Consider the following 56455-nt stretch of genomic DNA (forward strand, 5'->3'; position numbering starts at 1 on the left):
GAGACGCCGAGCACCTCCATGGCGTCGATCTCCTCGCGGATCGTGCGCGAGCCGAGGTCGGCGCACATGGCCGAGCCGCCCGCGCCCGCGATGAGCAGGGCGGTGACGATCGGGCTGGCCTGCTGGATGATCGCGAGGACGCTCGCCGCACCGGTGAACGACTGCGCCCCGATCTGGGTCGTCAGCGACCCGACGTGCAGGGCGATGACACCACCGAACGGAATGGCCACGAGCGCGGTGGGCAGGATCGAGACGCTGGCGATGAACCAGAACTGCTGGACGAATTCCCGGAACTGGAAAGGCCTGCGCGGAATGCAGCGCAGAACATCGAGCGCCAACGCGTACATCCTGCCGGTCTGCCGCAGTGCCGCGGCTCCGGGAAACGAACGCTTGGCCGCGTCGTCGACGTCTGTGGCCACTCGCGACTCCTCCGGTTCCGGGAACCCTGGTTCCACGTTTTTTGAAACGTCCGTTTCATGTCCTGGCATGCACTCTCGCTGTGCGTGCGATGACAATAACGCCGCGCAGAGCGCCTGGTTACGCGGCAATCTTCGTGGGTTCGTGACAATTCTCGTCGTGTTTCTTGCGTGGTTGTGAGTGTGCGCGTAGCCGATGGCGTTCGAAGGTCGTTGTTGTGCCAGGTGAGACAAAGCGATGAAAGAAATCCTTGACGCCGGTGACAACCGTTGCGCCGATAGGGCGAGGAGTGAACATGAAATCCGGCTGTTTCTTGTTCGTAACGCAGTCAAGGGTTAACGTACTCGCTGGTAGGTCGGCTTTCGAACCTACTGGCAAGCACCGTCGGCCGATGTTTTCGCGCGGGTCGGGATCGGGGACTCCGCGCCGCTTGCTTTCGCTCGTTCGCCTGTTCACCTGGGAAAGGAATCGCTATGCGTAGGCGTGTCTTGAGCATTGTCGCCGGCAGCGCCGCGGCGGCCCTCGCGCTCGGTCTCACCGCCATGTCCGCCTCGGCTGCCCCGCAGGAGTGGATCGTGGACCCGGGCGGTGAGTACACCGGCGTGTCGGGAACGACGGTCCTGACCAACACCGCCAACGGCGTGACGCTGGACTGCAGCGGCTCCGAGGCGTCCGGCGAGCTCGCCGGCAGCGCGAGCGGCGCCCCCGCGCAGCTCGGCACCATCGACAACATCTCGTGGACGAGCTGTTCCGGTCCGCTGGGCCTGACCTTCGAGGTCGTGCCGCAGAACCTGCCGTGGAGCATCAACGGTGAGTCCTACGCGGACGGTGTCACCACCGGCTACATCGGTGGCATCGTGGCCAACCTGACCGGCCCCGGCTGCGACGCCACGGTCGAGGGCGAGGCCCCCGGCACCTACGACAACGACAGCGACACGTTGGCTCCGAAGCCGATCGACGGTTCGTCGCACACCCTCACCGTCACGGCGGTGAACTCGTCGGCGAACTGCTTCGGACTGATCAACGTGGGTGACAACGTGACCTTCGAGGGCGCCTACGTGGTGACCCCGGGTCAGGACGTCACGCTCCAGTGACGTTCGCCGGTACTCGGCACTGAGTGGTCGGTCCGTCCGGGCCTGCTCCCGGGCGGGCCGACCATGTCGCTCGTTCACGGCATCGCGCCGGGACGCGGGCGGCTTCGAACGGGAGTGAGGACATGGGACGCAGAGTGAGCAGAGGCGGCCGGTTCGCCGCCCTCGGTGTGGCGGTCCTCGTTGGTGGCTTCTGGGCCCCCAGCGCGCTGGGCGGGCAACCCGGCGACGAGACCGCGGACGAACGACGGTCGCAGGAACTGCTGTACCACTGCGACACCGAGTCGGGGACCCGGGACGCCCGGGTGCGGGTGAGCCTCGCGCTCCCCGAGACGGCTGCCCGACCGATCGGTGTGACCGTCTCGACCACGTTGGACGAACAGGTCGTCGGTGAGCTGCGCGCCGGCGGTGCCACCGAGGTCACCGGTGTCCTGTCCGCGACACTGCGGGCACACCGCACCGCCCAGGCGGACAAGACCGGTGAACCCGTCCTGCTGCCCGATCTCGCCGTTCCGACGACTCCGCTGCCCACCGAGGGACCGCTCACGCTCGTCGCGACGGGCGAGGCCGACGAGGTCACCCCCGGCGGTCCGGGGGAGTTCCGTGTGGCGGCCGACCGCTTCAACCTCCTGCTCGGCTGGCCTTCCGAGGGCGGTCCCGACGACGGCGAGGGTGGAGACCCCGAACCCGATCCCGAACAGCCGCCCGGCGACGGCGGTGGTGACGAGGGCGGGGACGGCGGCGACGGCGGTGAGGACGGCGGCGACTCGGTGCCCGACGCCACCACGTTGCCCGGCACGGACGGCGGTGGGGGCGCCGCCGCGCAGGCCAGCAGGCAGGCGCCGCCCGCCCGAGGCTTCGACTGCGTTCCCGCGGCCGACCAGAACACCGTCGTCACCACCATCACCGTGTCCGACGACGGAATCACCCGCCCCGGCGACGACTCCACCGAGTCCGACGGCGACGACACCGGCACGTCCGGCACCGGACGAAGCTCGGACGCGGAGCCGGTGGACATCCCCGACGACTGTGTCGACTTCGCCGACGAGAACAACGCATGGTGCGCCTACCTCGGCGGCTACACCAACCTCGACAGCATGAACGCCGCGGTGCTCGTCGAACCCGGCATCGTCAACCTCGCCCTTCCCATCATCGCCGCGTGCAACGACGGATCGGAGTGGTTCTGGTTCTGCCAGACCGCACAGGCGGAGCTTCGCCACAACGGCAAGAAGCAGCTACCCCCGACCCGCAACGCGTTCCACGCCTTCGACTTCATGCCCAACGAGGCCACCGTCGAACTGACCCAGATCGGGGACATGACGATCGACGTGCGATCGCAGGTCGTCGCGCCCTACGACGGCAGCGTCGTCGCGCACGCGACCCTGGCCGTGCGCGTCTACGACGTCACAGTGAACGGGGTCGATCTGGAGGTCGGCGACAACTGTCGCACCGAACGTCCCATCACGGTGGCCCTGACGGCCGACTACCCGGGCGACTACACGCCCGCTGCGGGCGGCTTCCTCGACGGCTACACCGACATCCCGCCCTTCACCGGCTGCGGGGACGGCGGAAACCTCGACCCGCTGCTCACCGGACTGATCTCCGGCAAGGACAACTACGTGAAGATGACGCAGGGCGCGATCTGCGACATCCGGACCGAGCAGTACTGCCCGCCCTCTCCTCCCGAACTCCAGCGCTGACCCCGAGTTTGTTCGTTGATCCCCCGTGAAGGAGGAACCCCGATGAGAACGACCCGATCCGGAGGCAGATCCGGCAGACGCCTCAGGGCACTCGCCGCGACCGTCGCGCTCGTGGCCGCGGGCGTGACTGCCACCGCCGCACCCGCGGTGGCCGACGACGAGGTCCACGGCACCGCACTGGCCGGACACTGGGCGCCGTTCGACCGGTGTCCCGTCGACGACCCGGCGATGCTCGCGGCCGACGGAGCCGACGTCGCGGCGTTGTGCCTGGCGTCGTCGTCGCAGTCCGGGACCATGAAGATCGGCGAGAAGGTCGTGCCCACCGCCGGAACGAACCTCCAGTTCGGACTTCTCGGCGACGGCACCGACTACACCTCGGTGTCGCCCGAGGGCGCCGGCATCCAGGCCGAGCCCGTCACGGTGCCGGGCGGGCTGCTGAACCTCATGTGCCCCAGCGAGATCCCGGTGCTCACGGACCTCTGTGAGAAGGCGGCCGACAGCAAGCTCAACCGCGTGGTCGCCACGGTGGAGCCCGCGGGGACCCCGACCGACTTCAGCCTCACCGCGGGACTCGGAGTCGGGCAGCCCATCGTGACCCTGCCCGTGAAGATCCGGCTCGACAATGTGCTGCTCGGCAGCAAGTGCTACATCGGTTCGAACTCCGACCCGATCCTGCTGCGACCCCGCAACCTCACCCAACCGGCTCTGACGATCGCCCGCTACGCGCCCGACGGCACCGACCAAGCCGGCGGACCGATGAGCAACGTGGTCCTGTCGGGGGCCGACCAGGGTGACGACTCCTTCACCGTGCCCAAGGCCAACGGGTGCGGACTGCTCGGTGCGCTCGACTGGGCCGTGAACCTCCAGCTCGGCCTGCCGTCGCCCGAAGGGGCCAACAGTCTGGTGCTCAATGCGGCCGACACCGCCACCGGCGGCTTCTACACGCCCGCCGCGTTCGCGCCCGACCAGGGGCGGCTGCTCGCCGAGTACTGGCACGCCGCCCAGCAGTAGGTCGGCGTCCGGGGACGACAGCGACAGCGACGACAGCGACGACAGGGCCGTCCCGCCGAGCTCAGGCGGGGCGGCCCGTCGCGAAGAGCATCGTCGGAATCTCGTTCTCCGCCAGCCCCAACAACGTGCCCGCGGCGGCGTCGTCGAACCCCGCCACGGCACACCCGGCCAGCCCCAACGCCGTTCCCACCAGGTAGAGGTTCTGCACGGCGACCCCGGAGTCGACGTGCAGCGTCCGGTAGTGGCGCAGCGGGTACTTGTCGAAGGCCACGTCGAGCCGTGCCGTGATAGCCACGGTGGCGGCGGGCGGCCAGGCGAACTCCTCCTGCAGGTACACCTCCGCCAGGTGGGCACCCGGGTCGGTGTCGGTGAGCTGCACCAGCTCGTGCGACACCGGTTCGTAGCGGTAGACGCCGTGGTCCAGTCCCGCGACCCGGCGGACGACCGCGTAGGCCCGCAGGATGTCCAGACCGCCCGCGCTCGGGGCCATGCTCAGCGGGTACTGCTCGACGCCGTAGGCCGGGACGAAGCGCTGCACGCCCATGGAGAACCGCAGCAGCGCGCTCAGTTCGAGCATTTCGAGGGGTTCCTCGGAGAAGTCGTACGACGAGTGTCGGCGGGCGAGCGTCGCCACCAACCCGGCCTTCGGCGGGTGCACGTCGGGTAGGGCGATGCGCTGTGCCAGCGGCAGCGGCTCGGCGGGCACAGGCAGTTGCGCGTTCAGCAGGCGGTGGACCGCCAGCGCGCGTTCGGTGGTATCCCGACCATTCACGACGGCTCCCGTCGTTCCACCTCGTCACCGACCACGGCGGCATCGTAACCCGTTCGAGTGGCCCTGTGCGCCGTTCCACTCATACCGGACGAGTGATCCCCGTCCCCTCCAGCCGTGTCCCGCCTTCCCGACGCCGTGTCCCGACTTCCCGACACCGTGTCCGCACCCTGCGACGCCGACATGCGTTCCTGCGACGCCGACATGGGTCCCTGCGACGCCGACACGCGTGCTTGCGTCGCCGACATGGGTCCCTGCGACGCCGACACGCGTGCACAGGGCGCGGACACGCCCGGGAACAGACGACCCCCTCGGGTCAGCCCTGCGGGGTTCGCCAGCGGTCGTCGGAGGCCAGCACCGTGAGCTGCTGCGTCGCCCGGGTCAGCGCCACGTACAGCACCCGTCGGCCCGTCAACGACTCGTCCACCAGCTCGGTCGGCTCCACCAGCACGACGCCGTCGTACTCCAGCCCCTTGCAGTCGAGGCTGCCCACGACCTTGAGCCGGTCGTCACCGTGGCCCTCGACCCAGCGCTGGACCTCGTCGACCCGGTCCATGGCGCAGATCACGCCGACGGTGCCCTCGACGGAGTCGAGCAGTTCCTTCGCCGCCAGTTGCGTGGCGCTCTCCAGGCCCGCGGGGTCGACACGGCGGATCTCCGGTGACACCCCCGTGGTCCGCACCGCGCGCGGCAGCTCGTCCGGTTCGGCGTGGCCCGCCACCACGTCGGCGGCGAGATCGAAGATCTCGGACGAGTTCCGGTAGTTGACGCGCAGTGTGTACCGGCGCCGCGCGGTGTTCGCCCCGAACGCCTGTTCGCGGGCTTTCGCGGCCTCGTCGGGGTCCGGCCACGAGCTCTGCACGGGGTCGCCCACGACGGTCCAGCTCGCGTACTTGCCGCGTCGGCCGACCATGCGCCACTGCATGGGGGAGAGGTCCTGCGACTCGTCCACCACCACGTGGGAGTACTCGTCGTAGTGGTTCGGCCTGCGGTGTTGGCCGTCGCGTGACGGCTCCGGGTCGGCGTCGGACCGGCGGCGACGCTTCGGCGGGGGCCCGAGGAGCACGCGAAGCTCGTCGAGCAGCGCGATGTCGGCGACCGTCCACTCGCGATCGGGTTCGCGGAACGACGCCGCGAGCATCGAGATCTCCTCCGCCGACAGCACAGTGCGGGCGGCGCGGGTGAGGCGTTTCTCGTCACCGAGCCAGCGCAGGATCTGCGCCGGGTACAGCACCGGCCACCACACGACGAGGAAGCGGTGGAAGTCGATCCGCTCGCCGAGGTCGGTGATCAACTGGGCGCGGTCGAACTCGCGACCGTCCTCGCGGGCGTGCGACTCGGCCTTGTCCGCCAGGGCTTCCAGCAACGTCTCCGCGGCGCGCACGCGCGAGCGGTTCGGAGGTGCGCCGTTGCTGTGCACCTTGCGGCGGACCTTGTCGAGTTCCTTGGCGCTCAGCTTGAGCACCTCGCCCCGGTAGACGATCTTCATCTCCGTGGGCGCGTCGGGCGGGGTGTCGCGCAACGCCTTGCCGAGCACCTTGCGCATCCGCAGCGACCCCTTGATCGCGGCCAGCGGTGCGGGGTCGTGCCGGGTGGCGTCGAGGCCGTCGAGCACCTGTCCGAGTGAGCGGAGCTCGACGTTGGTCTCACCCATCGACGGCAGCACACGCGAGATGTAGGTGGTGAACACGCCGGACGGGCCGATCACGAGCACGCCCGCGCCGCCCAGTTGCCGCCGGTAGCGGTACAGCAGGTACGCCGCGCGGTGCAGCGCCACGGCGGTCTTGCCGGTGCCCGGGCCGCCGGTGATCTCGGTCACTCCACGCCACGGCGCGCGGATGACCACGTCCTGTTCCTTCTGGATGGTGGCCACGATGTCGCGCATGGTGTCGCCGCGCGACCGGCCCAGCGCCGCCATGAGCGCGCCTTCGCCCACCACGTTCATGTCGTCGGGCACCGACTCGGGCATGAGCACGTCGTCGTCGATGTCGAGGACGGACTGTCCGGAACAGCGGATCACCCTGCGCCGCACCACGTTCATGGGTTCTTCGGCGGTCGCCTGGTAGAACGCGGCGGCGGCGGGCGCACGCCAGTCGGTGACGAGGTTGTTGAACTCCGCGTCGCGGATGCCGAGCCTGCCCACGTAGACGGTCTCGGAGTCGGCGTGGTCCAACCGTCCGAACACCAGACCCTCGTACTCCGCGTCGAGGGTCTGCAACGTCTGGTTGGCGTGGAAAACCATCATGTCGCGCTCGTAGAGCATCGACGCCTGCTCGAACACGGCTTCGCGCTGTGCGCCGAGGCCGAGCTCGTATCCACGGGCGCGCATGGCCTCGGCCTGCGCGCGCAGCTCCGCGAGCCGGACGTACACCCGGTTCACGTGAGTTTGTTCGATGGCGATCTCGGCCCGTCTGACCGGGGACTCCGACACTCGCGCTCCTCGCACCTGTCGCCTCGGAAGGGGGAAGAACGACTTTACGCGATCCGGGGTGTGGCCATGGACGCGTCCCGCCGCACGGGCGAGGTGCGAGCATGGTGCTGTGACAAGGATCGTGGCCGGACTGGCAGGCGGGCGCACGCTGCGGGTTCCTCCGAAGGGAACGCGACCGACGACCGAGTTGGTGCGGGAGGCACTCTTCAACGCGTTGGAGGCCGCCGGCGAACTGGACGGGGTGCGGGTTCTGGACCTCTACTCGGGGTCCGGTGCGCTGGGTCTGGAAGCCCTGTCGCGAGGTGCGAAGGAGGCCGTGTTCGTGGAGGCCGACCGGACGGCGGCCGACATCCTGCGCGGCAACATCGCGAACGTGGGGCTCGGCGGTGTGGTGCGCCAGGGGCGGGTGGAGTCCGTGGTGGCCGAACCGGCGGGCAGGCCCTTCGACCTGGTGCTCGCCGACCCGCCGTACGCCGTGGACGCCGAGACGTTGGGGATCGTGCTGACGCGGTTGGTCGACAACGGGTGGCTCGCCGAGAACGCGTTGCTGGTGGTCGAGCGCCGTTCGCAGGACGGGCCGCCGCGGTGGCCGGACGCGTTGCGCGTGCTGCGGACCCGCACGTACGGGGACAACACGTTGTTCCGCGCGGAGTATCCGGCGTCCTGACCGGGGCGGCGGAGCGTCGAGCGATTGGTCACATTCCGCGCGAGGCGCCGGTCTGCTTGATAGCGTCCGCGCCATGCGGCGAGCGGTCTGTCCCGGTTCCTACGACCCCGCGACCAACGGGCACCTCGACATCATCGAGCGTGCCGCCGCGTTGTTCGACGAGGTCGTCGTGGCCGTCCTCATCAACCCGAAGAAGCAGGGCCTGTTCACCGTCGAGGAGCGGTTGGAGATGCTTCGCGAGGTGACGGCCGGCCTGCCCAACGTGCGGGTGGACTCCTGGCGTGGCCTGCTGGTCGACTACTGCAGGCAGCACGACATCGCTGCGGTCGCGAAGGGGCTGCGCTCGGTCAGCGACTTCGACTACGAGCTGCAGATGGCGCAGATGAACCGCGAGCTGTCGGGTGTCGAGACGTTGTTGATGTCCAACAACCCGGCCTACAGCTTCCTGTCGAGCTCGCTGGTCAAGGAGGTCGCCACCTACGGGGGCGACGTCAGCGAGATGGTGCCCGCCGTGGTGCACGAGCGGCTGAAGGCGAAGCTCGCGCAGTGACGGTCGGTGTCGGTCACGGTTCGTGGCCGACACCGGACACGCCTGGTGCCGTGGTTGCCACAGTTCGGGCACCGAACGCGGCAGACTAGTGGCGTCGCGTGGAATCGATGCCGCGAGGGAGTGGCCGTGTACCGGGTTTTCGAGGCGCTCGACGAGCTCGTCACGATCGTGGAGGAGGCCCGTGGGGTCCCGATGACGTCGAGCTGTGTCGTCCCACGTGGTGACGTGCTCGAACTCCTCGACGACGTCCGCGACGCCCTGCCCGCCGAGGTGGACGACGCCCAGGACGTCCTCGACCGGCGTGACGAGATCATCCGCTCGGCCCGGGAACAGGCCGACGAGACGGTCGCCTCGGCGAACGAGGAGGCGGAACGGCTGCTGGCCGAGGCTCGTGCCGAGGCCGAGCGCATCGTCACCGAGGCGCGCGAGGAAGCCGACCGCACCATCGCCGCGGGGGAGGCGGAGTACGCCGACGTCACCGAGCGCGCCCAGGTGGAGGCCGACCGCATGGTGCAGGCGGGCCGCGACGCCTACGAGCGGGCCGTCGACGACGGCAAGCGGGAGCAAATGCGCCTGGTGTCCCAGACGGAGGTCGTGCAGGCCGCCCACAACGAGGCCGCTCGTATCGTCGACGAGGCACACGAGGAGGCCGACCGGCAGCGTGCGGACTGCGACGCCTACGTCGACACGAAGCTCGCCGAGTTCTCCGACTTGCTCGCCACCACGCTGCGGACGGTGGACTCGGGCCGCAACCACCTGCGCGGTCCGGTGGGGTCGGCCGCGCGTCCGGCCGTCTACGACTACCAGGCACAGTGACCGGGTGACTCGCGTAGGCTGGTGACCGTGGTCGTCGGCAGGGACCGGTGTGTCCCCGCCCCGCCCGATGTCATCAACGTGATCGTTCGAGAAAGCTCCGATGTCTGACGAGACTTCCAGCCCGCAGCGTGCCGACGCGCGCAACCCGTGGCTGTTCGACACCCATGAGCTGGGCCGCAGGCCGGGCACCAGCCTGCCGTTGCAGCGCACGCTGCCGGTGAGGACGGCGCTCGGAGTGCCCGACGTCGTCGAGGTGCCCGAGGGGTCGACGGTCACCGTGGACCTGCTGGCGGAGTCCGTCGTCGAGGGTGTCCTGGTGAGCGGCACGGCGTCCGCGGACACCGCGGGACAGTGCTCGCGCTGCCTCGACCCGGTGACGGGACATCTCGACGTGAGCGTCACCGAGCTGTTCGCCTACCCGGACTCCACCACCGACGAGACCACGGACGAGGACGAGATCAGTCGCATCGTCGACGACTGGATCGACCTGGAGCCGATGGTCAGGGACGCCGTCGTCCTTGCGCTCCCGCTGGCGCCGCTGTGCAGCGACGACTGCGCGGGACTGTGCTCCGGTTGTGGCATGAAGTGGGCCGATCTCGAGCCCGGGCACGGGCATGAGACGATAGACCCTCGGTGGGCCGCGCTGGTGCAGCGCCTGGAGGACACTCCGGGTGGCGACACGGCGAGCGGCTCCGACCGGTAAGCCTGTCGGGCAGTCGTCCGACGTAGTTCGCAAGACCGCTCGCACCCGCGAGCAGACCTGTGTGAGGAGACCCAGCCGTGGCCGTCCCCAAGCGGAAGATGTCGCGTTCCAACACTCGCTCGCGCCGCTCGCAGTGGAAGGCTAGCCCGGTGCAGCTGGTGGCCTGCCAGAACCGCGCCTGCCGCCAGCCGAAGCCGCAGCACGTCGCCTGCCCGCACTGTGGCCAGTACGCCGGCCGTCAGGTTGTCGAGCCGGCGTAAGGTCGGTCGGAATGGGGGGTAAGTCGCCCAGCGGACCGGCAGCCGATCCCGCATCCCTTCTCGACGCGCTCGGTGTCGAACTCGACAGCGAGCTGCTGTACCTCGCCCTGACCCACCGCTCGTACGCGTACGAGAACGGGGGCCTGCCGCCGAACGAGCGGCTGGAGTTCCTCGGTGACGCGGTGCTCGGTCTCGTGGTCACCGACCACCTGTACCGGCAGCACCCGGACCTGCCCGAGGGCCAGTTGGCGAAGCTGCGGGCCAGCGTGGTGAACATGCACGCGTTGGCGGGGGTGGCGAGGACTCTCGGTGAGGGCGGGCTCGGTGCCCACCTGCTGCTCGGTAAGGGGGAGGAACTCACCGGCGGCAGGGACAAGGCCAGCATCCTCGCGGACGGTCTGGAAGCCGTGATCGGCGCCGTGTACCTGGAGCACGGAATCGAGGTCGCGCGGTCGCTGGTGCACCGCATGTTCGGCAAGTTGCTCGACGAGGCGCCGCGTCGCGGCGCGGGCCTGGACTGGAAGACCAGTCTTCAGGAGCTCACCGCGTCGTCGGGTCTCGGCGTGCCCGAGTACAAGGTCGCCGACACCGGCCCCGACCACCGCAAGGAGTTCAGCGCGGTGGTTCTCGTGGGCGGTCGTGACCTGGGGCACGGTGACGGCACCACGAAGAAGGAAGCCGAGCAGAAGGCTGCCGAAGCGGCCTGGCGCGCGCTCAGCGAGGAGCTGGGCACGGACGAGCAGGCCGGAGAACAGACGGAGTAGACCTGTGCCCGAGCTGCCCGAGGTCGAGGTGGTGCGCTCCGGCCTCGAAGCACACATGATCGGGCGCACGGTGGCCTCGGTGGAGGTGTTGCACCCGAGAGCCATCCGTCGTCACGTGCCGGGTGAGGCGGACTTCGTCGGCCGTCTCACCGGCGCGAAGATCACGGATGTCCGGCGGCGTGGCAAGTACCTGTGGTTCGACCTTGCCGACGGCGCCGCCGTGTTGGCGCATCTCGGCATGAGCGGGCAGATGCTCGTGCAACCGCGTGACGCGGTCGACGAGAAGCATCTTCGGGTGCGGCTGCGCTTCGCCGACGACGGACCGGAGCTGCGTTTCGTGGACCAGCGCACGTTCGGTGGGCTGGCGGTCTCGGATCTCGTCGAGGTCGACGGCACGGTGGTGCCGTCGACGATCGCCCACATCGCGCGCGATCCCATGGACCCGTTGTTCGACGTCGACGCCGTGGCTCGTGCCTTGCGTGCGCGGCGCACCGAGGTCAAGCGCGCGTTGCTCGACCAGACTCTGGTGTCCGGAATCGGCAACATCTACGCCGACGAGGCGTTGTGGCGGGTGAAGCTGCACTGGGCGCGTCCCACGGATCGGCTCACGGCCGCGCAGGCGCGTGAGGTGCTCACCGCGGCGGCCGACGTCATGGCCGAGGCGTTGACGGTCGGGGGCACGTCCTTCGACGCGCTCTACGTCAACGTCAACGGCGAGTCGGGCTATTTCTCGCGCTCGCTCGACGCCTACGGCCGTGAAGGGGAGCCCTGCCGGCGCTGCGGCTCGCCGATCGTGCGGGAGACGTTCACCAACCGCTCGTCGTTCAGTTGTCCGCGGTGCCAGCCGAAACCGCGGTCGAGAACGCAGCCGCGCCGCCGCTGAGTCCCCGCCGCTCTGTCCTGCGGCGACTCTCGATCGGGCGCCCACCTGGCGCCTGCTCCCCGCGATTTCGCTGTTTCCGGTGATCCGCGGGTCGTCGTTCGGGGTCTTTGCATCCGGGTTGAGCGCGTCGTTTCGGCTCTTCCACGGACGCTCAGTACATTTTTGTCCACACTACTGCGCAATGCGTGGTACTGTCCTCCGCGCAGGGCAAGGAGGGAGGGCCGGTGGAGACGAGTCAGCTGTTGAAGGGCGTGCTCGACCTCGCGGTGTTGGCTGTGCTGCGCCATGACGACGGCTACGGCTACGACGTCGTGCGGCGGTTGCGCCAGGCCGGGCTGGAGGAGGTGGGGGATGCCTCCGTGTACGGCACGCTGCGGCGCTTGTACAAGGCCGGGTTGCTGACCACCTACGTCGTGGCGAGCGAGGAAGGCCCTCACCGCAAGTACTACGGACTCAATGAGCTGGGGCGAGAGCGACTGGCCGGCTCGACGACGACCTGGCGCACGTTCGCGGCGACCATGGAGCGCCTGTTGGGAGAAAATTCATGACTGCACATACCCATCCCGTCGTCCGTGCCTATCTGGGGCGCGTGCGGACGGCGTTGTCCGATCTGCCGACGTCGGAGATCGAGGAGATCGTCGAGGACGTCCGACCGCAGCTGACGGAGATCGTCCAACGGCTGGGGGACGGGGCGAGCCTGGAGGCCGTCGTCGCCGAGATCGGGGCTCCGGAAAGCTACGCCGCCGAGGTGCGGGCCACGGGGGAGTACCCGCCCGCGCCGCACGAGACCGTGGCGACCGAGAAGCCACGAACGATGATCGCGCGGGTCGCGTTGGCCGGGTTGCTGGCGGCCACGATCTGCGCCGCCGCGGCGGGCATGACGGTGGCCGTCAACCTGGACGACAACGGCGCGCTTCCGTTGTTGCTGCTCACGGTGGTGCTGATGGCGGGCGCGGCCGGGTACCTCGTCGTGCGAGGAGCGGACGATCTGTCGACGCTGCCGGAGGTGCGCAGGCTGCTGGAGCTGCGGGCGGGACGGGAGGCCGTGTCCCGCGGCGGGAGCCTGCTGCGGGCGCTCAATCCCGTGTGGTGGGTGATGTCGGCGGCGCTGTTGGGACTGCTCGCCGTCGCGACCGCCGTAGGCCCGGGCCGAGGCATCCTCAGCCTGGCCATCCTGCTGGTGCTGGCGGGAATCGCCATGTGGGCCGGGCCGAAGTCGGCGCGCGACTCGCGATGGGCTGCCGTGGCGATCCCGTTGTCGGCCCTGGTGCTGGGAGCCGGTGTGGGGGCGGCGGGCTTCGTCCTCCGCACTCTCGGTGAGGACCCTCCGCCCTACGAGGCGCTGTACACCGACGAACAGCGCAACCTCGACATGAACGGGGATCCGTTGCTCTACTACGGTCCGCGCCCGCTGCACAACCTGTACGTCTTCGACTCCGACGGCAACGCGCTCACCGACGTCTACCTCTACGACGAGGACGGCACTCCCGTGTTGGTGCCCAGGTACGCGTGTGACCCGTACCTGGGCGAGGAGATCCAGGTCGGTACGGACAACCGGTTCCCGCGGCCGCACATCGAGCTGGGCGGGTTCGACGAGCGTGGCGTCGTCAACGGCTACGAGATCTCGCAGCCGTTCTGCGAGGAGGTCGACGACGTGCCCTTCACGGTCGCCGTACCCGGAGGCAAGTGAGCGTGGCGCTCAGAACCCGCGCGCGTTCGACCACGCGAGTTGCGCGAGCAGGTCACGGCCGCTCTCGGCGTTGCGCGGTTGACACAGCACGTCGTAGCGGCGGGCGACGAGCTGGCTGTGCGAGATGAAGCCGCGACGTCCCCTGGTCGCGGCGTAGCTCGCGGCGGAGAACGCCATTCCGAACGCGACACCGGTGACCAGGCTGATCAGGATGGGGGCGAGTCCGGCGCCCGGGGTGAACAGGCTGAGGAGCAGCCCGACGAAGAGTCCGAACCACGCGCCGGACATCGCACCGCCGACCAGGACCTTGCCCCATGTCAGTCGTGCGGCGACGCGCTCGACCAACAGTGGATCGACGCCGACGATGGTGACGTCCTGCACCGGGAAGTCCTTGCCGGCGAGGTGGTCGACGGCGCGTTGCGCCTCCGCGTAGGTGTCGTAGGAGCCGATCGGCCAGCCCGTGGGCATCGTCGGCAGCTGCGGTGCCTGCTGCGGGAGCGAGTACGCCGTCCGGGAGAACGCCTGGGTCATGCTTTTCTCTCACCTCTGGGGAGACACTGTCGTGCTCTTCACCCTGTCCAACGTCGGAGGCCGTGCGAACAGTGCCCGAAGGGTCCCAATTCACAGTCGGTTCTCAGGTGGAGCACGTCGAACCGGCGGTGGCCGGCGGTGGTCCCGACCTCAGACCGCCGCTGTGTGGACGCCGTTGCCGGTGTGCAGGCCGGAGAGCCCGTTCGGGGACCCCGCGTGCAACCACTTGCCGAAGTACCGCACGGAGAACAGTTCGTCGAGCACCATGTAGGCGGCGCCGACGAGTCCGCCTTCCTCGCCGAGCCGGGCCTTCTCGATGCGGAGCTCGCGTGTGGACAGCGGGAGCGAACGCCGGTAGATCGTCTCGCGGATCGTCGCGAGGAACAGGTCACCGGCCCCGGCGATCTTGCCGCCCAGCAGGATGGTCGACGGATTGTAGAAGTTCACCATCGTGGCGAGCATCGCGCCGATACGTCGCCCCGCGCTGACCATGAGCTGCACGGCGTGGTGGTCGCCCGCGCTCGCGGCGGCGGTGACGTCGGCGGCCGTGATCGTGCCCTTCGCGGCGAGCGTCGCGGCCAGGGCCGGGCTCTCACCCGAGCGAGCCAGCTCCTCCCCGTCGCGAGCCAGAGCGGCACCGCCTGCGACGGCTTCGAGACAGCCGGTCTTGCCGCACCGGCACACCACGGCACTGTCGTCGGACACGGCGGCGTGGCCGATGTCGCCCGCGCACCCCTGCGCCCCACGGTGCAGGTGTCCACCGTGACTGATGCCCGCGCCGATGCCCGTGCCGATCTTGACGTAGAGCAGGTCGCCGAGTTCGCCGGGCAACCCGGGGGTGCGGAGCTCGCCGAGGCACAGGAGGTTCACCTCGTTGTCCACCCAGACCGGCGCGTCGTAGCGGGCGACCAGCCGTTCGCGCACCGGGTAGTTGTTCCAGCCCGGCATGATCGGCGGTTCGGACGGGCGGGCGGTCGCGAACTCGACGGGACCGGGGAGGCCCAGACCGACGCCCCAGACGTCCTTCGGCGAGCCGCCCAGTTCGGCGAGCAGCGTGTCGAGGGCGCTCTCGACCTCGGCCAACACCGGGTCGGGACCGCGGGCGATGTCGCAGTCCTGGTGGGTCATCGCGAGGACCGTGCCCATCAGGTCGGTCACGCCGGCGGTGAAGCCGGTGGCACCGAGCTCGGCCGTGAGCAGCCGACCGGCGTCCTTGCGGAACCGCAGAGTGCGGGCCTGGCGACCTCCCGTGGACGGGTTGAGGTCACCTTCCTCCAGCAGGCCCGCGTCGAGCAGGGTGGTGGTGCGTTGGGTGATGGCCGTGCGGCCGAGGCCGGTGCGCTGGCTGAGCGCGGGCCGGGTGTCGGCGGCACCGCTGCGCACGAGGTCGAGGAGGCGTGTGTAGCTCTCCAGCAGCTCCGGACTGGGCTCTTCCACCGCGGACCCCCTTTTGTCTGTGTCCCCCCATCATATCTCTGAGGCTGCACAACTTCTGTTTGCTTCAGACATTAGAGGGTAGATCGAAATCTTAAGGGTGGCATTCCGCGCGGAGGCGGCGGTGATGGGGGCCACTCGCGGCCGGTGTTGCTGGTCCGTCCGAGTGACGGGCCAGCACGCGTCGTGGTGAGGTCAGGCAGTCGGTTCGGACGACGGGAGCGTCGAGGTGGTGCTCGTCGCCGACGGGCTCGTGTCATCGCGGGACGTGGATGACGGGACCGGCTCGTCCGAGTGGCTCGACGTCGGGCTCGACGTCGGGTTCGGCGTTCCGGCCGGCGACGAGCTTCCCACCGGCGGTGAGGTGTCCTGGGATGACTCGGGCGTCGACGGCTCCGACGGCTCCGGAGAGTCCGACGGCTCCGACGGCTCGGTGGGGTCCGTGGGTTCGGGGTCCGTGGGCTCCGAGGGGCCGGGTGTGTCCGTCGGGTTCGGCCCCGGCTCGTTCGTCGGCTGGGTGGGCTGCGGTCGCGTGGTGTCGTCGCCGTTGCCGTCCGAGGTGCGCGGGGGCTGGCTCTGCGACGGCGTGTCCACCGAGGTTCGAGGGGCGTCGTCCTCGTCGGTGGTGGTCTCCGTGGTCGACGACTCCGAGGAGGCCGACATGGACCCGGTGACGGCCACGCCGTCGATCACGACCGTGGTCTCGGCGGGCTCGGCCTGCCCGGGCACGATCTGTGCGGGGTCGCCGCCTCCGGAGGACCGTCCCGTCTGCGTGACCCCGGTGTTCTCGGTGGTCTCGGGCTGAACGATCTGGGCCACCGCCGCGAACGCCGTGCACAGCGCGAGGCCGCTGGCGGCGAGCGCGAGGTAACCGCTGCGGTGCAGCCGTCCTGCGGACTCGCGGGGCGGCGCGACCTGGTCGCGTGGTTGCTGCCCTGGCGAGGTGGTCATGAGACTCCTTCGGAGATGCTTCGAGCCCCCGAGTGTTCGCGCGGCACAGTATCACCGGCGTGAAACGACCCGCGAACGCGTTCACCCACGCGAGCCCGCGCCGTCGTGTGCGGTCGGGGTGCGCGACGATGAGGGCGTGACGGGTGAAACGGAGACGGTGCGACTGACGGCATGGGTGCACGGCTCGGTGCAGGGCGTGGGTTTTCGCTGGTGGACCAGGAGTCGTGCGTTGGAACTGGGGCTCACGGGACGCGCGACGAACCTTCCGGACGGGAGGGTGGAGGTCGTGGCGGAGGGACCACGCGCGGCGTGTGAGCAGCTCCTGCGCGCGCTCCGCTCCGGAGAAACACCCGGACGAGTGGAGCACGTGGCCGAACTGTGGTCGGCGGCGCGGGGCGGTCTCACGGGGTTCGTCGAACGCTGAGCGTCGGCCCGACGACGTGCGGATTTCGTCGGCGGGGGCCGGGTGCCACGCCGATGCCCGCCTACCACGACCTTGGCGGGTGCGTCGGTAACATCAGCCGATCGGACAGCGAGTACCGACGGGAGTACGGACGGCAGAGGGTCACCCGTCGTCGGTCGGTACGGGAGTCGGGACGGGAAAGGTCTACACCGCGTGCACCTGAAGAGTCTGACGCTCAAGGGCTTCAAGTCCTTCGCGTCGGCGACCACCCTGCGGTTCGAGCCGGGCATCACGTGCGTCGTCGGCCCCAACGGTTCCGGCAAGTCGAACGTCCTCGACGCGTTGCGCTGGGTGATGGGGACGCAGGGGGCCAAGGACCTGCGCGGCGGCAAGATGGAGGACGTCATCTTCGCCGGCACCGCGGGCCGGGCTCCGCTCGGCCGTGCCGAGGTGACGCTGACCATCGACAACTCCGACGGCGCGTTGCCCATCGAGTACACCGAGGTGTCGATCACGCGCCGCATGTTCCGCGACGGCGCGAGCGAGTACGAGATCAACGGCAGCACGTGCCGGTTGCTCGACATCCAGGAGCTGCTGTCCGACTCCGGCATCGGCCGGGAGATGCACGTCATCGTGGGGCAGGGGCAGCTGTCGGAGATCCTGCAGGCCAAGCCCGAGGAGCGCCGCGCCTTCATCGAGGAGGCGGCCGGGGTGCTCAAGCACCGCAAGCGCAAGGAGAAGGCGCTGCGGAAACTGACGGCGATGCAGGCCAACCTCGACCGGCTGAACGACCTCACCGCCGAGCTGCGGCGGCAGTTGAAGCCGCTGGGCAAGCAGGCCGAGATCGCGCGGCGGGCGCAGGCCGTCCAGGCCGAGCTGCGTGACGCGAAATTGCGGCTCTACGCCGACGACCTCGTCACCCAGCGTCGGGAGATCGAGAAGGACGAGGCGGACGAGCGGGCCGCGCGCGAGCGTCGTGCCGAGGTGGAGCAGACGCTGGAGTTCGTCGTCTCCGAGCAGAGTGAGCTGGAAGCGGCGCTCGCCGAGGACGCCCCGAAGCTGACGGCCGCGCAGGACACCTGGTACAAGCTGTCCGCCCTCGCCGAACGGCTGCGGGGCACGGTGCGGCTGGCGGCGGAGCGGCGCCGCCACCTGTCGGCCGAGGTCGACACCGGCGGAACCGGGCGCGACCCCGAGGAGTTGCTCGCCGAGGCCGAACGAGTCGCCGAGCGGGAGGCGGAGCTGACCGAGGCGGTGTCGGAGGCTCGCGCCCTGCTCGCCGAGGTCGTCGAACGGCGGGAACACCTCGAACAGGTTGTGCAGGCGGCCGAACGCGCCCATCTCGCCGCCGTCCGGGCCATCGCCGACCGCCGCGAGGGCATCGCCAAGCTGTCCGGCCAGGTGGAGGCGCTGCGGAGCAAGAGCACGGCCACCGCCGAGGAGATCGAACGGCTGAGCACCGGTATCGCCGAGGCGGTCGAGCGGGCCGAGGCCGCCGCGGAGAGCGTCGAGGAAGCACGCGCCGAGGGCGGTGTCGAGGACTCCGACGACGAGAGCCTGCGCGAGCGGCACGACCAGGCCGTTCAGGCTCACAAGGCGGCGAAGGCGCGCGTCGAGGAGCTCGTCAAGGCCGAGCGTGCGGCGGAGCGGGAGATCGCCTCCGAGAAGGCTCGTGTCGACGCGCTGTCCATGGGCTTGAAGCGCAAGGACGGTGCCGGGGCGCTGCTGGGCGCGGCCGACGACGTCGCGGGCCTGCTGGGCTCGGTGGCCGCGCTGCTGACGGTCGACCCCGGGTACGAGGTCGCGCTGGCGGCGGCGCTGGGACCGGTGGCCGACGCCGTGGCGGTGGAGCACGGGGAGAACGCGGTCGCCGCGCTGCGGTTCCTCAAGCAGAACGACGCGGGCCGCGCGGGTCTGTTGGTGGGCGGCGCGACCACGTCGAGCGACCCGGCCTCCTGGCCGACGCTGCCCGACGGCGCGCGGTGGGCCCGTGAGGTGGTCACCGCGCCGGAGGCGTTGCGGCCCGCGGTGGAACACGCGCTCGACCGGGTCGCCGTCGTGGCCACGCTCGACGACGCCCGGCGCGTCGTGGGCGCGTACCCGGAGATCACGGCCGTCACCAACGACGGCGACGTGCTGGGCACCCACTGGGCGACAGGCGGTTCGGCGCGCGACGAGAGCGTCATCGAGGTGCAGGCCGCCGTCGACGAGGCGCAGGACCGTCTTGTCGCGGCCGAACGGGCCTTCGAACGTACGGCCGCCGAACTGGAGGGCGCCCGTGCCGAACAGCAGGCGCGCCGGGACGAGTTGGAGCAGGTCAAGGAGGCGGTGAACGAGGGCAAGGTGCGCCGCGCTCGCTCCGCCGAACGGCTGGCCAGTCTGGAGAAGGCCGCGCGCTCCGCGCAGGCGGAGGTCGAGCGGCTCACGGCGCAGCGCGCGAAGGTGGAGAGCACCCGCCAGACCGTTCTCACCCAGCTCGCGGAGCTGGAGGAACGGCTTGCCGCGATCTCCGAGCAGCCGGTGGACGAGGACCTCGACACGAGCGAACGCGACGAGGCCGTCGAGGCACTGGCCGAGGTGCGGCAGGAGGAGATGGACGCCCGCCTCGGGCTGCGCACCGCCGAGGAACGCGCGCGGAGCCTCGCGGGCAAGGCGGATTCCTTGCGCCGTGCCGCCGAGGCGGAACGCCAGGCGCGGGAGCGGGCCGAGAAGGCGCGTCGTGCGCGGGAGCGGGGCGCGGCCATTGCGGCAGCCGTCGTGGCGGGCGGTGAGGCTGCACTCGACCGGATCGAGGTGTCGCTGCAGCGGGCCGCCGCCGAACGGGACGCCATCAAGGCGCGTCGCGAACACACCGAGCAGGCGTTGAACCAGGTCCGCAACCGGGTGCGGGAGTTGACGGTGGAGCTGGAGAAGCTCACCGACGCCGTGCACCGCGACGAGGTGTTGCGTGCCGAGCAGCGGCTGCGGCTCGAACAGCTCGAAACCCGCATCACCGAGGAGTTCGGGATGGCGCTCGACGACCTCGTCGCCGAGTACGGCCCGGACGTGCCCGTGCCGCCCGGCCCCGGTGAGGTGGCCGAGTACGAGGCGGCCAAGGAACGTGGCGAGACGGTGATGGCACCCCAACCGATCCCGTACGACCGGGCCACGCAGGCCAGGCGGGCCAAGCGCGCCGAACGTGACCTCGCGCAACTGGGCAAGGTCAACCCGCTGGCACTGGAGGAGTTCGCCGCGCTGGAGGAGCGCTACAAGTTCCTGTCCACGCAGTTGGAGGACCTCAAGGACACCCGCAGAGACCTGCTCACGGTCGTCAAGGAGGTCGACGACAAGATCCTGCAGGTCTTCACCGAGGCCTACCACGACGTGGCGCGTGAGTTCGAGACCGTGTTCTCCGTGCTCTTCCCGGGCGGGGAGGGCCGCATGGTGTTGACCGAACCCGACGACATGCTCACCACCGGCGTCGACGTGGAGGCGAGGCCGCCGGGCAAGAAGGTCAAGCGGCTGTCCCTGCTCTCCGGTGGCGAGAAGTCGCTGGTGGCGGTGGCGATGCTCGTGGCGATCTTCCGTGCGAGGCCGTCGCCGTTCTACGTGATGGACGAGGTCGAGGCCGCGCTCGACGACACCAACATGCGCAGGCTGATCGGGCTGCTCGAACAACTGCGGGCCAGCTCGCAGCTCATCATCATCACCCACCAGAAGCCGACGATGGAGATCGCCGACGCGCTCTACGGCGTGAGCATGCAGGGCGACGGCATCACGAAGGTGATCTCGCAGCGCCTGCGGACGTCCGACACCGTGGAGCAGCCGGCGTAGGACGGGGACGGCGGCGGCCGACCTCACGGAATCCCGTTGAAGGCGTCCGCGGCGGCGGGGTGATCTGCGACGATGCCCCGCATGATCGAGCAGACAGAGCACGGCTGGCCCACGGGAGATCCGCGCCGGTTCTTCGACGTCCCGATCGATCCGGCGCAGCTTCGGGCGAGCAGCCCGAACGTCTACCGGCGGGCGTGGCGGTTGACGACCGGTGTCGTGGTCGGTGGCGGGTTGCTCGCGCTCGGGATCTGGGCGATCGCGTCGGGCATGCGCGGGGCCGAGGAGTCGTGGGTGCTGATGGGTGCGGGCGTGCTGGCGGTGCCGGCAGGCGTGGGCCTGTTCCTGCGTGGCCTGTTGGCGAGCAGCGCCGCCAAGCCGTATCGGGGTGGACAGCTCGTGCCCGGGCTCGTGGTGGAGCAGGCCGACGCCGACGTGCAGGTGCTCGTCCTCGCCGACGTCTCGCGCGACCCCGTGGCACCGCCGGTGTTCGCGTACCGGCTGATGAGCTTCACAGCCCGCGAGGGCACGCGGTTCGTTCCCGGACAGCCCGTGCCGTGCGTGGCACATGGGTTCGCCGCCGCGCCGTGGAGCAGGGTGTGGTGGAGCTTCGACGCCTCGCCCGTCGAGTGGGCGTCGGCGGACCCGGAGGTGGTCGACGCGGCGGGGCGGGCGATCCCGCGCGCGGAATGGGACCTGGTGCTGGCGGGCACGGACCGGGTCGCCGATCTCCGGCGGCGTCCGTCACGGGTCGTGCGCCTCGACGAGGCGAGCGTCCCCGAGGTGTTGCGTCGCCCGCCGACCCGCATGGGGGTGCCCGTGGAGTGGCAGCCGGACGGTCGAGCACGGTTCGTGGGTTCCGTCGGCCACGTCACCACGTCCGCCCCCGCGACGGCCGCGACGGTGGAGCTCGACGTGCCCGGCGCCGACGGGACGACGACGCGCTGAGTCGGTGAGACGACGAAGGGCCGGACACCTCGCGGGTGCCCGGCCCTTGTCGTCGATCGGTCAGCCGCTCACGCGGCTTCCTTCACGCGGTCCTCCTCGTCGTCCCCCGTGGGGGCCGGGTGGCGCAGCGAGAGCAGTCCACCGACCACGAGGGTCACGACGACACCGAGCGGCACGTACCACGGGAAGGCCAGTCCGGCCTCCGTGCCGTCGACGGTGAAGGTGACGCCGAGGATGAACACGGCCGCCACGACGATCGTGGCCACGAACGCGACGATCGCGTCGGTCTGGCGGGCCCGCTTGACGAGGATGCCGAGGGCGAACGCTCCGAGCAGCGCGCCGTAGGTGTAGCTGGCGATGCTCAGCCCGACCTCGACCACCGGCTGGTCCGTGCTCGTGAACAGCGACGCGAAGATCACGAACACGCCCGCCCAGATCAGCGTCCACAGCTTGGCCTGCTTCAGCACGACCGAGTCGGGCAGCTCCTTTTTCGTGATGCGCTGGTAGATGTCGCTGACGGTGGAGGTCGACAGCGAGTTCAGCGACGACGAGATGGTGCTCATCGCGGCGGCGAGGATACCCGCGATCAGCAGACCCGAGAGCCCGGACGGCAGTTGCTCGACGATGAACTTCGGGAACAGCTCGTCGTTGGACTGCAGGCCCATCGAGGCCGGGTCGGCGCCGTCGTAGAACGACCAGAGCATCGCGCCGACCAGCAGGAACAGCGCGAACTGGAAGAACACCACCACGCCGCTGGCGATCACGGCCTTCTGGCTGTCGCGTACGTTCTTGCAGGCCAGCAGGCGCTGCACCATGAGCTGGTCGGAGCCGTGCGAGGCCATCGCGAACAACGCGCCACCCACGACGGCGGTGACGAACGCGTACTGGTTGGTGATGACGTTCGACGAGAAGTCGAAGAACTGGAACTTGCCCTCGTCCGAGAGCGAGCCGAACCACCCGTCGGGCAGCTTGCCCGCGAGGAAGAACACGGCCGCCACCGCGCCGAGGCAGTAGATGCCCATCTGGACGACATCGACCCAGATGACCGCCTTGATGCCGCCGAGGTAGGTGTAGACGACGGCGACCACGGCGATGGCCGCGATGATCACCCAGTACGACACGTCGAGCCCGAGCGCCGCGAGCACCATCTTGACCGGGATGGCGGTCGCGAACAGCCGCACACCGTCGGCGAGCAGGCGCGTCACCAGGAACGTCACCGACGCGGTGCCCTGCATGCCCTTGCCGAACCGCTTGCCCAGGAAGCCGTAGGCGCTGACGAGGTCGCCCGCGTAGTAGCGCGGCAGCAGCACGAAGGCCACGAGGATGCGACCGATGAGGTAACCGATCGCGAGCTGCAGGTAGGTGACGTTGCCCAGGTAGGCCACGGTCGGCACGCTGATCACCGTCAGCGTGGACGTCTCCGTGGCGACGACGGAGAACGTCACCGCCCACCAGGGCACCTGTCGGCTACCGACGAAGTAGTCGGTCGAGGACTTCTGCTTGCCGCCGAGCAGAATGCCCAGCAGCGGCGACCCGACCAGAAATATCGCGATGATCGCGAGATCCAGTGCGCGCATGGCTGTCTCCTACGGTGTTTCGGGGGTCGGGACCCGCAGGCGGGTCAAGGGCTGCTGGTATGGGGCAGGCATGATCAGCGGACCGGCCCCCGGCGTGATCGTGCCGAGGATGCGAGGTCCTGCCGAGCCGGTCGCGCTCGGCACGTTGGCGGGAAGTCCGTTCCAGGTCAGCCAGCCGAGCAGCGCCGTCAGGTACGCCTCCTTGGCGTCGGACGGCAGACCGAGTTCGTCACTGGGCACCACGGTGACACGACGCCGTAGTGCGGCTGCGAGGGCGGGGTTGCGGAGGCCGCCTCCGGAGGTCACGACAGTGCTCACGCCGTGGCGCTCGCACTCGGCCACCACCGTCGCCGCGGTCAGCTCGGTGAGCGTGGCGAGCAGGTCGGGGCCGTCGATCGGGGGCAGCCCCTCGGTGGCCTGCCTGAGGTAGGCGGCGTGGAAGTACTCCTTGCCGGTCGATTTCGGGGGTCGCAAGGCATAGTACGGATCCGCGAGCAGGCGCGACAGCAGGTCCTGCCTCACAGTTCCGCGGAGGGCGAGCGCCCCGTCGAGGTCGCTGCGCTGGGCTCCGCCGGTGACCTCGGTGGCGGCGATGTCCAGCAGCGCGTTGCCGGGGCCGGTGTCGTAGGCGAGGACCGAGCCGTCGGGGTGCACGACCGTGAGGTTGGCGATGCCACCGATGTTGAGCACGCCCACGGGCCTGCCCTCACGCTCGGCGGTCGAGCGCAACCACATCGAGTCGATCGTGCTCGCCAGCGGCGCACCGTGTCCGCCCGCCGTCACGTCGCGCACCCGCAGGTCGGCGACGACGGGGAGGCCGGTGCGTTCGGCGATCCAGGCGGGTTGGCCGATCTGCAGGGTGCCCTCGACCCGATCCTGCTCGACCCAGTGGAACACGGTCTGGCCGAGGCAAGCGATCAGGTCCGCCTCCCCGCCGGCGAGGTCGGCGATTGCGGTCCGCGCCGCTTCGGCGAACGCCTGGCCCACGCGGGTGTCGAGCTTGGTGAGCTGCTCGGCGCTGCAATCCGCGGGAGGCAACGCCGCGAGGATGTCGCGCCTCAGCTCGTCGGGGTAGGGCAGTTCTCGGTGGCCGAGCGGGGTCAGGGTGAGCTCGTCGCCCTCCACCCGGAACGAGGCGACGGCGACGTCGATGCCGTCCACGGACGTGCCGGAGAGGAGACCGACGACCCGGAGCTCGGTCTTTCTTTCAACCACGGTGGTGGTCTAGTCCAGGAAGGGGCCCGGCGCAAGATGTTTCGTGAAGGATTGTCCAAAAAGATTTGTAGTGAGTTGAACGCTGACCGTATTGGTCGAGGGTGGACTGCCGGCGACGAGGGCGGATGGGAGGATGGCTGTCGTGTCGAACACCTGGTTGTGGATCATCATCGCCGCGGCGGTTGTGCTGTTGGTCGCACTCGTGGCCGGGCTGACGATCGCACGCAAACGCCGGATTCGCCTGGAGCGTGAGCCGGAGGAGAAGCGGCCGCAGGGCAACTCCTACCAAGCCGGAGGCGGTATCGCGCTCGCGCCGGGCGGGGAGAAGACGACCCCCGCGCAGCCGCAGGCTCCACCCGAGCCGCCTGCGCACCCGGTGGCCGAGCGCACCGAGACCGACGGGGAGCCAGGGGTCGGCGAGGACGCCGCGGTGCCTCGGGACGCTCCGCGTCGCGACATCGTGGACGTGCGGTTGCCCGACCAGGCCGAGGCGCCGGAGGCTCCGGCGGAGCGTCCGGCCGAGGAGGCCGTCCCCGAGCCGCGCCCGGAGGCGCCGGACACCACCGTCACGGACACCACCGTCGAGTCGGACACCGCGGTCGCGCCCGAGCAACCGACCCGGGAGGCGGAGTCCACCGAGGCTCCCCAGGCCCCCGACACCACGGAGGTTGCCGAGGCCGAGCCGACCACGGCCGCGCCGAAGTCCGAGCCCGTGATCGAGACGCCGGTCGCCGCGCCGACGGCGCCACCGGAGCCCGTCGAGGAGGTCGCTCCCGCCGCGGGCCGGATCGAACGCCTGCGGGGCAGGCTGTCGAAGTCGCGGTCCGCGTTGGGACAGAGCCTGCTCGGTCTGCTCGGCGCCGGCGACCTCGACGAGGAGTCGTGGGAGGACGTCGAGGACACGCTGCTCATCGCCGACCTCGGTGCGGCGACCACCACGGAGATCGTGGAGACGCTGCGCACGGAGCTGTCCGTCCGCGCGGTCCGCACGGCCGACCAGGCTCGCGCGCTTCTGCGCGAGGTGCTGATCAACGCGCTGGGCCCGGACTCCGACCGCGCAGTGCGTGCCCTGCCGCACACGGTCGACGGCACGAAGCAGCCCGCCGTCGTCCTGGTCGCGGGAGTCAACGGCACCGGCAAGACCACCACGACGGGCAAGCTCGCGCGGGTGCTGGTGGCTCAGGAGCACAAGGTCCTGCTGGGCGCGGCCGACACGTTCCGGGCCGCCGCGGCCGACCAGCTCCAGACCTGGTCCGAGCGCGTCGGAGCGGAGGTCGTCCGTGGCAAGGAGGGCGCCGACCCCGCCGCCGTGGCGTTCGATGCGGTCAAGCGCGGCATCACCACCGGTGTGGACGCCGTGCTGATCGACACCGCGGGCCGCTTGCACACCAAGACCGGCCTGATGGACGAGCTCGGCAAGGTCAAGCGTGTCGTGGAGAAGCAGGCAAAGGTCGACGAGGTGCTGCTGGTGCTCGACGCGACGACGGGCCAGAACGGCCTCGCCCAGGCGCGGGTGTTCTCCGAGGTCGTCGACGTCACCGGCATCGTGCTCACCAAACTCGACGGCACCGCCAAGGGCGGCATCGTGTTCCAGGTGCAGCGGGAACTCGGTGTGCCGGTCAAGCTCGTCGGGCTCGGCGAAGGCCCGGACGACCTCGCGCCGTTCGAGCCGGAAGCGTTCGTGGACGCGCTGCTGTCCTGACAGCCGACACGCGAAGGCCACCGCCTCCTCACCGGGGACGGTGGCCCTTCGTCGTGTTCGGATCAGTTCACACAGCGTGCCTCGCCGGTGCGATGCGGCTCGGGCGCGGTGCCCTCCGGCGCACGGCCGTCGAGGAACGGACCGACGAACGCCCGTACCTCCTTCGGATCGACCTCGATCGCCGCGACCCCGCCCGGCATGACGACGTCGCCCACGGGGACGGTGGCCGTCGAGAGCGTGGGGTGGGCGGCCAGCCGTTCGGCCAGCCCGAGCACGTCGAGGTCGTCGTCGGCGCGGACGTGGCCGTCGAGGGCGGCGACCACCTTGCCGACGGTGTCACCGTCGGCCTCGCCCACCGAGTCGACCAGCGACTCCGCGAAGGCCTGAAGACGCACCATCCGGTCGAGGTCCCCGGCGGGAAGGTTCCGGCGTTGCCGCAGGAAGGCCAACGCCTGCTCGCCGTCGAGGACCTGTTCACCCGCCTCCAGGTCGGCACCGGAGGCGGGGTCGTGGTGGGCCTCGGTCACGCACACCTCGACGCCGCCCACCGCATCGGTCACCGCCGCCACGGCCGACATATCCGCCAGCACGTAGTGGTCGGGGGTCTCGCCCGTGAGCGCGGCGACCGTCTCCAGCAGCGTCTCGGCGCCCCGACGGTCGGCGGCGGCCTCGTCGAGGCCCTCGTCGAGCGCGTCCTGCCGTCCGAGCTGGTAGGCCGCACCGAGCCGGTTCGGTCCGTGACCCGGCACGTCCACCCAGGCGTCGCGAGGCAACGACACCGTCGCGGTGCCGTCGGCACGCACCCGGGACAGCAGCACCGCGTCGGTGTGTCCAGCTCCGTCCATTCCCGCGACCACCAGCGTCGGCTCGGTCGCCGACCGTTCGGCCGCGGGCATCGTGTCGTCGACCGGGTCCGTGCTCCACAGGCTGGGCACCACGACGGCGGCGACGGCGACGGCCACCACCGCCGCTCCGGCCACCGTGGCCGCGACCAGCGAGGGACCGCGTCGGCGCGGCCGGTGGGCCCGCCGCGCCAAGGTGTTCTTCACGACGTTCGCGTCGACCGCGCGACTCGCCTCGTGGGTGAGGGCCTCGCGGATGAGGTTCTCGGTGCGGTCGTCGGTCATGCCAGAGCCCCCTTCACGGAGTCGGTGAGGCCGGACCGAGTGGCCTCGGCGCCGCGCAGCCGGGACAGCGCGCGGGAGATGTGGCTGCGAACCGTGCCCTCGCCGCACCCCAGGACGTCGGCGATCTCGGCATCGGTGAGGTTCTCGTAGTAGCGCAGCACGAGCGCCGACCGCTGCTTGCGCGGAAGCGTCGCGATGCGGGCCCGCATGGCGTCCCGCTCGGCGTACCGCACGGCGGGGTCGGGCTCCGGCGACGCCAGGGCCTCCAACGCCTCGTGGCTGGTGGCCACGTGCTTGGCTGCCCGGCGCCGCCGCCACGACAGGTATTCGTTGGTCACCATCCGCCGCACGTACGCGTCGGGCGCGTGGAGCGCCGCGATGCGTTCCCATCTCGATTGCGCCCGGAGCAGCACCTCCTGGACGACGTCCTGCGCCAGGTGCGGGTCGCACGTCAGCGCCGTGGCGTAACGCAACAGCCGGTCGAGCCGCTGCTCGACGAAGTCGTCGAAGCGACGGGGTATCGCTTCGGTGTGGAATGGGTCAGTCACGCGTCTGTAACGTCGCCACTGCCGCGCTTCGTTGAGTCCGGGCGCGAAGAATTCCCCGGTGCGCGCTCACTCGGCCGGATGGCGCGCCGCGAGCTGCTCGGACAGTCGCTTCGCGGTCCGCTGCACCGCCGGGGTGATGGCACGGACGACCTCGTCGGTGAGGCGGCCCTCGGGTCCGGACACCGACACGGCGGCGGGGACGGGCGCGTCCGGCACGGCCACCGCGATGCACCGGACACCGAGCTCCTGCTCGCTCTCGTCGAGCGCGTGGCCTTCCTCGGCGATCCGCTCCAGGTGCGTCAGGAAGGTCTCGACGTCGGTGTGCGTGTGTTCGGTGTAAGCGGGCATGCCGGTGCGGGCGAGCAGCGCGCGCACGTCGTCCGGCGGCAGCGTCGCGAGCATCGCCTTGCCGACGCCGGTTCCGTGGGGCAGCAGCCGTCGGCCGACCTCGGTGAACATGCGCATCGAGTGCCGCCGGGACGCCACCTGGGCGACGTAGACGACCTCGTCGCGCTCCAGCACGGCCAGGTTCGCGGTCTCACCGACCTCGTCGACGAGTTCGGCCAGCAGCGGCCTCGCCCAGGTGCCGAACTGGAGACTCGCGTGCTCGCCGAGCCGGATCAGCCGGGCGCCGAGTGCGTAGCGCCGGTTCGTGTTCTGCCGCACGTATCCGAGTGTCACGAGGGTACGGATCAGGCGGTGAATGGTGGGCATCGGCAGCCCCGACGAGGCCGCGAGCTCGGACAGACTCGCCTCGCCGCCGGTGTCCGCGAGCCGTTCCAGCAGTTCGAACGCGCGCTGGAGCGACTGCACACCTCCGTTGCCCGCTTTGGCAGTCGCCACCGGGTGACTCCTTTCTCGCGGTCCGCGCCGAGGCTCCTCGTCGAGACTCCGCGTTGAGGTTCCGCAATGTAGAAACTATAGTCCGGTATACAGAAGAGTTGCTGTCGATCGTGATGACTGTTCCGGCAGTTCGCGAGTCCTCGTGTTTGGGGTGTTCGATGTCTGATGTGCGTGTGCTCGGCGCTGCTGTCGAGCGTGGCGATGAAATCCTCACCGATGAGGCGCTGGAGTTCCTCGCCGGGCTCCACTCGTCCTTCGCCGCCACGCGGGACGAGTTGCTCGAGGCGAGGAAGCGTCGCCGTGAGGAGGCCAAGCGGACGGGGCGGCTCGACTTCCTGCCCGAGACGAAGGAGATCCGCGAGTCCGAGTGGACGGTCGCCGAGGCCCCGCCCGCACTCCGCGACCGTCGGGTGGAGATCACCGGTCCCACCGACCGGAAGATGACCATCAACGCCCTGAACTCGGGCGCCAAGGTGTGGCTGGCCGACCTGGAGGACGCCAACACGCCGCATTGGGCCAACGTCGTGTCGGGTCAGGTCAACCTGTACGACGCGGTGCGCAAGACCATCGAGCTCGACACCGGCAAGAAGCACTACAAGCTGCGTGACGACGTCGAGCACGCCACGATCGTCGTGCGTCCGCGAGGCTGGCATCTCGACGAGCGCAACCTGGAGTTCGACGGTCGCAAGGGCGTCGGCGCGCTCGTGGACTTCGGCCTGTACTTCTTCCACAACGCCAAGGAACTGCTGAACCGCGGCGCGGGCCCGTACTTCTATCTCCCGAAGATGGAGAGCCACCTCGAAGCGCGCCTGTGGAACGACGTGTTCACCTACGCCGAGAAGACGCTGGGCGTCGAACACGGCACCATCCGCGCCACGGTGCTCATCGAGACCATCCCGGCTGCGTTCGAAATGGAGGAGATCCTCTACGAACTGCGTGAGCACGCGTCGGGCCTCAACGCCGGCCGCTGGGACTACCTGTTCAGCGTCATCAAGTACTTCCGGGACGCGGGCGAGAAGTTCATCCTGCCCGACCGCAACAGCGTCACGATGACGGCGCCGTTCATGCGCGCGTACACCGAGCTGCTGGTGCGCACCTGCCACAAGCGCGGCGCGTTCGCGATCGGCGGGATGGCGGCGTTCATCCCGAGCAAGGACCCGGAGACCAACGAGAAGGCGTTCGCCAAGGTGCGCGACGACAAGTCGCGCGAGGCCGGTGACGGCTTCGACGGCTCCTGGGTGGCGCACCCGGGCATGGTCGAGCTGTGCAAGGAGGAGTTCGACAAGGTGCTCGGCGACAAGCCGAACCAGCTCGACCGCCTCCGCGAGGACGTCTCGGTGACCGCCGACCAACTGCTCGACGTCGCGAGCACCGAGGGTCGCGCCACCAAGGACGGCCTGCGCGGCGCCGTGGACGTCGGCGTCCGCTACATCGCCTCCTGGCTGGGCGGCAACGGCGCGGCGGCCATCCACAACCTCATGGAGGACGCCGCGACCGCCGAGATCTCGCGTTCGCAGGTGTGGCAGTGGGTGCGCAACGGCGTGGAACTCGACACCGGCGAGAAGGTCACCGAGGAGCTCGTGCGGTCGGTGCTCGACGAGGTGCGCACCGAGCTCGCCGACGTCATCCCGGCCGAGCTGCTCGCCGAGTCGGTGGAGCTGTTCGAGCAGGTGGCGCTGGCGGAGCAGTTCGCCGACTTCCTCACCCTCCCCGCGTACGAACGCATCAAGTGATCCCGTGCCGTGCCCCGGTCCGTCCGTCTCGGGTGGACCGGGGCACGGTCATGTGTAGCCCGTTCAGGTGATCGACGCCGCTTGTGTCCACAGTGCTCGCCTTGGCTGGGAATGATCAACTTTTGTGGCTCGACAGGGATATCCGCGGACGACGGCGTGGACGCGAGGCGTGACGGTGCTCGTCGCCGGGTGCGCGATGCTGGCAGGCTGTGGCACGACGACGGGCACGCCGGTCGCGGCGACGCCGACCGCCGAGCAATCCGCGGTTCCTTCGTCTGCCCGCATGAGTGACACGACCGACCCGAGACGCCGAGCCGTGCTCGAATTCGCCTTGACCACGCGGCGGGAACACTTCCAGGACCTGGCGGTCGACTTCCAGGAGTTCGTCTCCACGGTCCGTGTGGAGGGCGGCTAGTTCGGGCCGATACGTGCTGGATCATCCGATTGGGTGAAACAAGTCGATCTCCCGGACGCATAGTTCGAAGATCAACATCCTGTTTGGTGTGACTGGTGGGTTTGGCTTCGGAGCAATCCCTGAGGAGCTTCGGCAGACGGCGGGCAAGATCGATGACGCCATCGGAGGAGTCATCCAGCTCTTCCGGGAAGGGCCGACAGGTGACTATGGACATTCAGGTGTCCAGCGAGCGTGGGCGGACTTCGTCGAGAACGTCAAACGCGAGGTGGAGTCCCTTCGCGACAAAGCTGCCGAACACGGTGACTCCCTGCGGACGGCGGCGATCAAGTACCTCGAGCGCGAAGCGGAGACGGGTGCGACGCTGACCGGTCTGGGGGGCCTGGTCGACGGTGGGGGTCTCGATCCTAGTGTGGTCCCGGGCGGCGGGATCACGGGAGGCATGGGGATCGGCCAGGTCCACAGCGGCCAGCCGATTGGCGCAGGACTCGATCCGAGTGTCGTCCCGGGCGGTGGAATCACCGGCAGTATCGCCGACGCTCTCTCCGGTATCGAGAGCGAAACTTCCAATGAGACCGCGGGCCGGGGGATGCCGTCCTGATGGCCGAACTGGGGCAGACAACCAATCCACGAGAGTTGATCCCGGGCGACCCGGAGGCGATCATCAACGACCTCCGCGAGCTCGTGAAGAACATCGAGGCCATCGGAGCGACCGGCGACGGACTCGGCAACGTCGATCCCGGGGAGTGGACCGGTGATGCCGCCACGGCCTTCCGCGACGTGTTCAGTGCCGAACCACCGAAATGGTTCCAGGCGGTCGACACGGCCAACCAGGGTGGACAAACTCTCGCCGACTACGCCGACACCTTGGTCTGGGCCCAGGGCGAAGCGCAGCGGGCGATCGAGATGTACACGGAGGCGCAGGCGGCGTCACGGGCTGCCGCGGCCCAGTACAACGAACAGGCCCAAGCCGCCTCCCAGGCGGGCGAGACGCCGTCGCCGTTCGACGACCCCGGTGCCGCGGCGGCGGAGGAAGCCCAAGCCGTCCTGGACAACGCGCGCAACGAGGTGAACCAGGCCGGAGACCGGTCGGCCGGGCTACTCGGTTTCGAACCCGATGGCGAAGGCGGCTACAAGCGCGACCTCGGGGGCCGAGAGTGGGGAAGCTCCCGGCGAGACAAGACCGAATGGGACCCGGAGAAGAAAGAGTGGGTCGACCCTGGCGGGTACCAGCGACACGGTCGTGGTGGCAGTTGGACTGGTCAATGGGGAACGCAGTCCGACGGGCTGTTTCACGACTTCGTCAAGGACACCCTCGGCCAGCTCGGTATCGAGATCCCGGAAGAGGAATGGGAAGCGTCGGCGAACGTCGACGTCCTCGGTGGCCAACTCGAAGGCGACTTCTCATCGGGGGACTGGTCGGGCAGCGGACGTCTCGAAGGCTCCTTGCTCGGCGCGGGCGCGGGGGCGAACGCCACGGCCTCCGCGCTCGCAGTCTCGGCGAGCGCCTACGCGGAGGCGTACCTCGCGAAGGGAAGTGCCGAAGGTGAACTGAACTACGGCGAGCACGTGTCGGTGTCCGGTAGCGCCGAAGCCTCCATCGGAGCCGAGGCGACGGCCGAGGGTTCGCTCGGCGTCACCGGAGCTCAGGGAAGCGCTGGAGCTTTCGCCGGTGGAAAGCTCGGTGGAGATGTCGGTGGTGAGGTCGGGGGCATCGGTGTCGGTGCCCACGGCGAGGTACGGTACGGCATCGGTGCGGAGGCGAGTGGACAGTTCGGAATGGGCGATGACGGCAAGTTCCACATTGGCGCCTCGGTCGGTGTCACGTTGGGAGTCGGCGGGTCCCTCGGCTTCGATATCGCAATCGATCCGAGCGGTGTCGTGGACGCCGTATCGGACGCAGGGGAATTCGTCTCCGACATCGGCAGTGGTATCGCCGACGTGGCATCCGATATCGGCAGTGGTATCGCCGACATGGCGTCCGATGTCGGCAGCGGGTTCGCCAGCGTGCTCGGCTTCTAGGACGGATGGGAGACAGCATGGCAGCGACCATTCCCGTGCCGATCGAATTCTCGTTACCCGAGGGGTGGCGGTCGGTGAATCCCGACTCGGTCGACGCGAGCGGACTCGGTTTCGTGGCAGTGCACCCGGGGACGAGCGGCGCGTTCACGGCCAACATCACAATCTCGGGCGAACTGCGTGAGTCCCACGTGCCGCTGGCGGAGGTCGCGGACGAGGCGGTCGAGCGGCTTCGTGCGGAGAACCCGAGTGTCGAAGTGGGTCGGCGCGAGCAGACCGGTTCGGCGGAGAACCCTGCTCTCACCCAGGTCGTCCGGCTTCGGGTGGTGAGCTCGGGGAAACCGGTGCAGGTCTATCAGCTTCAGGTGTTGTTGGGGATGCAGGACCAGCGTGACAGGAGTCGGCGCGCGGTGCTGCACGTTGTGTTGAGTGCGTTGCCGGCGCAGTTCGCGCAGCTCATCGGCGACTTCGAGGAGTTCCTGTCGACCATCCGGCCGGAGGGTGCGAACTCGTGAGTACCGGTCTGATTGTCGCCATCGCAGTGGGCGGTGGGGTCCTGTTCCTCGGCGGGTTGGCGTGGCTGATCAGCAAGCTGACCCGCTCCTTCGCCGCTGAGAGCGGAGCCGCCACCGCTGAGGCCGGCGACGTGCGGCAGCGGTTGGCGGAGGAGCTCCAACGGCGGGGGTGGAGATTCGAGGAGAGGAACGACTCCTACGCCGAAATCCACAACGCGCAGCCCGAGTTCCAGTTGCGTAACGTGCTCGATCCGTTCACTTTGCCGCCCAAAGCGGTGGGCGCTCGGAACGTCATCACCGGAACCCACCGCTCCCGCCCCTTCATCGCGACGGAATTCGACGTCCGGCATCAGGGACAGCACGTGCCCGTGACGGCTGTGTGGCTGAGTCTGCCCGCGATGCGGCCCGGGCTCACCGTGAGGCGCGTACTGCGTGCCCAGAGCAAGATCCGTTCTCAGATCGGCCAGCGGGACATCCAGCTCGGTTTCCCTGAGTTCGACGAGAACTTCGAGATCACGACCGAGGACGAAGCTTTCGCCCGTGCCGTGCTCGTCCCCGACCTTGTGCGCTTCCTTGTCACGGACCCCCGTGCGTCGCGAGGATTCGCCATCTATGGCGACCAGCTCAACGCGCACGACATCGTGGGAGATCACCGTGATCCGCAGAAGCTTGTACCCGCACTCGATTTGCGGTGCGACATTCTCGACCGAATCCCCACCTTCGTCTGGTCTTGATTCTGAAACTGATGAGGAGAAGTTATCGTGAAATTGCGGTCACTGCGTGCGGTCGCTGTCCTGGCTGTTGGCGCTGCCTTTGCGCTGTCGGGATGTAGCTTCAAGTCGACCGTCTCCAAGGAAGAACTCGAAAAGCAGTCATTTGATGTGCTGACCAAGATGGCGGGCGAAGAGCCGGCCGAAGTCGAGTGTCCTGGACCGATCGACGGTGAAGTGGGCGCGAAGACCCGCTGTGTGCTCACAGCGAAGGACGGTGGTCGCATCGGTTACACGATCGAGATCACCTCCTATGAGGACAATCGCGGCAAGATGGTGGTTCAAGTCGACGAGACGCCGATGCCGCCCGCGCAGGGGAATGCCGGGACATGAGTACGACGGTGACGGCTTTGCCGGTGCCGATTCGGTGCACTCTGCCGGACGGCTGGCTCTCGGTGCCGCCGAAGGAGGTCAACGCCGACAACGCCGCCTTCGTGGCGGTGCATCCGGGGTTGAGCAAGGGGTTCACTCCGAGCATCACCATGACCGGGCACGTTCGCGCCCACGACGCGCCGTTGCAGCAGGTGGCGGAGGAGTCGCTGGCGGAGCTGCGGGCGGGCGCGACCGAGGTGCGGGTGGGGGAGCGCAGCGAGGTGGGTACCGTCGACAACCCCGGCTTCGCGCAGGCGGTTCGGCTCGTCGTGCCCTACGGCGGGAAGCCGCTGCACCTCGTGCAGCGCCAGGCGTTCTTCTCGATGAACTACCCACCTGACCCCGGCAGCACGGCGGTTCTGCAAGTCGTTCTCAGCGCGTTGCCGGACCAGTTCGTGCGACTGCTCGACGAGTTTCACGAATTCCTGACGACGATCCGACCGGAAGTGGAGCGATGAGTGGTTACGCGGCGCAACTGATGCGTCGTATCGAAGCGTTGGACACGGCGGCGGCCGACAACCGGCGACGCGCCGAGGCCTACCAGCGGACGGAGGAGGAGCTGAAGGACGTCAGCGCGAGCGTGACGTCGCCCGACGGGGTGGTGACCGTCGTGGCCGGGCCCGGGGGCGTGATCTCGTCCGTCACGTTCTCCGAGAGCGTGCACGACCTCAGCCCGGCGTCCTTGTCGACGACGGTGCAGCAGACCATCGCGGCCGCCGTCGCCGCGGTGGCGCGCCGGCAGGCGGACGTCGTCCGCCGGGGCCTCGGCAGCTCGGAACTGCTCGACCGGGTCACCGAGTCGGACGAGCGACTGTTCGGAGATCAGCGCCCGAAAGCACCTGCGGAGGATCTCGCGCCCGCGACAAGTGAGGCGCATGCTGCCGACGACGAGTTGTTCTTCGAGGAGTTCGACATCTTCGAGTCGTCCGAGCAGTGAGAAGTCGGGCCGCGGATGGGCGTTGACCGGCTCGTCGTGTGGCCGGGGCCACCGGGATGTCTGTCGTGTCGCGCCCGTACCCGACTCCGAACACCGCGGTTACCCTTGCCTCGTGGACGCGATGATCGACCTGAACAGCGACCTGGGCGAAGGCTTCGGCGCGTGGCCGCTCGGTGACGACGAGGCACTGCTCGACGTGGTGACCAGTGCGAACATCGCGTGTGGGTTCCATGCCGGTGATCCGAGTGTGCTGCGCCGGGTCACCGAGCGCGCGGCGGAGCGGGGCGTGAGCATCGGCGCGCAGGTCGGTTACCGCGACCTCGCCGGGTTCGGTCGGCGGTTCATCGACATGGACCCGCACGACCTGGCCAACGACGTCATCTACCAGATCGGGGCGCTCGACGGGTTCGCGCGGATTGCGGGGTCGGCCGTGCGGTACGTGAAGCCGCACGGGGCGCTCTACAACGCCGTGGTCTCCCACGCCGAGCAAGCCGCCGCCGTGGTGGAGGCGGTCCGCCGCTACGACCCGTCGCTACCGATCCTCGGCCTGCCGGGCTCGGAGCTGGTGAAGCAGGCCGAGGAGGCGGGCCTGTCCGTGGTGCTGGAGTCGTTCGCCGACCGCGCCTACACGCCGCAGGGCACGTTGGTGTCGCGCCGCGACCCGCTGGCCGTGGTGCGGGACCCCGACGCGGTGGTGGAACGCAGTGTGCGCATGGCGGTCGAGGGTGCGGTGCAGGCCGTGGACGGCACGGTGCTCAGCCTCAGTCCGCAGTCGCTGTGCGTGCACGGGGACACTCCGGGCGCAGTGGAACTCGCTCGGCGAGTGCGCAAGGCCCTGGCCGACGCCGGGGTGGAGGTCAAGCCCTTCGTGTGAGCGGAGTGTGCTCGCGGTCACAAAGGAACGAGCTTGACCCTCACGTTGCGTGAGGCCCGAGGCTCGTTCCCATGAGCGACTACTACAACGCCTTCGAGATCAGCCCGGTGCCCGCGCCCGGTCCCGACGCCGTCGCGCCGGAGCTGTACCGCGGGATCTACGGGATGCCGGCGTTCGTGCGGATCCCGACGAACGACCTGGCGGCCTCGGTGGACTTCTGGACTCGCGGGCTCGGGTTCTTCGAGTTGTTCGGCATTCCCGGGACGCTGGTGCACCTGCGTCGCTGGGCCTTCCAGGACGTGCTGCTCGTCGCGGGGGAGGACGTGCCCGAGCGGGCTCCGTCGCTGACCGTCAATTTCGCGTGCGTGTTGAACCAGGTCGACGAGATCGTCGACGCCGTGCGTGCGTTGGACGCGGACGCGGTCGACGGTCCTCGTGACACCCCGTGGAACACCCGCGACGTGGAGGTGCTGACCCCGGAGCGGACCAGGGTCGTCTTCACCGCGGCCAAGCAGTGGGACCCGGAGAGCCAGGAAGCACGCAACCTCGCGGCCGTGGGCATCACGGCACCCGAGTCCGACGGCGGCGAGGGATGAGCACCCGCACGGCACCGGCGACAATGGTGCCCATGTCCGGGGTCGGTGACGTGCGTGGCGGTGTCGACGACGCCGCGGTCGACGGGCTGACCGTCGGTGAGGTGTCGGCGCACCTCGGGGTCACGGTCCGGGCGTTGCATCACTGGGACGACATCGGCCTGGTCCGGCCGTCGGTGCGCACGACGGCCGGGTACCGGCTCTACACAGCCGGGGACCTGGAGCGGCTTCACCGCGTCGTCGTCTATCGGGAACTGGGGTTGGGTCTGGAGGCGATCCGGTCCGTGCTGGACGGCGGCGACACCGACGTTCCCACGGCGTTGCGCGCACAGCAGGCGCAGGTCACGGAGCGGATCGAGCGACTTCGGCAGTTGAGCGTGGGATTGGAGCGCATGATCGAGGCACACGAACGCGGTCTGTTGCTCACCGCCGAACAGCAGGCCGCCGTCTTCGGCTCGGACTGGAACCCGGACTGGCCCGCCGAGGCCCGGGAGAAGTACGGCGACACGGCGCAGTGGCGGCAGTACGCGGAGCGCGCGGCCACCCGCACCCCGGAACAGTGGCAGGACGTCGTGGACACGGTCACCGAACTGGACCGGGCGCTCGCCGACGCAATGGACGCGGGCGTGGAGCCCGGAAGCCCGGAGGCGAACGACCTCGTCGAGCGGCACCGCACCGTGTTCAGTTCCTCCTACTTCACGCTGACGCGGCAGATGCAGGTGTGTCTGGGCCGGATGTACGAGGCGGACCCGCGGTTCACGGCCCACTACGACACCGTTCGGCCCGGGCTCGCCGGGTGGTTGCGACGCAGCATCGACGCGAACGCCCGCGCTCACGGCATCGACCCCGACACCGCCTCCTGGGAGTAGTGCCGGGGTCGGTCGGCCGGTGTCAGGCGGGCGTGAACGACAGGCGTCGTCCCGTGAACTGTCCAGCCTGAATCCGCAGGTACCGGTCGCGCCGTCCCGGGGCCCACGGGCGGTGGCGGAAGTCGGTGACCCGCACGAGCGTGTCGACGTCAGTGATCACGGTGGCGGTGCCCAGGAGGACCACACTCCACCCGGTGTGGGTCTCGTTGTCGATCCGGTCGACCTCGAAGGCCACCACCGTGTCCGCCACATGGCGTGACCAGGAGTCGCCGGTGGTTCTGATGATCACGTCTCGTCCGTCGAGCACGTAGTTCACCGGGCGGATGGCGGGCATCGCCCTCTCGGTGAAGACGAGTCGACCGACCGGCTCGCTCCGCAGCAGGTCGAGGCACTCGGCCTCGTTCAGTTCCTGCATCTCGACGGGAGCGGACATCGTCCCCTCCGACCGTGGTTGTGTCACCAGCCTCGTCCCTTGTTCGTCGCCGGTTCTCGGTGCAGCGTCGCGCTGTCGAGATCTCGTGGTCGACTCTGCGTCACGTGCGGCGGCGTGGAGCAGGGCACAAAGACCCGTCTGTGACCTCCGATGGACACCGGTGATCGCACCGGCGTGGGTCAGAAGCCGAGGAGGAGACGTTGCCGGCGTCGCCGCTCCTCGGGGGTCTGCCGGGGACAGCTGACGCATTTGTCGTCGCGGGTGCGGGGCGCTTCGTAGAGCAGACAGCACGAGGAGCGTCGCAACACCAACTGCTCACCGAGCGTGGCGAAGCGGGGTCGGGGCGACCCTCGCCAGACGCACCCGGGGCGGTCGAGGGCGGCGCGTTCCATGTGATCGGCCAGCGTGTCGGCCAATCGTGGGGTCGAGTCGGTCGAGCCGGTGGTGGACGACGCCCACAGCAGGCGGTTGGCGATCGAGTCGACGGCCACGGCCCACAGCGCTCGCGGTGAGGCGCCGCTGGCCTCGGCGAACGCGGTGACGGCCGGGTCCACCGCGGCCACCAGCGCGGCACCCAGTTCCGCGACTCCCGCGCTGAGCGCCCGACTCGACCACGCGTCGAGGAACCGGCCGTCCGGGGCGACGTCGAAGGTGACCGATTCCAGACCGGGATCGCGTGCCGTGCCCGTGTGCACCCAGGGTTCGATCGCGGGCGCGACGAGCACCGAGGACGCCGAGTACCACCGGATGGTGCCGAGCACGGCAGGTGAGGCGGAACCGTGCAGGTGCCGGGCCCTGTCGAGGTCCTCGCGCACCCACGCGGGATCGGCCAACGCGGTCGCGGGCAGGTCGGCCACGGTCAGCCCAGCCTCTCGTAGACCGAGACCGTGAACGCGGTGGTGGTGGTGGTTCGCGGGTCCGTGACGGCGGCGAGCCGGTCGGCGAGGCCGTTGCGGTGCAGGTGGTGGGCGTTGGGGCCCATGAGCACCACATCGCGCACGTCGTCGGGGGTGAAGGTGACGCGGTCGGTCACGTCCGCGCGGTCGACGAGCCGGAAGCCGTCGGCGAGCGCGGCGTCGAGGCGTTCGGTCTTGTCGGTGCCGACGTCGAGCAGCCCGAGGTCATCGGCGAGGTCGGCGAGATGGCCCGGCCCGGGACCGGCCACGAGCAGGCGACCGCCCGGCGCGAGCACGCGGCGGAACTCGTCGGCGTTGCGGGGCGCGAAGACGTTGACCACCAGGTCGGCCACTCCGGAGGCCACCGGCCACGGCTGCCATAGGTTCCACACCACGGCGCCGAGCCGTGGATGCGCGCGAGCGGCCCGTTTGAGCGCCGGGGCGGACACGTCGAGCGCGAGCCCCGTCGCCTCCGGCAGCGCGTCCAGGACGTGCGTGAGGTAGTACCCCGTGCCCGCTCCCGCGTCGATCACGAGCCGGTCCTGTTCCGGCTCCACCCGGGCCGCCAGCGCGTGGGCGAGCGGGGCGTAGAAGCCGCGGCGCAGGAACGCCTCGCGCGCCGCCACCATGGCCGCCGTGTCGGCCGTCCCCTTCGGCACCGTCGCGTGCAGGAGGTTCACGTAGCCCTGCCGGGCGAGGTCGAAGCTGTGTCCCGCCGAGCACCGCAGCGTGCGTGCTTGCAACGCCACCTCGCCGCCGCACACCGAGCAGCGCAGAGCGGCCACGACGGGGGCGGGAGGAGCCGGTGCCACCGGTGCGGGACGCGTCATACCCCTATTCGACCATGCGTCCCGACCGCGGGAAACGCGGACGTTACGTGCTGCGTGGCCGGGTTCACGTCCTCGCAACGCAGTCGGCGATCAGCCGCAACACCCACCTCCCATGCTCGTCCAAACCCCGCCGTGTGCGCGGGTGCGACGACGGTTCGAAGGGCGAGGAGGGCACGTGGAAGGCAATACGGCCTGGTTGCTCACCAGCGCCGCGCTGGTGCTGCTGATGACGCCGGGATTGGCGTTCTTCTACGGCGGCATGGTGCGTGCGAAGAGCGTGCTGAACATGCTCATGATGTGTTTCGGGGCCATGGGGCTCATCGGGGTCCTGTGGGTGGTCTACGGCTACTCGACGGCGTACGGCTCCGACATCGCCGGTCTGCTCGGCAATCCCTTCGACCATCTCGGCCTCTCCGGGCTCATGACGGTGGACGGCGACCCGACCGAGGGCACCGTCGACGTCGCGTTCCAGGCGATGTTCGCGATCATCACCACGGCGCTCATCGCGGGCGCGGTGGCCGACCGGATGAAGTTCGGCGCCTGGATGCTGTTCGCGGGCCTGTGGGCCACGCTCGTGTACTTCCCCGTCGCCCACTGGGTCTGGGGTGACGGCGGCTGGATCGACGAACTCGGTGCGCTGGACTTCGCGGGCGGTACGGCGGTGCACATCAACGCGGGCGCCGCGGCGCTCGGTCTGGTGCTGGTGCTAGGCAAGCGCGTCGGCTGGCCCGCCGAGCCGATGAAGCCGCACAACCTCCCGTTCGTCATGTTGGGCGCCGGGTTGCTGTGGTTCGGCTGGTTCGGGTTCAACGCGGGATCGGCGTACGCGGCCGACGGCGTCGCCGGGATCGCATTCGTCAACACGGTGACGGCCACGTGTGCGGCGATGCTGGCCTGGCTGCTCACCGAGCGGCTGCGGCACGGCAGGGCCACGAGCCTCGGGGCCGCGTCGGGTGTCGTGGCCGGACTCGTGGCGATCACACCCGCGTGCGCGTTCGTCGACACGTGGGGCGCGCTGCTCATCGGTGCGGTCGCGGGTGCGGCGTGTGCGCTGGCCGTGGGCCTGAAGTACCGCCTCGGGTTCGACGACTCGCTCGACGTCGTGGGCGTGCACCTGGTCGGCGGGCTCGTCGGCACGGTGCTGCTGGGCTTCGTGGCGACGTCGTCGGTGGTCGCCGAGGACGGCCAGGACGGCCTCTTCTACGGCGGTGACGTCAAGCTGCTGGGTGTCCAGGTGCTGAGTGCCGTGGTGGTCATGGCCTACTCGGGCCTGCTCGCGGTGGTGCTGGGTCTGCTGGTCAAGGCGGTCACCGGCGGCCGGGTCAGCCCCGAGCAGGAGATCACCGGCATCGACGAGGCGGAACACGCCGAGGCCGCCTACGACCTCGCGGGGGCGCGGGGAGGGCGGCCCACGCCCGCCCCGACGAGCACGCCCGCGCCGTCCGAGACGCCCGAGTCGGCGTCCGGCCGCGAACTGGAGGAGAGCACGACATGAAGCTGGTCACCGCGATCGTCAAGCCCTACACACTGGACGCCGTGCGTGCCGCCCTCGAACAGCTCGGCGTGCTGGGCATGACGGTGGCCGAGGTCCAGGGCTACGGACGGCAGAAGGGCCACACCGAGGTCTACCGGGGTGCGGAGTACGCCGTCGACTTCCTGGCCAAGACCCGCATCGACGTGGTCACCGACGACGACCTGGCCGACAAGGTCGTCGACGCCGTGGTGGCGGCGGCCCACACGGGCAACATCGGCGACGGCAAGGTGTGGGTGAGTCCCGTCGAGACGGTGGTCCGGGTCCGCACCGGGGAACGCGGGGTGGACGCGCTCTGACAGTGCTTCCCCGACGGCGGAGGACCAGTTCCGGTGGCCTGCGCGGCCCCGGTGTGGTGCACTCGGACTGAACGCCCCAGCACCGGCACTCCGCCGCTCCCCGCCCCCCCGACCGCGAACCGAGCGAAACCGCCCGGACCGAATTGCGTAGGACTACTCACCGGTTACTCAGTGTCTTCACGCTGCCGCCACCGCACGGTGCCCGGCAAGCTGTAGACATCACGGTGAGGTGCTCATCCGGCCCGGGCGGTCGCCAGTTCTGGGGGTCTGGCGAACGTCGTGACACAGCCGGACCCGACGAGCACCTCACCGGGTGAGGCCCGTCCGGTCGGAAGGGGGGCGCAGAGGGGGGAGCGCTCGGCCGGGCGGGCCGACCGTCGTCAGGGCCGAGTCGTCTACGCTTGGGAGTCGCGGTCGGGCCCTGTGTCCTGCAGTCCGGCCGGAACATCCACGACCTGCTGGAGCGTGCACCTCGTGTTCGACACACTCTCCGATCGGCTCACGTCGGTCCTGCAGAACCTGCGCGGCAAGGGCAAGCTCTCCGACGCCGACATCGACGCGACAGCGCGGGAGATCCGCATCGCGTTGCTGGAGGCCGACGTCGCCCTCCCCGTCGTCCGCGAGTTCATCAAGCAGGTCAAGGAGAGGGCCAAGGGCGCCGAGGTCTCGGAGGCCCTGAATCCGGCCCAGCAGGTCATCAAGATCGTGAACGAGGAACTCGTCGCGATCCTCGGTGGGGAGACCCGCCGACTCAACTTCGCCAAGAACCCGCCGTCGGTCATCATGCTCGCGGGTCTGCAGGGTGCCGGTAAGACGACCCTGGCAGGCAAGCTCGCGCTGTGGCTGAAGAAGCAGGGCCACACGCCGCTGCTCGTCGCGTGCGACCTCCAGCGTCCGAACGCCGTGACCCAGCTCCAGGTCGTCGGTGAGCGCGCGGGAGTCGCCACGTTCGCGCCCGAGCCCGGCAACGGGGTGGGCGACCCGGTGGACGTCGCGCGCCGGTCGATCGAGGAAGCGCGCCGCGCGCAGCACGACGTGGTCATCGTCGACACGGCCGGTCGGCTGGGTGTCGACGAGGAACTGATGCGCCAGGCCGCCGACATCCGCGACGCCGTCACGCCCGACGAGACGTTGTTCGTGGTCGACGCGATGATCGGTCAGGACGCGGTCACCACGGCCGAGGCTTTCCGCGACGGCGTGGGCTTCTCCGGCGTCGTGTTGACCAAGCTCGACGGTGACGCCCGCGGTGGTGCGGCGCTGTCGGTGCGACACGTCACCGGCGAGCCGATCCTCTTCGCGTCGAACGGCGAGAAGCTCGAGGACTTCGACGTCTTCCATCCCGACCGCATGGCGAGCCGCATTCTCGGCATGGGTGACGTCCTCACCCTGATCGAGCAGGCCGAGCAGGCGTTCGATCAGGAGAAGGCGGAGCAGACCGCGGCCAAGCTCGGCACCGGTGAGCTCACGCTGGAGGACTTCCTGGAGCAGATGCAGGCCGTGCGGCGGATGGGGCCGATCGGCAACCTGCTCGGCATGCTCCCCGGCGCGGGGCAGATGAAGGACCAGCTCGCGCAGGTCGACGACGCCCATCTCGACCGGCTCCAGGCGATCATCCGGGGCATGACGCCCGCGGAACGGGCCAACCCGAAGATCATCAACGCGTCGCGCAGGCAGCGCATCGCAAAGGGGTCCGGCGTCACCGTTCGGGACGTCAACGACCTGGTGAACCGCTTCTTCGAGGCGCGCAAGATGATGCAGCAGATGGCGGGCCGCTTCGGGTTCGGCATGGGCAACAGTGCGACGAAGAAGCGCAAGGGCAAGAAGGGGAAGAAGGGCAAGAACAAGGGGCCCACGCCGCCCAAGTTCAAGGGCGGGTTCCCCGCAGGACTCCCCGGCGGCATGCCGCAGGGTGGTGGCATGCCCGACCTGTCCCAGCTCGGTGGCGGCCTGAACGACCTGCCGCCCGGGTTCGACCCGTCGAAGCTGAAGCTGCCGAAGAAGAAGTAGGGCGTCGGCCGTGCACCACCTTCGCGGAGTCGTTCTCCCCGACGGCGTGGAGCGGGACGTCTGGATCGCTGGCGGGCGGATCACGTTCGAGCCGGTCGACGGGGCGCGCACGCTCGACGGTGCGTTCGTCGTGCCCGGCCTGGTGGATGCGCATTGTCATCCGGGCATCGGGTCGGACGGTCCGACGAGCCTCGACGAGGCGGCCGCGCAGGCGAGGCGCGACCGCGACGCGGGCACCCTGCTGATCCGGGATTGCGGGCTGCCCATCGACGTCCGCCCGTTGCAGGAGCGGGCCGACCTGCCGCGCATCATCCGCAGCGGCCGTCATCTGGCCTTGCCGAAGCGCTACCTCCCGGGTTACGCGATCGAGCTGGAGCACCCGGACGACCTCCCCGCGGCGGTGGCGGCGCAGGCCGCCGACGGCGACGGCTGGGTCAAGCTCGTCGGCGACTGGATCGACCGTTCGGTGGGTGATCTCGCGCCGTTGTGGCCGGACGACGTGCTCGCCGAGGCGATCCGCGTCGCCCACGAGGCCGGTGCGCGGGTGACGGCGCACGTCTTCGGCGAGGCCGCGCTGCCGGGGTTGATCGAGGCGGGCATCGACTGCCTGGAGCACGGCACGGGCCTGTCGTCCGACCAGCTCGCCGAACTCGCCCGCCGCAACGTCGCGCTGGTACCGACGTTGATCAACATCGACAACTTCCCGGCCATCGCCGACCGGGCGACACGCTTCCCGACGTACGCCGCGCACATGCGGGCTCTCCACGCGGGCGTCACCGACATGGTCGGCGCCGCGATCGACGCCGGCGTCTCCGTCTACGCGGGGTCCGACGCGGGCGGCATGGTCGAGCACGGCCGGCTCGTCGACGAGATCGAGGCCCTGCACAAGGCCGGACTGACCCGGGAACAGGCCCTGGCGTCGGCGTCGTGGGCCGCACGGGACTGGCTCGGTGTCGACGGCGTCGCCGAGGGCGCGTCGGCGGATCTGCTCGTCTTCGACGAGGACCCTCGCGAGGACCTGTCCGTGCTGCGCACCCCGAAGCACGTCCTCCTCCGGGGCGCTCTGATCGACTGACGGAGGCGGCCACCCCACCGTAATGTTGACGTCACAGACGGTCGGCAGCCCACGGTCGGGGAGGTGCGGTGGAGGACGAGGGTGCGACGTCGGCCCGGACCGGGTTGGTGTTCGGTGCGCACTGGGCTCTGCTCGCGTTCATCGCCTCGCTCGGCGCCTACTACGCCCTGTCGCTGGTGCTGTCCGGCTTCGCCTTCCACGGCCGGATCGGACTGTCCGACCTCGGTCCGCTGATCCTCTTGGCCTTCGTGCCCAACCTCCTGCTCGGACTCGGCCCGGTGGTCGCGTCGCGGCGCTGGGGGCGAGGCGTGCGGATCGACTTCGGACTCCGCCCCACCGGGCGTGACGTCCGCGTCGGTCTGGCGTGCGGAGGCTTCTCGCTGCTCGCCGCGTACGTGCTGAACCTCGTCCTGGTGCAGGTCTACGGCGACCGGTACCTGTCGGACTCCACCACCGAGGTGCTGCGCAGCATGTCGTCGAGTCTCGGTTGGCTCGTGTTCGCCGCACTCGTCGTGGTGGTCGCCGCGCCACTCACGGAGGAGTTGCTGTTCCGCGGTGCACTGTGGACTGGACTGGAGCACTACCGAGTGCCGCGGTGGGTGATCCTGGTGTTGACGGCGCTCGTCTTCGCGCAGGTCCACGGGGAGCCGGAACGCACGATCGCCCTGTTGGGACAGGGGATCGCCATCGGAGCGGCGAGACTGATCACCGGTCGCGTCAGCGCGAGCGTCGTCGCGCACGCGACCAACAACCTGCCACCCGCGTTGTTGCTGTTCGGCGGAGTGTGATCCCCAGTAGGCTCGGGCTGGAAGATCATCACAACGGCGGAGGAGACGCGTGAGGTCGTCGGACGCGCAGGACCCCGGGAACGAGGTGACCGGCGCCGGTGCGGCCGAGTCGGAGCAGGTCGCGTCGCGTCGCCCGACCGGGTACCACCGTCCGACCCACCGATGGGGTTTCGGCGCGTTCCTCTTCGTCGAGGGGGTCCTGCTGGCGACCGCCGCGTTCGTCGGGGTCTTCATCGGCGGCGCGACCCCGGAGACGATCCCCGTGCGGCACGTGTTGATCGGCACGATGACGCCCACCGTGCTCGCGGCCCTGTCCGCGTTGGCCATCACGAAGCTCCGAGGCAACGGCCCGCTGGCCGACCTGGCTCTGGCCTGGCGCTGGGACGACGTGAAGATCGGTCTGAAGTTCGGCGCGCTCGGGCTCGTGTGCACGGTCGTCGGGGTGTTGATCTGGACCCAGGTCGTGGGGGAGGACAACGCCACCTCGGCGATCGGGGCGCTCGTGCAGGACAAGCCGATGTCGGTGTCGGCGGCCGTGGCGATGTTCGTCTACCTGTGGCTGCTCGGTCCGATCTGCGAGGAGATCATCTATCGCGGCCTGTTGTGGGGCGCGGCGGAGCGATTGGGCTGGGGTAGCGAGCGATGGGGACGGTTCGCGGCGTTCGTGCTCTCCACGGCCGTGTTCGCGGTGAGCCATCTCGAACCGCTGCGCACCTCCTTGCTGATCGTCATCGCCATTCCGATCGGGCTGGCCCGGCTCGTCACGGGTCGTCTGTTGGGCAGCATCGTGGCGCATCAGATGAACAACTTCCTGCCCGCGCTCGCGATACTGCTCACGGCTCTCGGCGTCATCGCGGCCTGACGGCGTCCGGTTCGGGGGAGGGCCCTCACGCCCCGGCCCCGACCGAGTTCGTCCGCTCTGGCAAAATGGGGGCTTGCCCGCTCCGGTTCGGGCCCTCTCACCGTGCCGGGGCGACCACCTACCTGCGGGCACCTGGATCCGGCTCCCCACTCGGATCGTGTCCCGACCCGAGTACGAGAAGACGACAGGAGTACCCACACCCGTGGCTGTCAAGATCAAGCTGCAGCGCCTCGGCAAGATTCGCGCGCCCTACTACCGCATCGTGGTCGCGGACGCCCGCACCCGTCGTGACGGCAGGGCCATCGAGACCATCGGCAAGTACCACCCGAAGGTGGAGCCGAGCTTCATCGAGGTGGACTCGGAGCGTGCTCAGTACTGGCTGAAGGTCGGCGCCCAGCCCACGGAGCCGGTGCAGCGCATCCTCGAGATCACCGGTGACTGGCAGAAGTTCAAGGGCCTGCCCGGTGCGGAGGGCTCGCTCCGTCAGCCGGAGCCCAAGCCCTCGAAGCAGGAGCTGTTCAACGCGGCGCTCGCCGCGGCGAACGAGGAGCCCAGCGTCGAGGCCACCACGCCCAAGAAGAAGGGCGGCAAGAAGGCGGAGAAGGCCGAGTCGGCCGACGCCGAGAAGTCCGAGTCCGGTGACTCGGCCGAGAAGAAGGCCGACGAGGCGTGAGCTTCCTCGCGGATTCGCTCGAACACCTGGTGCGCGGCATCGTCGACAACCCGGATGACGTGCAGGTCGAGCTGATCACCACCCGTCGGGGCCGGACGCTGGAGGTCCACGTCCACCCCGACGACCTGGGCAAGGTGATCGGTCGTGGCGGCCGGACCGCCACTGCGCTGCGCACCGTGATGGGATCCGTCGGTGGTCGCGGCGTCCGCGTGGACGTCATCGACACCGACCGCTGACCACGAAAGGCGCCTGGCGTGCAGTTCGTGGTGGGCAGAGTCGTCAAACCGCACGGTATTCGCGGCGAACTGACCGTCGAGGTCAGGACCGATTCGCCCGAGGAGCGTTTCGACCCGGGTGTGGCACTCGTCGGTCGCTCACGCGACGGCAAGACCCGCCCGCTCACCGTGGCAGCCGTCCGCCCTCACGGCGGGCGGCTGCTCGTGCGGTTCGAGGAGATTCCCGACCGCACCGCAGCCGAGGAGGCCAGGGGGCTGACCCTGCTGGTCGACGTCGACGAACTGCCGCCGATCGACGACCCGGACGAGTTCTACGACCACCAGCTCGAAGGTCTGCGCGCCGAGTTGGCCGACGGCACGGTCGTCGGCACGGTGCGTGAGGTGGTGCACTCGCCCGCCGGTGAACTGCTCGCCGTGGACGTGGGCGAGGGGAAGAACCGGCGCGAGGTCCTCGTGCCGTTCGTCACCGCCATCGTGCCCCGGGTCGACCTCGACGCCGGGCTGATCGTGCTCGAACCGCCGGAAGGCCTGCTCGACGGCTGATGTCGACCCACACCGCCGACGAGACGAGAAGGAACCCGTGAGCGAGTCGAGCTCTTCGCAACCGCCACTGCGCATCGACGTCGTCACGATCTTCCCCGAGTACCTCGAACCCCTGCGTGCCGCGTTGCTCGGCAGGGCCATCGAGCGGGGTCTGCTGGAGATCGGCGTCCACGACCTGCGCAACTGGACCTACGACGTCCACCGCGCGGTCGACGACGCCCCCTACGGGGGCGGTCCCGGCATGGTGATGAAACCCCAGGTGTGGGGAGAGGCACTCGACGAGGTGTGTGGCGAGCAGACCCGACTCGTCGTTCCCACGCCCGCGGGCCGGCCGTTCACGCAGGAACTGGCGCGTGAGTACTCCGAGGAGCACCACCTCGTGTTCGCGTGCGGCCGTTACGAGGGGATCGACCAACGCGTGCTCGACGACGCCGCGCGGCGAATGCCGGTGGACGAGGTGTCCCTGGGCGACTTCGTGCTGGTCGGTGGCGAGGTTGCCGTGCTCGCGATGGTGGAGGCGATCGCCCGTCTCCGCCCGGGAGTGCTGGGCAATCCGGTGTCGGCCGAGCAGGACTCCTTCTCCGACGGTCTCCTGGAGGGACCGAGCTACACGCGGCCCGAGGTGTGGCGCGACCTCGCCGTGCCGCCGGTGCTGCGGTCCGGCAACCACGCGCTGATCGACCGGTGGCGCCGCGACCAGTCGTTGGAACGCACCTTCCACCGCCGCCCCGACCTGCTGGAACGGCTGCCAGAGGGTAGTCTCGATGCGCACGACCGCGAGGTGCTCGATCGGCTCCGCCGGGAGGCCGGTGAGTAGCGCTCTCGCACGTCTGCAATACTTGCGAGGTTGGCGCGACCGGTTCACGCGCCGAAAGTTCCTGGGCCGCCCGCTACCGGATCACTGGTCGGCTGGCTCGCGCCCGGATCTTGTCAAGCCACACATGCCACACAAGGACGAGGACGGACACCGATGAACACCCTGGACGCGTTGGACGCTCAGTCGCTGCGTTCTGACATCCCCTACTTCCGCCCGGGCGACACGCTGAAGGTTCACGTCCGCGTCATCGAGGGCAACCGCGAGCGCAACCAGGTGTTCGAGGGCGTGGTCATCCGCCGTCAGGGCGGTGGCATCCGCGAGACCTTCACCGTGCGCAAGGTCTCCTTCGGCGTCGGTGTCGAGCGCACCTTCCCCGTGCACTCGCCGAACATCGCGAAGATCGAGGTCGCCCGCCGCGGTGACGTGCGTCGCGCCAAGCTCTACTACCTGCGTGACCTGCGCGGCAAGGCCGCGAAGATCAAGGAGCGTCGGGAAACCCCCTCTGCTTCCTGAGTAGTCGGCCGACTACCGTAGTCTGACGACGTGGTGGAGTCAGTGCCCTCGAACGCTGCGGAAGACGAGCCGAATCGTCCTGAGGACGGGAAGGACCCGGAGGCGCCCTCGCCTGCCGCCTCCCCGGACTCCGAATCGGACGGTCGGCCGTCTCCCGACGGCGACGGCACGGCTCGCCCGGCGTCGGCCAAACAGAAGAAGCAGCGTTCCTTCTGGAAAGAGCTGCCCATCCTGATCGTCGTCGCGCTGGTGCTGGCGTTTTTGATCCAGCAGTTCGTCGCGCGGGTGTACATGATCCCGTCGGGCTCGATGGAGCAGACGCTGCACGGCTGCCCCGGGTGCACGCCGGACCGCATCCTGGTGGACAAGGTCACCTACCGGTTCTCCGATCCCGAGCCGGGTGACGTGGTCGTCTTCCGCGGCCCGGAGGCCTGGGTGGAGGACGACCCGCCGAGCGAGTCGTCCAGCAACCCGATCGCCGGGTTCTTCCAGAACGTCGGTTCCGCGTTCGGTCTCGCCCCGCCTGACGAGCGGGACTTCGTCAAGCGCATCATCGCGACCGGCGGTCAGACCGTCGAGTGCTGCGACGACGAGAACCGCGTGGTGGTCGACGGCAAGCCGCTGGACGAGCCGTACATCTACTGGCAGGGCGGCGAGGAGAAGCAGCGCGAGTTCGGCCCGGTGACGGTGCCGGACGACGCGGTGTGGGTGATGGGCGACAACCGCAACAACTCGTCCGACTCGCGGTACCAGGGTGGCGGCGGCGAGCGTGGCGCCGTTCCCGTGGACAACATCATCGGCAAGGCACGGCTGATCGTGCTGCCGCCTTCCCGCTGGGACGTGGTGAGCGACCACAATCCTCAGGCTTCCGCCGACGCGTCCGCCATGAGCGCACCCGCGTGGCAGGCGGGGCTGCCCCTCGCAGCCGGTGCGCTGGCGGCGTGGCCCACACTGTTCGTGAGCCGTAAAGCCGGCGCGGGCGTGCGTCGGCTGGTGACGAGGCGCTTCAGACGGGAGCGATAGCGCAGTGAGCGCCAACAGCGTGAGCGTGCTCCGGCCGCCTCGCGCCGTCATCCGTGGCGACACGGCGTGGGCGCTGCAGTCCGCTCTGGATCGGCGGGGGCTGGGCCCGGTGGCCGGCGTGGACGAGGCCGGTCGCGGTGCCTGTGCCGGCCCGCTGGTGGTGGCCGCCTGCGTCCTGCGCCCCGGTGACGGCTCCCGGCTCTCCGAGCTCACCGACTCGAAGCTCCTCACCCCGCTCGCCCGCGACCGGGTGTACGAGCGGATCGTCCGGCGGGCGCTGGACTACTCGATCGTCGTCGTCCCACCCGCCGAGGTGGACGCTCACGGCATCCACGTCACGAACATCGAGGCGATGCGTCGGGCCGTGGCAGGGCTCTCGTCGAGGCCCGGGTACGTGCTGATCGACGGCTTTCGGGTACCGGGGCTCCCGGCGCCGAGCGTTCCCGTCGTGAAGGGTGACCGTGCGGTGGCGTGCGTGGCGGCGGCCTCGGTGCTGGCCAAAGTGACGAGGGACCGCATCATGGCGGGCCTGCACGCCGAATACCCGATGTACGGCTTCGACGTCCACAAGGGGTACACGACGGCCGAGCACGGTGCCGCGCTGGCCGAACACGGTCCGTGTGAGGTACACCGCTGGTCCTACACGAATGTGGCGTTCGCCGGGGCCGCGCACGGGATGCGGCCCCCTCGACGGGTGTTGCTGAGTGTCGCCGCGTTGCAGGCGGGCGTGGTGACTGGTACGCATGCCGTCGCGGCGGCGGGTGCCGACATGCCGGTGGTGAGCGAGAATGGAGCTTCTGCCGACGACGGGTTGCAAGGCGCGCGAGGAGGGGCTCGGGTTTCATGAGCGCAGAGGATCTCGAGAAATACGAGACCGAGATGGAGCTGTCGCTGTACCGGGAGTACCGCGACATCGTCGGCCAGTTCTCGTACGTGGTGGAGACGGAGCGGCGGTTCTACCTGGCCAACGCCGTGGACGTACAGGTACGTGACGGTGGTGGCGACGTCTACTTCGAGGTCAGGATGTCCGACGCCTGGGTGTGGGACATGTACCGTCCGGCGCGGTTCGTGAAGAACGTCCGGGTGATCACGTTCAAGGACGTGAACGTGGAGGAACTCGACAAGCCTGAGCTGCGACTTCCCGAGGACGGACCGTTCGGCGCTTGACGGCGGGAGACCCCTAGCGTGGCGAGGCGTCAGTCCGCTGCCACGCTACGGAGTTGTCCACAGGGACGGCCTTGTCCACAGGCTCCGAGTCGGGAGCTGGTCGGCCCGAGGGTCGCGCTGGCAGCGTGAGTGCTGTCAGTGACAGCGACCTTCGGGGGTGACGAGGGTGGACGCAGGGCGTCTGGGGGTGTGCGCAGGCGGGGCTCCGGCGGCGACCGTGCCACACGGTGCAGGGGGACGTCTCGCGCTCGGTCGGCGTGGAGAGGATCTCGCCGTCGAGCATCTGCGGCGACAGGGGCTCGTGGTGCTCGAACGCAACTGGCGCTGCCGCGAGGGGGAGCTCGACGTCGTCGCCACCGACGGCCGGACTCTGGTCGTGTGCGAGGTCAAGACGCGGTCGGGGCGCCGTTACGGCAGTCCTGAGGAGTCCGTCACCGAGGAGAAGCGTCGGCGCATCCGCGGGCTGGCGTTGCGGTGGCTGGCCGCGCGGAGGGTGTCCTGGTGTCCGCTGCGGTTCGACGTCGTCGCCGTCGAGTGGCCGCGGCAGGGAACGCCCGCTGTGCGTCACCTGGTGGGGGCGTTCTAGATGCCTCTCGCGCGTAGTTGGTCCATCGCGCTGCTCGGCCTCGAGGGACGATCGGTGGAGATCGAGGCCGACATCGGCGCCGGAATGCCCGGTACGAAGCTCGTCGGTCTTCCCGATCCGGGTCTGCGTGAAGCGAAGGACCGTGTGCGAGCTGCCGTCCGGAACAGTCGGTGTGCCTGGCCCGACACCAACGTCACGTTAGGACTGTCACCGGCGAGTCTCCCCAAAGTCGGTTCGTCGTACGACCTGGGCATCGCCGTCGCGGTGCTCGCCGCGTCCGGTGTCGTCCCGGCGGGGGAACTCCCCGGCACGGTCCTGCTCGGAGAGTTGGCTTTGGACGGTCGCTTGCGGCCGATTCCGGGGGTGTTGCCCGCGCTGCTGGCGGCGCGGAGGCTCGGACACCGGCGTGCCGTCGTTCCGACGGAGTGTCTTGCCGAGGCCGCACTCGTCGACGGGATCGCGGTGCTCGGTGCTGCTGTCCTGTCCGACGTCCTCGGGTGGTTGCGCGGAGAGTCCGAGCTGGTTCGGCCGGAGGCCGTCGAGGTGGGGGACTCCCAACACGTGCCCGACCTCGTCGACGTGGTCGGACAGCCGGAGGCACGCTGGGCCCTGGAAGTGGCTGCCGCCGGTGGCCACCATCTGCTGCTGACGGGTCCGCCAGGCATCGGCAAGACGATGCTCGCGACCCGGCTGCCCGGCCTGTTGCCTCCGCTCTCGCGGTCCGAGGCGCTGGAAGTGGCCGCGGTTCGGTCGGTCGACGGGTCGTTGAGCAGATCGGCTCCGCTCGACCTCGTGCCGCCGTTCGTGGCGCCTCACCACTCGATCTCGGCCGCGGCGCTCGTGGGAGGTGGCGCGGGGCTGGCCGCCCCCGGGGCCGTCAGCAAGGCCCATCGGGGTGTGTTGTTCCTCGACGAGGCACCCGAGTTCGGGCCGGAGCGGCTGGAGGCGCTGCGCACCGTGCTGGAGGAGGGCGAGATTCGGATCGCCCGTGCGAAAGGAGTCGTGCGCTACCCGGCGTCCTTCCAGCTCGTGATGGCCGGCAACCCGTGTCCGTGCGCGCCACCCCGAGAGACCGACTGCACGTGTTCGCCCTCCGCGCGACGACGTTATGCGGCGCGGCTGTCGGGACCGCTGCTCGACCGAGTCGACCTGCGCGTACGCCTGCGTCCGGTCACGGCCATGCGGGCGCACGCGGATCGCGACCGCGAGTCCACGGAGGTCGTTCGTCGGCGTGTCGTGGCGGCTCGGTCCCGTGCTGTCGAGCGCTGGTCCGAGCACGGCTGGAGCACCAACGCGGTCGTACCCGGCCCAGTGCTGTGGCGGGAGTTCGCGCTGCCGCGCCAGGTCACGGACCTGGTCGAACGCAGCCTGCGGCGTGGGGCGATCACGGCTCGCGGGGCGGATCGGTGTCTCCGGGTCGCGTGGACGCTGGCCGACCTCGACGGGGCGGAACATCCGGACGGTGATCACGTGGCGTCGGCGCTCGGCTTTCGGGAGAGGAGCGCGGCATGAGTGACGACACCGTCCGGCTGGCGCGGGCGTATCTGCTTCGGGTCGCCGAGCCGCCCGCTCCGGCGCTGTGGGGATTCGTGGCCGAGCACGGTCCGGTCGAGGCGGCTCGACGGGTCCGAGCGGGCGAGGTACCCGACCGCGTGGCGACGGAGACGTCCGCGCGTCGGCATGTCGACGTCGCCGAACGTGATCTCGAGGAGGGTGGGGCGCAGGGGGCTCGGCTGGTGATTCCGGAGGACGACGAGTGGCCGGCGTGGCCGTTGCTCTCGCTGGAGGTCGCCATGGGGCGTGGAGTCGACGGCGTGGCGCCTCCGTTGGCGCTGTGGATGCGAGGAGAAGTACCGCTCGACGATGTGCTCGCGTTTGCCGTGGCCGTGGTGGGTGCGCGCGCGGCGACCGACTACGGCGAGACGACGGCGGCCGAGTTCGCCTACGAGCTGAGCCAGGCCGACACGACCGTCGTGTCGGGTGCCGCCTACGGCATCGACGGCGCAGCACATCGAGGAGTGCTTGCCGCCGGGGGAGTGACGGTCGCGGTGCTGGGGTGTGGGCTCGACGTCGGATACCCCGCCGGACACGTGGGGCTGCTCAACAGGGTCACCCAGCGTCGTGGTGCGGTCGTCTCCGAGTATCCGCCCGGAACACAACCGGCGCGGCATCGCTTCCTGGTGCGCAACCGGCTGATCGCCGCGTTGACCGCGGGCACAGTCGTGGTCGAGGCGGGACGGCGAAGCGGAGCGCGCAACACCGCCACCACGGCCGGGGTCCTGGGCAAAGTCGTCATGGCGGTGCCGGGGCCGATCACCTCGGCGATGTCGGTGGGATGTCACCACCTGTTGCGTGAGGGGCAGGCCACGTTGGTCTCCTCCGCCTCGGACGTCCTCGAGACCGTGGGCCGATTCGGGACCGGTGTCGCCCCTCCATCGACAGCACCGCGGCGGCGCACCGACGGGTTGGACGCGGACGCGCTACGGGTGTTCGAGACGTTGCCGTCCCGTGGTGGACGGTCGCCGGAGAGCATCGCGACCGAGGCCGGAGTCGACCTGTCCCGGGTTCGCGCGATCCTGCCCGTGCTGGAACTCGAGGGGTTGGCCGAGCAGTGCGACGCGGGGTGGCGGGAGCGGCGACGCCAGGCTCGCGGAGGGTGATCGAGGGATGACGATCACGTTCCGCGCGCTTCGCCGTGGCGGTGCTTGACTGAGAGGCGGCGTGCAGCGCAGCGTCAACACATGACGACGAAGCGTTCTCGTCGCCGCGAGGGGGGCTCACTCGTGGCCAGGCTGCGTGCCGCCCTCCCGACTCGGCCGGCTGAGGTGGTCGACGACTACGAGGCCCATCTGCGCGACGAGCGCGATCTGTCACCGAACACCGTGCGTGCGTACATCGGTGACGCGGTGTCGTTGCTGGCGTTCCTCCACGACATCCCCACCGATGCTGTCGTTGTCGCGGGTGCCGTTCCTGCCGCTGGCCTCGGCACTGCCGCCAGCGCCGAAACCGGCACCGCCAAGGACGCCGCCACGCCGGTGTCTGCCGCATGTCTGGACTCCGCTGCGCACGCCGAGTCCGCCGCGGGCGAACAGCGCACTGCGGGCCGCGAGCCCATTGCTGGCTGCGGGTCCGGTGCGGGTGGGTCAGCTGAGGCGGTGACCAGCTCCGGCTTGGTTGCCGACGTGGACGGCGGTCGAGTTCCTGTCGATGACCGGCTCGACGATCTCGACGTCGGGGTGCTGCGGGCGTGGCTGGCACGCCAGCACGAGCAGGGACACAGTCGGACCACTCTGGCCCGGCGCTCGGCGTCCGCACGGACGTTCACCGCCTGGGCGCACCGCCGAGGAATCCTGCCTTCCGATCCGGGCGCTCGCCTGTCGTCACCCCGTCCACATCGCACCCTTCCTGGCGTTCTCCGACAGGACGAGGTGGACGCTCTGATGCGCGCCAGCGCGACCGGCGCCGAGCAAGGCGACCCTCTGGCATTGCGCGATCACGCTCTGATCGAGTTGCTGTACGCCACAGGTGTGCGAATCTCAGAACTGTGCGGACTGGATGTCGACGACGTCGAGTTCGACCGTCGGATGGTCCGCGTCCTGGGAAAGGGGAGGAAGGAACGTATGGTGCCGTTCGGCCTGCCTGCGGAGCGATCGTTGCGGTCGTGGTTGGGGCAGGGACGCCCGCACGTGGCGACACACGCCTCGGGACCGGCACTCTTTCTCGGCGCTCGGGGCGGCCGAGTGAATCCGCGAACGGTTCGACGTGTGGTGCATCAGGCGGTGGGGGCCGTGCCCGGCGCGGCGGACATCGGCCCACACGGGCTGCGGCATTCGGCAGCGACGCACATGCTCGACGGCGGGGCTGACCTTCGCAGCGTTCAGGAACTGCTCGGTCACGCTACGCTGGCCACCACGCAGCTCTACACTCACGTGACAGTCGAGCGGCTGAAGGCGATTCATGACCAGACCCACCCCCGTGCCCGGTGAGGCCGCTACCAGCGACGCGGGACCACAGGTCCCGCGGCAGGACGGTCGAGAAGGCGCGAAGGTCATGACCACCGCTCCGACCGAGGTCGCCCCCGACACGCCGGACGTCGACGAGCCGACGACGGTGCCCCACGATGCTCTCTCGCCGGCGCCGGCGCCGGCGATGGCGGACCTCGACGTACCGGCCGACGACCCCGCCGAGGTGAGCACGGCCGTCGACACCGCTGACTGCTCCGGCATCGCCGACGCCTCCTG

General features: G+C 69.8%; 61 protein-coding genes (2 of these 61 cut by a window edge). 47 read left to right on the top strand and 14 right to left on the bottom strand.

Annotated elements, in window-relative coordinates; translation table 11 throughout:
• Positions 1-347, bottom strand: partial view of an ABC transporter permease gene (locus JAV51_RS13025; RefSeq protein WP_231642138.1) — the beginning only. 385 nt of this gene lie to the left of the window's left edge; 347 of the gene's 732 nt are visible here — the first part of the coding sequence; its start codon is at positions 345-347; its stop codon lies off the left edge, out of view.
• A gap of 543 nt (positions 348-890) precedes the next feature.
• Here JAV51_RS13025 and JAV51_RS13030 point away from each other — a divergent pair.
• The 3 genes from JAV51_RS13030 to JAV51_RS13040 all read left to right on the top strand — a co-directional run bounded on the left by JAV51_RS13030 (position 891) and on the right by JAV51_RS13040 (position 4219).
• A complete protein-coding gene (locus JAV51_RS13030; RefSeq protein ID WP_197320965.1) occupies positions 891-1511 on the top strand; it encodes a hypothetical protein in 621 nt (206 codons plus the stop codon).
• 122 nt (positions 1512-1633) lie between these two features.
• On the top strand, positions 1634-3208 hold the full coding sequence (locus tag JAV51_RS13035) for a DUF6801 domain-containing protein (RefSeq protein WP_197320966.1): 1575 nt from the start codon (positions 1634-1636) through the stop codon (positions 3206-3208).
• Positions 3209-3250: 42 nt separating this feature from the next.
• Entirely contained in the window at positions 3251-4219 is a 969-nt protein-coding gene (locus JAV51_RS13040; protein ID WP_197320967.1) for a hypothetical protein, read from the top strand.
• Positions 4220-4280: 61 nt separating this feature from the next.
• Here JAV51_RS13040 and JAV51_RS13045 read toward each other — a convergent pair whose 3' ends face one another.
• Positions 4281-4991, bottom strand: a complete 711-nt coding sequence (locus tag JAV51_RS13045) for a SagB family peptide dehydrogenase (RefSeq protein ID WP_197320968.1) — start codon at positions 4989-4991, stop codon at positions 4281-4283.
• A gap of 313 nt (positions 4992-5304) precedes the next feature.
• Complete coding sequence (locus JAV51_RS13050; RefSeq protein WP_197320969.1) at positions 5305-7419, bottom strand: AAA family ATPase; 2115 nt, start codon at positions 7417-7419, stop codon at positions 5305-5307.
• Between the two features lie 109 nt (positions 7420-7528).
• Between JAV51_RS13050 and rsmD the strand changes: the two genes are divergently transcribed.
• The 9 genes from rsmD (at position 7529) to JAV51_RS13095 (ending at position 13752) form a co-directional block, all read left to right on the top strand.
• Complete coding sequence (gene rsmD / locus JAV51_RS13055) at positions 7529-8086, top strand: 16S rRNA (guanine(966)-N(2))-methyltransferase RsmD (RefSeq protein ID WP_197320970.1); 558 nt, start codon at positions 7529-7531, stop codon at positions 8084-8086.
• A gap of 73 nt (positions 8087-8159) precedes the next feature.
• The gene (coaD, locus tag JAV51_RS13060; RefSeq protein WP_197320971.1) at positions 8160-8636 is read left to right on the top strand and encodes a pantetheine-phosphate adenylyltransferase; all 477 of its coding nucleotides are present in this window, start codon (positions 8160-8162) and stop codon (positions 8634-8636) included.
• Positions 8637-8762: 126 nt separating this feature from the next.
• Entirely contained in the window at positions 8763-9452 is a 690-nt protein-coding gene (locus JAV51_RS13065) for an ATP synthase F0 subunit B (protein ID WP_197320972.1), read from the top strand.
• Positions 9453-9552: 100 nt separating this feature from the next.
• Entirely contained in the window at positions 9553-10155 is a 603-nt protein-coding gene (locus tag JAV51_RS13070; RefSeq protein ID WP_197320973.1) for a DUF177 domain-containing protein, read from the top strand.
• 77 nt (positions 10156-10232) lie between these two features.
• Positions 10233-10415: a 50S ribosomal protein L32 gene (gene rpmF, locus JAV51_RS13075; protein ID WP_005444145.1), complete on the top strand. Its 183-nt coding sequence runs from the start codon at positions 10233-10235 to the stop codon at positions 10413-10415.
• Positions 10416-10426: 11 nt separating this feature from the next.
• Positions 10427-11179, top strand: coding sequence for a ribonuclease III (rnc, locus tag JAV51_RS13080; protein ID WP_197320974.1), 753 nt, complete (start codon positions 10427-10429; stop codon positions 11177-11179).
• Positions 11180-11183: 4 nt separating this feature from the next.
• On the top strand, positions 11184-12062 hold the full coding sequence (mutM, locus tag JAV51_RS13085) for a bifunctional DNA-formamidopyrimidine glycosylase/DNA-(apurinic or apyrimidinic site) lyase (RefSeq protein ID WP_197320975.1): 879 nt from the start codon (positions 11184-11186) through the stop codon (positions 12060-12062).
• Positions 12063-12286: 224 nt separating this feature from the next.
• Positions 12287-12610, top strand: a complete 324-nt coding sequence (locus tag JAV51_RS13090) for a PadR family transcriptional regulator (RefSeq protein WP_197321045.1) — start codon at positions 12287-12289, stop codon at positions 12608-12610.
• Positions 12607-13752 (top strand): hypothetical protein, encoded by a 1146-nt coding sequence (locus JAV51_RS13095; RefSeq protein ID WP_197320976.1) that lies wholly within the window; start codon positions 12607-12609, stop codon positions 13750-13752. The genes JAV51_RS13090 and JAV51_RS13095 overlap by 4 nt, the downstream gene beginning before the upstream one ends.
• 9 nt (positions 13753-13761) lie before the next feature.
• Here the strand turns inward: JAV51_RS13095 and JAV51_RS13100 are convergent, their stop codons facing one another.
• The 3 genes from JAV51_RS13100 to JAV51_RS13110 form a co-directional block, all read right to left on the bottom strand.
• On the bottom strand, positions 13762-14283 hold the full coding sequence (locus tag JAV51_RS13100) for a general stress protein (protein ID WP_197320977.1): 522 nt from the start codon (positions 14281-14283) through the stop codon (positions 13762-13764).
• A 150-nt stretch (positions 14284-14433) separates the two neighbouring features.
• Positions 14434-15720, bottom strand: a complete 1287-nt coding sequence (locus tag JAV51_RS13105; protein ID WP_197320978.1) for an ROK family protein — start codon at positions 15718-15720, stop codon at positions 14434-14436.
• Between the two features lie 192 nt (positions 15721-15912).
• On the bottom strand, positions 15913-16668 hold the full coding sequence (locus JAV51_RS13110; protein WP_197320979.1) for a hypothetical protein: 756 nt from the start codon (positions 16666-16668) through the stop codon (positions 15913-15915).
• A 136-nt stretch (positions 16669-16804) separates the two neighbouring features.
• Between JAV51_RS13110 and JAV51_RS20250 the strand changes: the two genes are divergently transcribed.
• The 3 genes from JAV51_RS20250 to JAV51_RS13125 all read left to right on the top strand — a co-directional run bounded on the left by JAV51_RS20250 (position 16805) and on the right by JAV51_RS13125 (position 21829).
• Positions 16805-17092, top strand: coding sequence for an acylphosphatase (locus tag JAV51_RS20250; protein WP_307845875.1), 288 nt, complete (start codon positions 16805-16807; stop codon positions 17090-17092).
• Between the two features lie 192 nt (positions 17093-17284).
• Positions 17285-20884 (top strand): chromosome segregation protein SMC, encoded by a 3600-nt coding sequence (gene smc / locus JAV51_RS13120; protein WP_197320981.1) that lies wholly within the window; start codon positions 17285-17287, stop codon positions 20882-20884.
• Positions 20885-20956: 72 nt separating this feature from the next.
• Complete coding sequence (locus JAV51_RS13125; protein ID WP_231642054.1) at positions 20957-21829, top strand: DUF3239 domain-containing protein; 873 nt, start codon at positions 20957-20959, stop codon at positions 21827-21829.
• Between the two features lie 68 nt (positions 21830-21897).
• On the opposite strand, the gene JAV51_RS13130 is transcribed toward JAV51_RS13125, so the two are convergent.
• Both JAV51_RS13130 and JAV51_RS13135 read right to left on the bottom strand, forming a co-directional pair.
• Positions 21898-23406: a sodium:solute symporter gene (locus tag JAV51_RS13130; RefSeq protein ID WP_197320982.1), complete on the bottom strand. Its 1509-nt coding sequence runs from the start codon at positions 23404-23406 to the stop codon at positions 21898-21900.
• A 9-nt stretch (positions 23407-23415) separates the two neighbouring features.
• On the bottom strand, positions 23416-24621 hold the full coding sequence (locus tag JAV51_RS13135) for an anhydro-N-acetylmuramic acid kinase (RefSeq protein WP_197320983.1): 1206 nt from the start codon (positions 24619-24621) through the stop codon (positions 23416-23418).
• Between the two features lie 133 nt (positions 24622-24754).
• On the opposite strand from JAV51_RS13135, the gene ftsY reads away from it, so the two are divergent.
• Positions 24755-26323: a signal recognition particle-docking protein FtsY gene (gene ftsY / locus JAV51_RS13140; protein WP_197320984.1), complete on the top strand. Its 1569-nt coding sequence runs from the start codon at positions 24755-24757 to the stop codon at positions 26321-26323.
• Positions 26324-26385: 62 nt separating this feature from the next.
• Here ftsY and JAV51_RS13145 read toward each other — a convergent pair whose 3' ends face one another.
• From JAV51_RS13145 to JAV51_RS13155, 3 genes are all read right to left on the bottom strand, one after another.
• Complete coding sequence (locus JAV51_RS13145; protein WP_197320985.1) at positions 26386-27450, bottom strand: LCP family protein; 1065 nt, start codon at positions 27448-27450, stop codon at positions 26386-26388.
• On the bottom strand, positions 27447-27998 hold the full coding sequence (locus JAV51_RS13150) for a SigE family RNA polymerase sigma factor (RefSeq protein WP_197320986.1): 552 nt from the start codon (positions 27996-27998) through the stop codon (positions 27447-27449). Before JAV51_RS13150 ends, JAV51_RS13145 begins: the two co-directional genes overlap by 4 nt.
• A gap of 66 nt (positions 27999-28064) precedes the next feature.
• On the bottom strand, positions 28065-28841 hold the full coding sequence (locus JAV51_RS13155; RefSeq protein WP_197320987.1) for an IclR family transcriptional regulator: 777 nt from the start codon (positions 28839-28841) through the stop codon (positions 28065-28067).
• Between the two features lie 158 nt (positions 28842-28999).
• Here JAV51_RS13155 and aceB point away from each other — a divergent pair, with 158 nt between their 5' ends.
• The 12 genes from aceB to JAV51_RS13215 all read left to right on the top strand — a co-directional run bounded on the left by aceB (position 29000) and on the right by JAV51_RS13215 (position 37935).
• On the top strand, positions 29000-30574 hold the full coding sequence (gene aceB / locus JAV51_RS13160; protein ID WP_197320988.1) for a malate synthase A: 1575 nt from the start codon (positions 29000-29002) through the stop codon (positions 30572-30574).
• A 283-nt stretch (positions 30575-30857) separates the two neighbouring features.
• On the top strand, positions 30858-30989 hold the full coding sequence (locus tag JAV51_RS20385) for a hypothetical protein (protein WP_255534921.1): 132 nt from the start codon (positions 30858-30860) through the stop codon (positions 30987-30989).
• 88 nt (positions 30990-31077) lie between these two features.
• Positions 31078-31587: a hypothetical protein gene (locus tag JAV51_RS13170; protein ID WP_197320989.1), complete on the top strand. Its 510-nt coding sequence runs from the start codon at positions 31078-31080 to the stop codon at positions 31585-31587.
• Positions 31587-33008: a WXG100 family type VII secretion target gene (locus JAV51_RS13175; protein WP_197320990.1), complete on the top strand. Its 1422-nt coding sequence runs from the start codon at positions 31587-31589 to the stop codon at positions 33006-33008. The genes JAV51_RS13170 and JAV51_RS13175 overlap by 1 nt, the downstream gene beginning before the upstream one ends.
• A 17-nt stretch (positions 33009-33025) precedes the next feature.
• Positions 33026-33520 (top strand): hypothetical protein, encoded by a 495-nt coding sequence (locus JAV51_RS13180; RefSeq protein ID WP_231642055.1) that lies wholly within the window; start codon positions 33026-33028, stop codon positions 33518-33520.
• Positions 33517-34254, top strand: coding sequence for a hypothetical protein (locus JAV51_RS13185; RefSeq protein WP_197320992.1), 738 nt, complete (start codon positions 33517-33519; stop codon positions 34252-34254). The genes JAV51_RS13180 and JAV51_RS13185 overlap by 4 nt, the downstream gene beginning before the upstream one ends.
• A gap of 27 nt (positions 34255-34281) precedes the next feature.
• Positions 34282-34623: a DUF4333 domain-containing protein gene (locus tag JAV51_RS13190; RefSeq protein ID WP_005444171.1), complete on the top strand. Its 342-nt coding sequence runs from the start codon at positions 34282-34284 to the stop codon at positions 34621-34623.
• Entirely contained in the window at positions 34620-35120 is a 501-nt protein-coding gene (locus JAV51_RS13195) for a hypothetical protein (RefSeq protein WP_197320993.1), read from the top strand. Before JAV51_RS13190 ends, JAV51_RS13195 begins: the two co-directional genes overlap by 4 nt.
• Entirely contained in the window at positions 35117-35599 is a 483-nt protein-coding gene (locus JAV51_RS13200) for a YbaB/EbfC family nucleoid-associated protein (RefSeq protein ID WP_197320994.1), read from the top strand. The genes JAV51_RS13195 and JAV51_RS13200 overlap by 4 nt, the downstream gene beginning before the upstream one ends.
• Positions 35600-35711: 112 nt before the next feature.
• Positions 35712-36473 (top strand): LamB/YcsF family protein, encoded by a 762-nt coding sequence (locus tag JAV51_RS13205; RefSeq protein ID WP_197320995.1) that lies wholly within the window; start codon positions 35712-35714, stop codon positions 36471-36473.
• A 71-nt stretch (positions 36474-36544) separates the two neighbouring features.
• Complete coding sequence (locus tag JAV51_RS13210) at positions 36545-37069, top strand: VOC family protein (protein WP_197320996.1); 525 nt, start codon at positions 36545-36547, stop codon at positions 37067-37069.
• A gap of 32 nt (positions 37070-37101) precedes the next feature.
• Positions 37102-37935 carry a MerR family transcriptional regulator gene (locus JAV51_RS13215; RefSeq protein ID WP_197320997.1) on the top strand — a complete coding sequence of 278 codons (834 nt, stop codon included), beginning with the start codon at positions 37102-37104 and terminating at the stop codon, positions 37933-37935.
• A 22-nt stretch (positions 37936-37957) separates the two neighbouring features.
• On the opposite strand, the gene JAV51_RS13220 is transcribed toward JAV51_RS13215, so the two are convergent.
• From JAV51_RS13220 to JAV51_RS13230, 3 genes are all read right to left on the bottom strand, one after another.
• Positions 37958-38368, bottom strand: coding sequence for a pyridoxamine 5'-phosphate oxidase family protein (locus JAV51_RS13220; protein ID WP_197320998.1), 411 nt, complete (start codon positions 38366-38368; stop codon positions 37958-37960).
• Between the two features lie 179 nt (positions 38369-38547).
• Positions 38548-39231 (bottom strand): Fe-S oxidoreductase, encoded by a 684-nt coding sequence (locus tag JAV51_RS13225; RefSeq protein ID WP_197321047.1) that lies wholly within the window; start codon positions 39229-39231, stop codon positions 38548-38550.
• On the bottom strand, positions 39228-40094 hold the full coding sequence (locus JAV51_RS13230; protein WP_197320999.1) for a putative RNA methyltransferase: 867 nt from the start codon (positions 40092-40094) through the stop codon (positions 39228-39230). The genes JAV51_RS13225 and JAV51_RS13230 overlap by 4 nt, the downstream gene beginning before the upstream one ends.
• Before the next feature lie 175 nt (positions 40095-40269).
• On the opposite strand from JAV51_RS13230, the gene JAV51_RS13235 reads away from it, so the two are divergent.
• The 19 genes from JAV51_RS13235 to JAV51_RS13330 form a co-directional block, all read left to right on the top strand.
• Positions 40270-41589, top strand: coding sequence for an ammonium transporter (locus JAV51_RS13235; RefSeq protein ID WP_197321000.1), 1320 nt, complete (start codon positions 40270-40272; stop codon positions 41587-41589).
• Positions 41586-41924 (top strand): P-II family nitrogen regulator, encoded by a 339-nt coding sequence (locus tag JAV51_RS13240; protein WP_197321001.1) that lies wholly within the window; start codon positions 41586-41588, stop codon positions 41922-41924. Before JAV51_RS13235 ends, JAV51_RS13240 begins: the two co-directional genes overlap by 4 nt.
• Positions 41925-42398: 474 nt before the next feature.
• Positions 42399-43931 (top strand): signal recognition particle protein, encoded by a 1533-nt coding sequence (ffh, locus tag JAV51_RS13245; RefSeq protein WP_197321002.1) that lies wholly within the window; start codon positions 42399-42401, stop codon positions 43929-43931.
• Positions 43932-43941: 10 nt separating this feature from the next.
• The gene (locus JAV51_RS13250) at positions 43942-45006 is read left to right on the top strand and encodes an amidohydrolase family protein (protein ID WP_197321003.1); all 1065 of its coding nucleotides are present in this window, start codon (positions 43942-43944) and stop codon (positions 45004-45006) included.
• A 68-nt stretch (positions 45007-45074) separates the two neighbouring features.
• A complete protein-coding gene (locus JAV51_RS13255) occupies positions 45075-45794 on the top strand; it encodes a CPBP family intramembrane glutamic endopeptidase (protein WP_197321004.1) in 720 nt (239 codons plus the stop codon).
• Between the two features lie 49 nt (positions 45795-45843).
• A complete protein-coding gene (locus JAV51_RS13260; protein ID WP_197321005.1) occupies positions 45844-46656 on the top strand; it encodes a CPBP family intramembrane glutamic endopeptidase in 813 nt (270 codons plus the stop codon).
• A 202-nt stretch (positions 46657-46858) separates the two neighbouring features.
• Positions 46859-47329, top strand: coding sequence for a 30S ribosomal protein S16 (gene rpsP / locus JAV51_RS13265; RefSeq protein WP_197321006.1), 471 nt, complete (start codon positions 46859-46861; stop codon positions 47327-47329).
• On the top strand, positions 47326-47565 hold the full coding sequence (locus JAV51_RS13270) for an RNA-binding protein (protein ID WP_005444189.1): 240 nt from the start codon (positions 47326-47328) through the stop codon (positions 47563-47565). Before rpsP ends, JAV51_RS13270 begins: the two co-directional genes overlap by 4 nt.
• 18 nt (positions 47566-47583) lie before the next feature.
• Positions 47584-48108, top strand: a complete 525-nt coding sequence (gene rimM / locus JAV51_RS13275; RefSeq protein ID WP_197321007.1) for a ribosome maturation factor RimM — start codon at positions 47584-47586, stop codon at positions 48106-48108.
• Between the two features lie 67 nt (positions 48109-48175).
• A complete protein-coding gene (gene trmD, locus JAV51_RS13280) occupies positions 48176-48925 on the top strand; it encodes a tRNA (guanosine(37)-N1)-methyltransferase TrmD (protein WP_197321048.1) in 750 nt (249 codons plus the stop codon).
• Between the two features lie 153 nt (positions 48926-49078).
• Complete coding sequence (rplS, locus tag JAV51_RS13285) at positions 49079-49438, top strand: 50S ribosomal protein L19 (RefSeq protein WP_197321008.1); 360 nt, start codon at positions 49079-49081, stop codon at positions 49436-49438.
• A 42-nt stretch (positions 49439-49480) separates the two neighbouring features.
• Entirely contained in the window at positions 49481-50461 is a 981-nt protein-coding gene (gene lepB, locus JAV51_RS13290) for a signal peptidase I (RefSeq protein WP_197321049.1), read from the top strand.
• 4 nt (positions 50462-50465) lie between these two features.
• Positions 50466-51308, top strand: a complete 843-nt coding sequence (locus tag JAV51_RS13295) for a ribonuclease HII (protein ID WP_197321009.1) — start codon at positions 50466-50468, stop codon at positions 51306-51308.
• Positions 51305-51628 (top strand): DUF2469 domain-containing protein, encoded by a 324-nt coding sequence (locus tag JAV51_RS13300; protein ID WP_005444195.1) that lies wholly within the window; start codon positions 51305-51307, stop codon positions 51626-51628. The genes JAV51_RS13295 and JAV51_RS13300 overlap by 4 nt, the downstream gene beginning before the upstream one ends.
• 187 nt (positions 51629-51815) lie before the next feature.
• Complete coding sequence (locus JAV51_RS13305; protein WP_374059041.1) at positions 51816-52214, top strand: YraN family protein; 399 nt, start codon at positions 51816-51818, stop codon at positions 52212-52214.
• The gene (locus JAV51_RS13310) at positions 52215-53726 is read left to right on the top strand and encodes a YifB family Mg chelatase-like AAA ATPase (protein ID WP_197321010.1); all 1512 of its coding nucleotides are present in this window, start codon (positions 52215-52217) and stop codon (positions 53724-53726) included.
• Positions 53723-54874, top strand: coding sequence for a DNA-processing protein DprA (dprA, locus tag JAV51_RS13315; protein WP_197321011.1), 1152 nt, complete (start codon positions 53723-53725; stop codon positions 54872-54874). The genes JAV51_RS13310 and dprA overlap by 4 nt, the downstream gene beginning before the upstream one ends.
• Positions 54875-54997: 123 nt before the next feature.
• A complete protein-coding gene (locus JAV51_RS20255; protein WP_307845879.1) occupies positions 54998-56200 on the top strand; it encodes a tyrosine-type recombinase/integrase in 1203 nt (400 codons plus the stop codon).
• Positions 56172-56455 carry the 5' end (the start) of a FliA/WhiG family RNA polymerase sigma factor gene (locus tag JAV51_RS13330; protein ID WP_197321012.1) on the top strand. Its footprint extends 850 nt past the window's final position, so the window shows 284 of its 1134 coding nt (coding positions 1-284); the start codon lies at positions 56172-56174; the stop codon falls past the right edge of the window. The genes JAV51_RS20255 and JAV51_RS13330 overlap by 29 nt, the downstream gene beginning before the upstream one ends.

It is taken from the genome of Saccharomonospora sp. NB11 (genome assembly GCF_015910535.1).
Classification (GTDB): domain Bacteria; phylum Actinomycetota; class Actinomycetes; order Mycobacteriales; family Pseudonocardiaceae; genus Saccharomonospora.

Excerpts from the sequence above, each read along its gene's own strand:
- JAV51_RS13030 (WP_197320965.1), top strand. The coding sequence starts at position 891 with ATGCGTAGGCGTGTCTTGAGCATTGTCGCCGGCAGCGCCGCGGCGGCC.
- JAV51_RS13035 (WP_197320966.1), top strand. The coding sequence starts at position 1,634 with ATGGGACGCAGAGTGAGCAGAGGCGGCCGGTTCGCCGCCCTCGGTGTG.
- JAV51_RS13040 (WP_197320967.1), top strand. The coding sequence starts at position 3,251 with ATGAGAACGACCCGATCCGGAGGCAGATCCGGCAGACGCCTCAGGGCA.
- coaD (WP_197320971.1), top strand. The coding sequence starts at position 8,160 with ATGCGGCGAGCGGTCTGTCCCGGTTCCTACGACCCCGCGACCAACGGG.
- JAV51_RS13070 (WP_197320973.1), top strand. The coding sequence starts at position 9,553 with ATGTCTGACGAGACTTCCAGCCCGCAGCGTGCCGACGCGCGCAACCCG.
- rnc (WP_197320974.1), top strand. The coding sequence starts at position 10,427 with ATGGGGGGTAAGTCGCCCAGCGGACCGGCAGCCGATCCCGCATCCCTT.
- JAV51_RS13095 (WP_197320976.1), top strand. The coding sequence starts at position 12,607 with ATGACTGCACATACCCATCCCGTCGTCCGTGCCTATCTGGGGCGCGTG.
- JAV51_RS13100 (WP_197320977.1), bottom strand. The coding sequence starts at position 14,283 with ATGACCCAGGCGTTCTCCCGGACGGCGTACTCGCTCCCGCAGCAGGCA.
- JAV51_RS13110 (WP_197320979.1), bottom strand. The coding sequence starts at position 16,668 with ATGACCACCTCGCCAGGGCAGCAACCACGCGACCAGGTCGCGCCGCCC.
- JAV51_RS13125 (WP_231642054.1), top strand. The coding sequence starts at position 20,957 with ATGCCCCGCATGATCGAGCAGACAGAGCACGGCTGGCCCACGGGAGAT.
- JAV51_RS13130 (WP_197320982.1), bottom strand. The coding sequence starts at position 23,406 with ATGCGCGCACTGGATCTCGCGATCATCGCGATATTTCTGGTCGGGTCG.
- ftsY (WP_197320984.1), top strand. The coding sequence starts at position 24,755 with ATGGCTGTCGTGTCGAACACCTGGTTGTGGATCATCATCGCCGCGGCG.
- JAV51_RS13145 (WP_197320985.1), bottom strand. The coding sequence starts at position 27,450 with ATGACCGACGACCGCACCGAGAACCTCATCCGCGAGGCCCTCACCCAC.
- aceB (WP_197320988.1), top strand. The coding sequence starts at position 29,000 with ATGTCTGATGTGCGTGTGCTCGGCGCTGCTGTCGAGCGTGGCGATGAA.
- JAV51_RS20385 (WP_255534921.1), top strand. The coding sequence starts at position 30,858 with ATGAGTGACACGACCGACCCGAGACGCCGAGCCGTGCTCGAATTCGCC.
- JAV51_RS13175 (WP_197320990.1), top strand. The coding sequence starts at position 31,587 with ATGGCCGAACTGGGGCAGACAACCAATCCACGAGAGTTGATCCCGGGC.
- JAV51_RS13180 (WP_231642055.1), top strand. The coding sequence starts at position 33,026 with ATGGCAGCGACCATTCCCGTGCCGATCGAATTCTCGTTACCCGAGGGG.
- JAV51_RS13195 (WP_197320993.1), top strand. The coding sequence starts at position 34,620 with ATGAGTACGACGGTGACGGCTTTGCCGGTGCCGATTCGGTGCACTCTG.
- JAV51_RS13200 (WP_197320994.1), top strand. The coding sequence starts at position 35,117 with ATGAGTGGTTACGCGGCGCAACTGATGCGTCGTATCGAAGCGTTGGAC.
- JAV51_RS13210 (WP_197320996.1), top strand. The coding sequence starts at position 36,545 with ATGAGCGACTACTACAACGCCTTCGAGATCAGCCCGGTGCCCGCGCCC.
- JAV51_RS13215 (WP_197320997.1), top strand. The coding sequence starts at position 37,102 with ATGTCCGGGGTCGGTGACGTGCGTGGCGGTGTCGACGACGCCGCGGTC.
- JAV51_RS13220 (WP_197320998.1), bottom strand. The coding sequence starts at position 38,368 with ATGTCCGCTCCCGTCGAGATGCAGGAACTGAACGAGGCCGAGTGCCTC.
- JAV51_RS13230 (WP_197320999.1), bottom strand. The coding sequence starts at position 40,094 with ATGACGCGTCCCGCACCGGTGGCACCGGCTCCTCCCGCCCCCGTCGTG.
- JAV51_RS13240 (WP_197321001.1), top strand. The coding sequence starts at position 41,586 with ATGAAGCTGGTCACCGCGATCGTCAAGCCCTACACACTGGACGCCGTG.
- rplS (WP_197321008.1), top strand. The coding sequence starts at position 49,079 with ATGAACACCCTGGACGCGTTGGACGCTCAGTCGCTGCGTTCTGACATC.
- JAV51_RS13300 (WP_005444195.1), top strand. The coding sequence starts at position 51,305 with ATGAGCGCAGAGGATCTCGAGAAATACGAGACCGAGATGGAGCTGTCG.
- JAV51_RS13310 (WP_197321010.1), top strand. The coding sequence starts at position 52,215 with ATGCCTCTCGCGCGTAGTTGGTCCATCGCGCTGCTCGGCCTCGAGGGA.
- dprA (WP_197321011.1), top strand. The coding sequence starts at position 53,723 with ATGAGTGACGACACCGTCCGGCTGGCGCGGGCGTATCTGCTTCGGGTC.